Origin of the sequence: Pseudomonas sp. NPDC087626 (assembly GCF_044743405.1) — a bacterium.
Lineage (GTDB): Bacteria > Pseudomonadota > Gammaproteobacteria > Pseudomonadales > Pseudomonadaceae > Aquipseudomonas.
Genome location: NZ_JBIUWJ010000020.1, coordinates 1 through 55,961 on the forward strand (window position 1 = coordinate 1; position 55,961 = coordinate 55,961).

The window sequence follows — 55,961 nt, forward strand, 5'->3', positions numbered from 1 at the left end:
ATAGCTACTTTGTTCATGACAATGGTCTCCGGTGAGCCCCCAGTGAAAGCTTAGTGGGCTATCACTGGGGGCGGCGGGGGTAACCATTTCATTAGGGACCGTGTCGTTCACAAATTTTGCGAACACCCTCAAAACTGTGAGAGCGGGCTTGCCCGCGAAAGCGTCGAAACAGACACAAAAAAGCCCTCAGACAATCACTTGTCTGGGGGCTTTTCCTTGCAGCTTGAAGCTAGAAACCTGCCGCTGCTCCTGCCTTAGATCGCACCACGCTCACGCAGCAGATCCAGTACCTGCTTGACGCTGTCTTCCAGCGACAGCGCCTGGGTGTCGACCACCAGGTCGGCGTCCAACGGCACGTCGTACGGGAAGGACTCGCCCGGGATGTTATCCCCGGCCGCCGCATACAGGCCCTGTGGATCACGTTCGGCGCAGACCGCCGGCGAAGCCTGGACGTAGACCGTCAGCAGACGGTCCTTGCCGATCAGGTCCTTGGCCTGCTCACGACCTTCGGAACTCGGCGCCACGAAGGCCGCCAGGGTCAGCAGGCCGGCTTCGTTGAACTGCCGGGCAACATGCGCCGCACGACGCCAGTTCTCGGTGCGCCCGGCGCGATCCTGCGGCAGGCCTTTGTTGAGGTCGTGACGCAGGTTCTGGCCATCGAGCACGAACACCGCACGGCCCATGTCGAACAGCTTGCGCTCGACCGCATAGGCCAGGGTGCTCTTGCCCGCGCCCGACAGGCCGCTGAACAGCACGGTGGCCGGCTGCTGGCCGAAGCGCTGGGCACGTTCTTCTGTGGCCACGTGCGCCAGTTTGCCGTGGTGGGTAGCACTGCCGTGCGCCACCGGTTGGGCGACGATCATGCCGGCGCCCACGGTGCCGTTGGTCAAGCGGTCGATGATGATGAACGCGCCGGTGGTGCGGTTGCTTTCGTAACCGTCGAGGGCGATCGGCGCATCGAGCGCGATCCTGACCTTGCCGATTTCGTTCAGTTGCAACGCACTGGCCGGGCCTTCTTCCAGGGTGTTGACGTCGACCTTGTTGACGATGCTGGCAATGGAGCCCGGCACGTAGCTGGTGGCGCGCTTGATGTCGTACTTCTTGCCCGGCAGCATCGGTTCTTCAGCCATCCACACCAGCATGGCTTCGAAGCTGTCGGTCACCGGCGGCACGTTGTCGGCATGTACCAGCAGGTCGCCACGGGAGATGTCGATCTCGTCTTCCATGGTCAGGGTGACCGCCTGGCCAGGACCGGCGTGCTCCAGCTCACCTTCGAAGGTGACGATGGATTTGACGCGGCTGCTCTTGCCCGAAGGCAGGACCACGATTTCGTCGCCTTTCTTGACGATACCGCTGGCCAGGGTGCCGGCGAAACCGCGGAAGTTCAGGTTGGGACGGTTGACGTACTGCACCGGGAAACGCAGGTCGGTGAAGTTACGGTCGCCCGCCACTTCAACGGTCTCGAGGATTTCCATCAGCGACTGGCCGGTGTACCACGGCGAACGCTCGGACTTGTTCACCACGTTGTCGCCCTTGAGGGCTGACATCGGCACAAAGTGCATGCTGGTGGGCTTGAGCTTCAAGCCTTCGGCGAACTGCAGGTAGTCGGCCTTGATCGACTCGAACACGCCCTGGTCGAAGTCCTTGAGGTCCATCTTGTTGATGGCCACGACGATGTGCTTGATGCCCAGCAGGGATGCGATGAAGCTGTGGCGACGGGTCTGGGTCTGCACGCCGTAGCGGGCGTCCACCAGGATGATCGCCAGGTCACAGGTCGACGCGCCGGTGGCCATGTTGCGGGTGTACTGCTCATGGCCCGGGGTATCGGCAATGATGAATTTGCGTTTGGCGGTGGAGAAGTAGCGGTACGCGACATCGATGGTGATGCCTTGCTCGCGCTCAGCCTGCAGGCCGTCGACCAGCAATGCCAGGTCGATATCGTCACCGGTGGTGCCGACTTTCTTCGAGTCGCGGGTAATGGCTTCCAGATGGTCTTCGTAGATCATCTTGGAGTCGTGCAGCAGGCGCCCGATCAGGGTGCTCTTGCCGTCATCGACGTTACCGCAGGTCAGGAAACGCAGCAGTTCTTTACGTTCGTGCTGGCCCAGGTAGGCGAGGATGTCCTCGCTGATCAAATCAGATACGTGGCTCATTGCATTCAAGCTCCGAGCTGTAAGCTTCAAGCGGCAAGCTTGTCGGCGTACAGCTAGTCAGAAATTTTATTGATCAACCCGCCCAGCATTTTAGAAAGCTCGCGAGTTTCCATAATCCAGTTTTCAGCCAGCGGATCTGCGATGTAAGCAATGTCTCGACCAATAAGGATCTGGGTGCGCAATTCCCCACAAGAAGCTTTCGCAACCCAAAGAAAATACACTTTCTCTCTGGCGCTACGACGCTCCATACCTTCTGCAATGTTGGAAGGCACCGAAAGTGCTGAGCGGGTGATTTGATCCTTGAAACCGAAATCCCCACATCGCGCAAACTCTCTGTAGATCCCTACTGCCAGACATTTGCTGCGCTGCCAAACAACCAGTTTCTCGAAATCCATTACGAGTCATCCGATTCCGGCTCACAGCAATCGTCTGCAAGCACCAAACCGCGAAGTTACGCATACCGCCTTTAACTTGCAGCTTGCCGCTTGTAACTCGAAGCTTAAAAATACCCTTGACGTTTTTTGTCTTCCATCGAGCCGGCGCCATCGTGGTCGATGACACGGCCCTGGCGCTCGGAAGTTCGCGTCAGGAGCATTTCCTGAATGATGTCCGTGAGGCTTTCAGCCTCGGACTCCACCGCGCCCGTCAACGGGTAGCAACCAAGGGTACGGAAACGCACTTTCTTTTTGACGATGCGGGCTTTGTCTTCATCGCTCAGGTGTTCGAGGATGCGCTCGTCGTCGATCATGATCAGCGTGCCATTTTTCTCGATGACCTCGCGTTCAGCGGCGAAGTACAGCGGCACGATCGGGATGCCTTCCAGGTAGATGTACTGCCAGATATCCAGCTCGGTCCAGTTCGACAGTGGGAAGACGCGGATCGACTCGCCCTTGTTGACCTTGCCGTTGTACACGTTCCACAGCTCGGGGCGCTGGTTTTTCGGGTCCCAGCGGTGCTTGCTGTCGCGGAACGAGTACACGCGCTCCTTGGCGCGGGATTTCTCTTCATCGCGGCGCGCACCACCGAAGGCGGCGTCGAAACCATGCTTGTCCAAAGCCTGTTTCAGGCCTTCGGTCTTCATGATGTCGGTGTGTTTGGCACTGCCGTGGGTGAATGGGTTGATGCCCTGCGCAACACCGTCCGGGTTGACGTGGGTGATCAGGTCCAGGCCCAGCTCGGCGACCATTTTGTCGCGGAAGCTGTACATCTCCTGGAATTTCCACTGGGTGTCGACGTGCATCACCGGAAACGGCAGCTTGCCCGGGAAGAACGCCTTGCGTGCCAGGTGCAGCATCACGGCGGAGTCTTTACCGATGGAGTACAGCATCACCGGGTTATCGAACTCGGCGGCCACCTCGCGGATGATGTGGATGCTTTCCGCCTCCAGCTGTTTCAGATGCGTCAGTTTGTCGACCATGGCTACTCACGAAAACTTTCTTATGAACGGCCACCGGGCCGTGTTCGAGCGGGGAATCCTAGCACAGCGACCCCTTCTAATCAGGACGCCAACTAGATCGAAAGGGTATATCAATATACCGTCGCGTTCGGGTGATCCGAGCCCCCTGTAGGAGCGATTCGTCAGATGGGATTCGGGCAGTCGATGAAGATGTGCTCCAGGGCAAACCGACGCGCCAGGTATTCTCCCAGCGCCTGCACGCCGTAGCGTTCGGTGGCGTGGTGACCGGCGGCGACGAAGCTGATGCCGTTTTCCCGGGCGCTGTGGAAAGTCTGCTCCGACGCTTCACCGCTCAAGTACAGGTCGACGCCGGCCTGCACTGCCTGGTCGATATAGCCCTGCCCGCCGCCGGTGCACCAGCCGACTCGCCGGATCATCTGCTCGCCTTCGATCAACAGCGGCTCGCGGCCCATGACCTGCTGCACGTGGCGGGCAAAGTCGCGGGCGGTCATCGGTTCGGCAAGGGAGCCGACCAGCCCGACCACCTTGGCATTGTCTGGGTCCAGCGGGCCTTCCACAGTAATCTCCAGTTGCCGGGCCAGTTGCACGTTGTTGCCCACTTCCGGATGCAGGTCCAGCGGCAGGTGATAGGCCAGCAGGCTGATGTCGTGTTTGAGCAGGGTCTTGAGCCGGCGCTGCTTCATGCCGGTGATGCACGGGCTTTCACCCTTCCAGAAGTAGCCATGGTGGACCAGGATCAGGTCGGCGCTGGCTTCGACGGCGGCATCGAGCAAGGCCTGGCTGGCCGTGACGCCGCTGACGATACGCATGACTTGCGGCCGCCCCTCGACCTGCAGGCCATTGGGGCAATAATCGGCAATCCGCGAACTGCCAAGGTAACGATCCGCTTCTGCTACCAGGGTGCTCAGGGCAACGGCCATAAAAGACTCCTAAATATCCCGTTCAGAGGCACGCGCGGCCTCGTATAATGCGCGACATTATGGGCCGTCGTTGGCCCCTCGTAACCTCCCAGGATTTGTTCAATGCTCAAGGGTCTGCGTTTTTTTGGCTGGCCGCTATTGGCCGGCGTGCTGATTGCGTTGCTGATTATCCAGCGTTACCCACAGTGGGTCGGGCTTCCGAACCTGGATGTGAACCTGCAGCAGGCCCCGCAAACCACTCTGACGCAGCAGGGCCCGGTGTCCTACGCGGACGCGGTAGTCATCGCCGCACCCGCGGTGGTCAACCTCTACACCACCAAAGTGGTCAACAAGACCAGCCACCCGCTGTTCGAAGACCCGCAGTTCCGACGTTTCTTCGGCGATAACGCGCCCAAGCAGAAGCGCATGGAATCGAGCCTCGGCTCGGGCGTGATCATGAGTTCGCAAGGCTATTTGCTGACCAACAACCACGTCACCTCCGGCGCCGACCAGATCGTGGTCGCGCTCAAGGACGGTCGCGAAACCCTGGCCCGGGTTATTGGCAGTGACCCGGAAACCGACCTGGCGGTACTCAAGATCGACTTGAAGAACCTGCCGTCGATTACCGTCGGCCGCTCGGAAAGCATTCGTGTGGGTGATGTGGCACTGGCCATCGGCAACCCGTTCGGCGTCGGCCAGACCGTGACCATGGGCATCATCAGTGCCACCGGACGCAACCAGTTGGGCCTGAACAACTACGAAGACTTCATCCAGACCGATGCGGCAATCAACCCCGGCAACTCCGGTGGCGCGCTGGTGGACGCCAACGGCAACCTGACTGGCATCAACACGGCGATCTTCTCCAAGTCCGGCGGCTCCCAGGGCATCGGCTTCGCGATTCCGATCAAACTGGCCATGGAAGTGATGAAGTCGATCATCGAGCACGGCCAGGTGATTCGTGGCTGGCTGGGCATTGAAGTGCAACCCTTGAGCCAGGAACTGGCAGAGTCGTTTGGCCTGTCCGGGCGTCCGGGCATTGTAGTGGCGGGGATTTTCCGTGACGGCCCGGCGCAGAAAGCCGGCCTGCAACTGGGGGATGTGATCCTGAGCATCGACGGTGAGCCGGCTGGCGACGGTCGGCGCTCGATGAACCAGGTGGCGCGCATCAAGCCCACCGACAAGGTCAGCATCCAGGTGATCCGCAATGGCAAGGAGCTCAAGCTGACCGCAGAAATCGGCCTGCGCCCACCTCCTGCACCCATGGTCAAGGAACAAGAGTAACGCCTGATGTAAACCCCTGTAGGAGCGAGCGCCCGTTGGCGGCTTGCTCCTACAGGGGACAGCGGTGCTTTAGAGGTCGCCCAAGCCGTCGATCAACGCCTGGTTCTGCTCCGGTGTGCCGATGGAGATACGCAGGAACTGGGCAATCCGCTCCTGCTTGAAGTGCCGGACAATCACCCCTTGCTCACGCAACTTCGCCGCCAGTGCAGCCGCATCGTGTTGCGGGTGACGGGCGAAGATGAAGTTGGCTGCCGACGGCAGGACCTCAAAGCCTTTTTCCTGCAACTGCGCGACCACTTGCTCACGGCTGTCGATGACCAACTGGCAGGTCTTGGTGAAATACTCGCGATCCTCGAACGCCGCCGCCGCCCCGACAATCGCCAGGCGATCCAGCGGGTAGGAGTTGAAGCTGTTCTTGATCCGCTCCAACGCCTCGATCAGGTCCGGATGACCGACGGCCAGGCCAACCCGCAAGCCGGCCAACGAGCGCGACTTGGACAGGGTCTGGGTTACCAGCAGGTTCGGATAGCGGTCCACCAGGCTGATCGCCGTCTCACCGCCGAAGTCGATGTAGGCCTCATCCACCACCACCACGGAATCCGGGCTGGCCTTGAGGATCTGCTCGACAGCCTCCAGGGCCAACAGGCAGCCGGTCGGCGCGTTCGGGTTGGGGAAGATGATCCCGCCGTTCGGCCGCGCGTAGTGCGCCGGGTCGATCTGGAACTGCTCGTCCAGAGGCACCGCGTCAAAGGTGATGCCGTACAGCCCGCAGTACACCGGATAGAAGCTGTAGCTGATGTCCGGGAACAGCAGCGGCTTGTCGTGCTGCAGCAGGCCGTGAAAGATGTGGGCCAGGACTTCGTCGGAACCGTTACCGAGGAACACCTGGTTACCCTGCACGCCGTAGTAGCTGGCCACGGCTTGCTTGAGCAGGTCGCTGTTGGGGTCCGGGTACAGGCGCAGGTTGTCGTTCAGCTCGACCTGCATGGCGGCCAGCGCCTTGGGCGATGGACCGTAGGGGTTTTCGTTGGTGTTGAGCTTGACCAGCTTGGTCAGCTTCGGCTGCTCGCCCGGGACGTAGGGCACCAGGTCCTTGACGAACGCACTCCAGAATTTACTCATGTTCAGTTCCCTTCCTGATCGGCAACGATGCGGTATTCGGCGCTACGGGCGTGGGCAGTCAACGACTCGCCGCGAGCCAGCACCGAGGCGGTCTTACCCAGCTCGGAGGCACCCGCTTCGGAGCAGAAGATGATCGACGAGCGCTTCTGGAAGTCGTAGACCCCCAGCGGCGAGGAAAATCGCGCGGTGCCGGAGGTCGGCAGCACGTGGTTGGGGCCGGCGCAATAATCGCCCAGGGCCTCAGAGGTGTGGCGCCCCATGAAGATCGCGCCAGCGTGACGAATCTGCGGCAGCCAGGCTTGCGGGTCGGCCACCGACAACTCCAGGTGCTCCGGGGCGATGCGGTTGGCTACGTCGATGGCTTGTTGCATGTCACGCACCTGGATCAGTGCACCACGACCGTTGATCGACGTCTGGATGATCTCGGCACGTTCCATGGTCGGCAGCAGCTTGCTGATGCTCGCCGCCACCCGGTCGAGGAATTCGGCGTCGGGACTGACCAGGATGGCCTGGGCGTCTTCGTCGTGCTCGGCCTGGGAAAACAGGTCCATGGCAATCCAGTCCGGATCGGTCTGGCCGTCGCACACCACGAGGATCTCCGAAGGCCCGGCAATCATGTCGATACCGACCTGGCCAAACACGTGGCGCTTGGCAGTGGCAACGTAGATGTTGCCCGGGCCGACCACCTTGTCGACCCGCGGCACGCTTTCGGTGCCGTAAGCCAATGCGGCAACGGCTTGAGCGCCACCGATGGTGAACACGCGGTCGACGCCGGCGATACAGGCCGCGGCCAGCACCAGCTCATTGATTTCGCCCCGTGGCGTCGGCACCACCATGACCACCTCGGGCACACCCGCGACCTTGGCTGGAATCGCGTTCATCAGCACCGAAGACGGGTAGGAAGCCTTGCCGCCTGGCACGTACAGGCCCGCGCGATCCAGCGGCGTGACTTTCTGGCCCAGCACCGTGCCATCGGCCTCGGTGTAGCTCCAGGAGTCCTGCTTCTGCTTTTCGTGGTAGCTGCGCACACGGGCGGCGGCGACTTCCAGCGCTTCGCGCTGAGGCACGGAGATGCGGGTGAGCGCCAGCTCCAGACGCTCGCGCGGCAGGATCAGGTCGGCCATGGACTTCACGTCCAGGCCGTCGAACTGGCGGGTAAAGTCCACCAGTGCCGCATCGCCACGCTCACGCACGGCCTTGATGATGTCCAGCACCCGCTGATTGACCGAGTCGTCAGACACACTTTCCCAGCTCAGCAGATGATCCAGATGATGCGCGAAATCCGGGTCAGCAGCGTTGAGTCGGCGAATTGCAGTCGGTGCGGTCATAGCGAGAGCCTCATAGGAATGGCAAAAACTCAGGCGCCCTAAACTAGCAGTCGTTCCGCTTGGGCACCTGAGAATTCTGGCTATGAGGCGGATAGACGGGCGCGACTTAACGTCGCGCAAGTGAATCAGCCGCGGTGTCGCGACTCCACTGCCTGGCGCAGGGTGTCGATCAACGCCTGGATCCTGGCGTGTTGCATTTTCATCGAAGCCTTGTTGACGATCAGCCGGGAGCTGATCGCCGCAATGAACTCCTGTGGCTCCAGGCCGTTGGCCCGCAGCGTGTTGCCGGTATCGACCACGTCGATGATCTTGTCCGCCAGGCCGATCAGCGGTGCCAGTTCCATCGAGCCATACAGCTTGATGATGTCGACCTGGCGGCCTTGCTCGGCGTAGTAGCGCTTGGCAACGTTGACGAACTTGGTGGCGATCCGCAGGCGGCCCTTGGGCTCGATGGCACCGACTTTACCGGCAGTCATCAGCTTGCATTGGGCGATCTGCAGGTCCAGCGGCTCGTAGAGGCCCTGGCCGCCGTATTCCATCAACACATCTTTACCGGCGACGCCCAGGTCAGCGGCACCATGCTCGACGTAGGTCGGCACATCAGTGGCGCGCACGATGAGCAAGCGCACATCGGCCTGGGTCGTGGGGATGATCAGCTTGCGGCTCTTGTCCGGATTCTCGGTTGGCACGATGCCCGCTTCAGCCAGAAGCGGCAGGGTGTCGTCGAGGATGCGGCCCTTGGACAGTGCGATGGTCAGCATGGGAAACGTCAGTCCTTATCAGGCAACGATGCCCGGTCGCAAACGGCGCCGGACACAGATCGAGCCCGTAACAGGCTCGACTTCAACAAATCTGTGGGCACCTCCCTGTGCCCTTGACGCAACGACTAGCCCGGTACGCGGCGGATCTTCGCGCCGAGCATCTGCAGCTTCTCTTCGATGCACTCGTAACCACGGTCTATGTGGTAGATGCGATCGATCAGCGTATCGCCTTCGGCTACCAGCGCCGAAATCACCAGGCTGGCCGAAGCACGCAGGTCGGTGGCCATGACTGGCGCGCCCTTGAGCTTGTCGATGCCGGTAACGATGGCAGTGTTGCCTTCGACCTGGATATGAGCGCCCATGCGGTGCAGCTCGTAGACGTGCATGAAACGGTTTTCGAAGATCGTCTCGATCACAGCGCCCGTGCCTTCGGCAATAGCGTTGAGGGAGATGAACTGCGCCTGCATGTCGGTCGGAAACGCCGGGTACGGAGCAGTACGCACGTTGACCGCTTTCGGTCGCTTGCCGTGCATGTTCAGCTCGATCCAGTCTTCGCCCGTGGTGATTTCAGCACCGGCTTCGCGAAGTTTTTCCAGCACCGCTTCGAGGATGGTCGGATCGGTGTCCTTGACCTTCACCCGGCCGCCGGTCACGGCTGCCGCGACCAGGTAGGTACCGGTTTCGATACGGTCCGGCATCACGCGGTAGGTGGCAGTGCCCAGGCGCTTCACGCCTTCGATGGTGATGGTGTCGGTGCCAGCGCCCTGGACGTTGGCGCCCATGGCGTTGAGGAAGTTCGCCAGGTCGACGACTTCCGGCTCACGAGCGGCGTTCTGCAGCACGCTGCGGCCGTTGGCCAGGGCTGCGGCCATCATGATGTTCTCGGTACCGGTCACACTGACGGTATCGAAGAAGAAGTTAGCCCCGCGCAAGCCGCCTTCTGGCGCCTTGGCCTTGATGTAGCCGCCTTCCACGTCGATGGTCGCGCCCATGGCTTCAAGGCCACGGATGTGCAGGTCGACCGGACGCGAACCGATGGCGCAACCGCCAGGCAGTGCCACTTCGGCCTCGCCAAAACGGGCAACCATCGGCCCCAGCACCAGGATCGAGGCACGCATGGTTTTCACCAGTTCGTACGGCGCGATCAGGGTCTTGATGGTACGTGGGTCGATTTCGACGCTGAGTTTTTCGTCGATCACAGGCTCAATGCCCATGCGACCGAACAGCTCGATCATGGTGGTGATGTCGTGCAAGTGCGGCAGGTTGGCAACCGTCACCGGGCCATCGCACAGCAGCGTTGCCGCCAGGATCGGCAGGGCAGAGTTCTTTGCCCCGGAGATACGGATTTCGCCATCAAGACGAACGCCGCCGGTAATAATCAATTTATCCATAAGAATCTCGACGCCCTTGGGCTCAGGTGCGCTCGGCCCAGGCCGCGCTGCTGAAAAATTTCATAGTGACCGCGTGGATGCTGCCATCGGCGATCCATGGGTTCAAATGGGCATAGATGCTCTGCTGACGCTTGACCGGGCTCAAAGCCACCAGTTCATCGCTAATCACGTTCAGCTGAAAGTTGCAGCCTTCGCCTTCAACTTCTACCTGAGTTCCGGGAAGCTTTCCCTCAAGGAAGCTCTTCACTTCTACGGCCTGCATGCTAAACCTCAATCGGCGCCCTGTGCGCGCGGGTCGGACATCATACAAAAAAGCCCCGCGCCTGCGAACCCCGCATAGCAGGACTCTGACGGGGGGCTTCTTTATAGATGGTAGTTAAGGGTGCGCCAAAAGCTCGGTCAAACCCGAGACCTGAGCAATTTCACGCATATCGTCAGGCAGGGCACGGATGCTCACCGCCTTGCCCGCCGCTGCCGCATCACGAATGAACGCCAGCAGCAAGGACAAGCCAACGCTGCTGGATTTCTCCACGCCGGCGCAATCGAGCACCACGGCAGGTGCCGTGCTCGATTTGATCAAGGCCTGGCCCTGCTTGCGCAGGACTGGCCCGGAGCGGTAATCGAGGACTCCGCTGAGCAGCAGCTCACCGGCCTCCCCCAAACGCACGGCCGAGTCACTCATTGGCTTTGCTTCTCGGAGGTTTCCTTGGCCTTGGCCACTTCACCGGCCCAACCATTGATGGTCTTGTCCAGGTCGTTGCCGTTGCGTTGCATGGCGTCGGCGAACTGGTCACGGAACAGCTTGCCAATGTTGATGCCATTGATGATCACGTTGCGCAGTTTCCACTCGCCATTGATTTTTTCCAGGGTGTAGGACACTGGATAGATCGCGCCGTTGCTGCCCTTGACGGTCATGCCGACGCTGGTGCGGTTGCCCGACTCGTCCTTGGCCGGGTCCACGGTGATGCCCTGGTTGTTGTACTCAAGCAGTGCATTGCCATAGAACTGGAACAGGCCAGTCTTGAAGTTCTCTTCGAAGGTCTTCATCTGCGCCGGCGTGGCTTTGCGCGAATACTTGACGGTCATGATGCTCTTGGAGATGCCTTCGGCATCCACCACGGGCCCGACAATGCTGTTCAGCGCGGCGTAGAAGTCTTTCGGGTCCTGCTTGTACTTTTCCTTGTTGGCCGCCAGATCGGCGAGCAACCGGCTGGTCGTATCCTGCACCAGATCATGCGCAGAGGGCGCAGCCACGGCGTTAGCCACCAGCGGCAAGGCCGCGAGCAGTACCAACAGGCCACGTCGCAAGGTAGAGATCATGGAAAAACTCCTCATTTAGCTTCTTTACTAACAGTATTGAGCAGGAATTTACCGATCAGGTCTTCGAGCACCAGCGAGGACTGCGTGTCATGGATGGTCCCGCCATCCTTGAGCAAGGATTCTTCGCCGCCCACGCTGATACCGATGTATTTCTCGCCCAACAGGCCAGCGGTGAGGATAGATGCAGTGGAGTCGGACGGCAGGTTATCTACCCGTTTTTCCAGCTGCAGCGTCACACGTCCGGTGAAACTGTCGCGATCCAGATCGATTGCCGTGACCTTGCCGATAGTCACACCGGCCATGGTCACTTTCGATCTGACAGTCAAACCGGCGATATTGTCGAAATACGCATAAAGTTTATAGCTGTCGGTGCTCGACACCGGGGACAGTCCACTGACCCGCAGGGCAAGCAACAGTAAAGCCAGGATGCCAGCCAGCAAGAAAAGGCCGACACCGATTTCCAGGGTGCGGTTTTGCATCAGAAATCTCCAAACATCAAGGCGGTCAGAATAAAGTCCAGGCCGAGAATGGCCAATGAGGCATACACCACGGTCTTGGTGGTGGCACGACTGATCCCCTCTGAAGTGGGCTCACAGTCATAGCCTTGGAATACGGCGATCCAGGTCACGACAAAGGCAAAGACCATGCTTTTAATGACACCATTGAGCACGTCGCCATTGAACGTCACGCTGTTTTGCATGTTCGACCAGTAAGAGCCTTCATACACGCCCAGCCAGTCGACAGCCACCCAGGAACCACCCCAGATACCAACCACGCTGAAAATCATCGCCAGCAGCGGCAGGGAAATGAAGCCGGCCCATAGTCTTGGGGCAATGATGTACTTGAGCGGGTCGACGCCAATCATTTCCAGGCTGGACAACTGCTCGGTGGACTTCATGTTGCCGATTTCCGCGGTCAGCGCCGAACCGGCGCGCCCGGCAAACAGCAGCGCAGTCACCACCGGCCCCAGCTCGCGCAACAGGGTCAGCGCCACCATCTGCCCAACCGCCTGCTCCGAACCGTAGCTGGAGAGGATGTTGAAGCCTTGCAGCGCCAGCACCATGCCGATGAAGATCCCCGAGACCACAATGATCACCAGGGACATCACGCCAACCGAGTGCAGCTGCTTGATCAGCAGGCTGAACCCGCCGCCGACGCTGCCGCGCCCGAGCAAGGCGTGAAACAGGAACAATGACGAACGGCCAAGCACCGCGACGCTGTCGATGGCGGCCTGGCCGAATCGACGCACTCTCTCTATCAGTGAAGTCTTGCGCATCAGCGCTTCCCCAGAAGATCTGCGCGGTAATCCGTCGCTGGAAAATGGAAGGGTACCGGACCGTCCGGATCACCTTTCATGAATTGGCGGATCCGCGGATTATCGGAATCCATCAGTTCGGCGGGCGTGCCCTGCCCCAGTACCTGGCCATCACCGACCACATACAGGTAATCAGCGATACTCGCGGTTTCGGCCAGGTCATGGGAAACCACGATGCTGGTGATCCCCAGGGCATCGTTGAGCAGGCGGATCAGGCGTACCAGCACCCCCATGGCGATGGGGTCCTGGCCGACGAAGGGCTCGTCGTACATGAGGATGCCCGGGTCCAGGGCAATCGCCCGGGCCAGCGCGACACGACGCTTCATGCCGCCGGACAGTTCGTCAGGCATCAACTCGGTAGCCCCGCGCAAGCCCACCGCCTGCAGTTTCATCAGGACGATGTCGCGGATCATTTCTTCGGGCAGCTGGGTATGCACGCGCAGCGGAAACGCGACGTTCTCGAATACATCGAGGTCGGTGAACAGCGCTCCGCTCTGGAACAGCACGCCCATATGCTTGCGCGCATCGAACAGATCGCTGCGCGACAGCTTGGGCAAATTCTGGCCGTTGACCCACACTTCGCCACTGGAAGGACGCAACTGCGCGCCCATCAGGCGTAGCAGCGTGGTTTTCCCGCAACCGGAAGGCCCCATGATGCCGGTGACCTTACCGCGTGGTATGCGAATATCGACATTGTTGAAAATGCTGCGCGCGCCGCGCTTGAAGGACACTCCCTTAAGCTCGACCGCGTAGGCGTTATCGGCACTCATCTAAACTCCTTGCGATGCAAGCCTCTCACTCGGACGCCGCACCCTCCGACGAGAGCACATATCATCCTTGGCAGGCCGGACAGGCGACGAACTATATCACTGCCCAGCCACGGCGCCCAAGGCCGAAGACCGCCGCATTCAGCTTCAATTAAGGTTAAAGCCGGTTAATCGCAGGGTTCCCGTGACGCAGCCCGCACAAAGCGTGACGAACTAACGTGAGGGAATTGATCATTACCGTTATAATCGCCACCTTTTCCCAGGCTATTCGACTTCAGACATGAGCCAGTCCAGCGACCCGATCAAATCGGCACAACGTACGATCCGCCTCGAGCTGGAAGCCGTCAAAGGCTTGCTGGCCCATATCGACGCAGACTTCGTACGCGCTTGCGAGTTGATTCTGTCCAGCAAAGGCCGAGTGGTGGTAGTCGGCATGGGCAAGTCCGGGCACATCGGCAACAAGATTGCCGCGACCCTGGCCAGCACCGGCACCACGGCCTTTTTCGTGCACCCCGCCGAAGCCAGCCACGGCGACATGGGCATGATTACCCGCGATGACATCATCCTGGCCCTGTCCAATTCCGGCTCGACCCACGAAATCATCACCCTGCTGCCGCTGATCAAGCGCATGGGGATCCAGTTGATCAGCCTGACCGGCAATCCTGACTCAGCGCTGGCCAAGGCCGCCGATGTCAATCTCAATGTGCATGTCGAGCATGAAGCCTGCCCGCTGAACCTGGCACCCACCTCATCGACCACCGCCGCGCTGGTGATGGGCGACGCCCTGGCAGTGGCCCTGCTGGAAGCCCGGGGCTTTACCGCCGAAGACTTCGCCTTTTCCCACCCGGGTGGCGCGCTGGGTCGCCGCCTGCTGCTGAAGGTCGAAGACGTCATGCACATCGGCGCCGACTTGCCGCAGGTGGCGCGCGGCACGCCGCTCAAGGACGCCTTGCTGGAAATGACCCGCAAGGGCCTGGGCATGACCGTGGTCCTGGAAGCCGATGGCACCCTGGCCGGAATTTTCACCGACGGTGACCTGCGCCGCTCCCTGGACCGTGCGATCGACTTCCAGCAGGCCAAAATCGAGCACGTGATGACCCTTCACGGCAAGACCGCCCGGGCCGACATGCTCGCCGCACAAGCCCTGAAGATCATGGAAGACAACAAGATCAACGCCTTGGTGGTGGTCGACGACAACGACCGCCCGGTAGGTGCCCTGAACATGCACGACTTGTTGCGCGCAGGGGTGATGTAATGGCTGACGACCTGCTCGAACGCGCCAGGCCCGTCAAGCTGGCGGTCTTCGACGTCGACGGCGTACTCACGGACGGACGCCTGCATTTCCTCGAGGATGGCAGCGAGTTCAAGAGTTTCAGCACCCTCGACGGCCAGGGCATGAAAATGTTGCGAGCCAGCGGTGTGACAATGGCCATTATCAGTGGTCGAACTAGCCCGGCAGTCCAGCATCGCGCCAAAAACCTGGGGATTACCCACCTGTATCAAGGCCGCGAGGACAAACTTGCGGTGCTCGACGAGCTTCTCGCGCAACTGGGCCTAAGCTATGAACAGGTCGCCTATCTGGGCGACGATCTGCCCGACCTGCCGGTGATTGTGCGGGTCGGCCTGGGCATGGCCGTTGCCAACGCCGCGAGTTTTGTCCGCGAACACGCCCACGGCATCACCGAGGCCCGTGGTGGTGAAGGTGCTGCTCGAGAATTCTGTGAATTGATATTACGCGCCCAAGGCAATCTGCAAGACGCCAACGCCGCGTACCTGTGAGTCATTTATGCTGAGTAAAAAGTTTCGCAACATCGTGTTCTTCGCAGCCATCGCCGCGCTGTTTGCGGCTGTCGGCTACTGGAACATCAGCCCCGAGCGCTTTCTCGACAAGCCGGTAGCCGCAGTCAACGAGAGCGAGATCGACTACTACGCCATCAACGCCCACAGCGTGCAGTTCCTGCCAGATGGCAAGTTGCAGTACGACATGACGTCCGACAAGGTCGAGCACGTCAAGGCCAGCGAAGTGACCTTGCTGACCAAACCGGACCTGCAGATGTATCGCGGCAGCGAATTCCCCTGGCACGTGCAGAGCGAACGTGGCGAGGTCAATCCTGACGGCACCGAGGTCGAACTGATCGACTCGGTGCGCATTGCACGCACCGATGCCAAGAATCGCCCAATGGTCATCACCACCACACGCATGACGGTATTCCCCAAGCAACAATATGCGCAGACCCAGCAAGCCGTTAGAATCGACGGCGCTGGCGGTGTATCGACTGGTACCGGAATGAAGGCGTATTTGAAAGACAGCAGGATACACCTGCTATCGAACGTAAGAGGACAGTATGAGGCTCGTTAAAACCCTCCCTATTTTGCTCAGTCTGGGCGCAGCACTGGGAAGCGTGAGCGCCTGGGCCCTGCCGACCGATAGAGATCAACCTATCCGCATCCAGGCCGACGACGCCCAACTGGACGACAAGAACGGTATCGCCACCTACAAGGGCGACGTGATCATCACCCAGGGCTCGATGAAGGTCACCGGCAACACCGTGACCATCACCCGCACCGCGGCTGGTGATATCGACGTCGTGACCTCGGTCGGCAACCTGGCCTACTTCGAGCAGATGCAGACTGCGGGCGACTCCAAGCCCGTGCAGGGCTACGGGGTGACCATCCAGTACCACGCCTCGCAAGACCGCGTCGTGCTGATCGATCGGGCCAAAGTCGTCGACAAGGACGGCAACATTACCCAGGGCGAGAAAATCGTCTACGACACCAACAAAAAGCTCGCCAGCGCCGGTCGCGCCACGGGCAGCAAGGTCACTGAGCAACGTCCGCGGATCGACATGGTCATCCAGCCGAAAAAGAAAACTGACGAGCAAAAGGCCCAGTAATGGCAACTCTCAAAGCCCAGCACTTGGCCAAGAGCTACAAGAGCCGTCAGGTCGTGCGTGACGTCAGCCTGTCCATCGACAGCGGCCAGATCGTCGGCCTGCTTGGCCCTAACGGTGCCGGCAAGACCACCTGCTTCTACATGATCGTAGGCCTGGTGCAGGCCGATCAGGGTCGCGTACTGATCGACGACCTGGACGTCAGCCACCAGCCCATGCACGGTCGCGCGCGGGCAGGTATCGGCTATCTTCCACAGGAAGCGTCGATCTTCCGCAAACTGTCGGTTGCCGACAACATCATGGCCATTCTCGAAACCCGCAAGGAACTCGACAAGGCCGGTCGGCGCAAGGAACTCGAAAGCCTGTTGCAGGAGTTCCACATCAACCACATCCGCGACAACCTGGGCATGAGCCTTTCCGGTGGCGAACGACGCCGCGTGGAAATTGCCCGCGCCCTCGCCACCGCGCCGAAATTCATCCTGCTCGACGAACCTTTCGCCGGCGTGGACCCGATTTCGGTCGGCGACATCAAGCAGATCATCCATCACCTCAAGGCCAAGGGCATTGGCGTGCTGATCACGGACCACAACGTGCGTGAAACCCTGGACATCTGCGAAACCGCCTACATCGTCAACGATGGTCAACTGATCGCAGAAGGTGACGCTGAAACCATCCTGGCCAACGAACTGGTCAAGGAAGTGTACCTGGGCCATGAGTTCCGCCTTTAAGCTGCGAGGCGTCTGGTCTGCTGGCAGAGCGGATTGTCAATGAAAGCCTTAATATTTTTATTGTCATGACGCTCTAGGCAAACACTTCAGTTTCAGGCATATAATTTGCTTAAGTTTGGCGCTCCGGCGCCCTGTAGTGGATGGCGCACGTGCGCCGGCGAATAAGGTGTTAAGCCCCAGCCATGAAACCATCGCTAGTCTTGAGAATGGGCCAGCAGCTGACGATGACACCGCAGCTGCAACAGGCCATCCGCCTGCTCCAATTGTCGACCCTGGACCTGCAACAGGAAATCCAGGAAGCCTTGGAGTCAAATCCAATGCTCGAACGCCAGGAAGAAGGCGACGACTTCGATAACGCCGACCCGATGGCGGACAACATCGAGCACAAACCCAACACCGACGTCCAGGAACCCTCCTACCAGGAAACCGCCCCCACGGTGGATAACCTCGAGGAAGGAGAATGGAACGAGCGCATTCCCAATGAACTACCGGTCGACACCGCCTGGGAAGACGTCTACCAGACCAGTGCCAGCAGCTTGCCCAGCAACGATGACGACGAGTGGGACTTCACCACCCGCACCTCCGCCGGGGAAAGCCTGCAGAGCCACTTGCTCTGGCAATTGAACCTGTCCCCGATGTCCGACACCGATCGCCTGATCGGCGTGACCCTGATCGACTGCATCAACAACCAGGGTTACCTGGACGAAACCCTTGAGGAGATTCTCGAGGCATTCGACCCGGAACTGGACATCGAGCTGGACGAAATCGAAGCCGTCCTGCACCGCATCCAGCAATTCGAACCCGCCGGCATCGGCGCCCGCAACCTGGGCGAGTGCCTGTTGCTGCAATTGCGCCAGCTGGCCGCCAAGACCCCTTGGCTGGCAGAAGCCAAGCGCCTGGTCAGCGATTACATCGACCTGCTCGGCAGCCGCGACTACAGCCAACTGATGCGGCGCATGAAGCTCAAGGAAGACGAACTGCGCCAGGTCATCGAACTGGTCCAGAGCCTCAACCCGCGACCTGGCTCGCAGATCGAGTCCAGCGAAGCCGAGTACGTGGTGCCGGATGTGATCGTGCGCAAGGACAACGAGCGCTGGCTGGTGGAACTGAACCAGGAGTCGGTACCGCGCTTGCGGGTCAACCCCCAGTACGCCGGATTCGTCCGTCGCGCTGACACCAGCGCCGACAACACCTTCATGCGCAATCAGTTGCAGGAGGCGCGCTGGTTCATCAAGAGCCTGCAAAGCCGCAACGAAACCCTGATGAAAGTGGCCACCCAGATCGTCGAGCACCAGCGCGGCTTTCTCGAATATGGCGACGAGGCGATGAAGCCGTTGGTCCTGCATGACATTGCCGAAGCGGTAGGCATGCACGAGTCGACGATTTCCCGGGTCACCACGCAAAAATTCATGCATACCCCGCGCGGTATCTATGAGCTGAAATACTTTTTCTCAAGCCACGTCAGCACCTCCGAAGGCGGCGAATGCTCGTCCACGGCGATCCGCGCGATCATCAAAAAACTGGTTGCCGCGGAAAATCAGAAAAAGCCGTTGAGTGACAGCAAGATCGCTGGTTTACTGGAGGCACAAGGTATTCAGGTAGCCCGTCGTACCGTCGCCAAGTACCGCGAATCCCTCGGGATCGCGCCTTCGAGTGAACGCAAGCGATTGATGTAACGGGCCACGCCACAGCGTTCCAGGGTGTTTTCGAAATCTTTCGCAGACACCCTAGTGGCAGGCAACTCGGCCTGCCGCCTTATGCACTGGCAACGAAGGAGAAGCTGTATGCAAGTCAACATCAGTGGACACCAACTGGAAGTTACCGAACCTCTGCGCACTTACATCGGCGAAAAACTCGACCGACTGGAGAGGCATTTCGACAAGATCACCAACGTGCAAGTCACGATGAACGTCGAGAAGCTGTTGCAGAAAATCGAAGCCACGCTGCATATCCCCGGCGGAGAAGTAGTCGCCAATGCCGAGCATACGGACATGTATGCCGCCATTGACCTGCTGACCGACAAGCTGGACCGTCAACTTAAAAAGCATAAGGAAAAGACCCAGAGCCTCCTCCAGGGCGCAACCGGTCGCTAACACCCCCATCCCATGATCCGACTTGAAAGCATCCTGACCCCCGGCCGTTCTTTGGTGAACGTGCCGGGCGGCAGTAAAAAACGCGCCCTCGAACAAATTGCCAACCTGATCGCCCGGGAAGTCCCGGATCTGGAGATGCAAGATGTCTTCGAGAGCCTGATCGCCCGTGAAAAACTCGGCTCGACCGGTTTTGGCAACGGCATCGCCATTCCTCACTGCCGTCTCAAAGGCTGCGAGGCGCCCATCAGCGCCCTGATGCACCTGGACGCACCTATTGATTTCGATGCCATCGATGGCGCTCCGGTCGACCTGCTGTTTGTTCTGCTGGTCCCGCAAGCCGCCACCGATGCCCACCTGGAGCTCTTGCGCCAGATCGCCAGCATGCTGGACCGCAAAGAAGTGCGCGATCGCCTGCGCAGCGCCAGCACCAGTGAAGCCCTGTACCAGGTTGTCCTGGACGAGCAAAACGGTCATTAATCATGCGTTTGATCATCGTCAGCGGCCGCTCCGGCTCCGGTAAAAGCACGGCCCTCAATGTACTGGAGGACAACGGCTACTACTGCATCGACAACTTGCCCGCCGGGTTGCTCCCTGAATTGGCCGAACGGGCGTTGATTCACAACGACATGGCCCAGCCACTGGTCGCCGTATCGATCGATGCGCGCAACCTGCCGAGCCATCTGTCACGCTTCCCTGATTTGCTCGAAGAAGTGCGTAACCGGCATATCCAATGTGATGTGCTGTACCTCGACGCCGATGAAGAAACCCTGCTCAAGCGCTTCTCGGAAACCCGTCGGCGCCACCCACTGAGCAACTCGCAGCGCTCGCTCGCCGAGGCTATCAAGGACGAGACCACCTTGCTGGGGCCGATCTCCGACCTCGCCGACCTCAAGCTCAACACCACCAACCTGAACCTCTACCAACTGCGTGACACCATCAAGTTGCGCCTGCTCAATCAACCCGAGCCGGGCACGGCCTTTCTGGTCGAGTCGTTCGGGTTCAAGCGCGGCATGCCGGTGGATGCAGACCTGGTGTTCGACGTACGCTGCCTGCCCAACCCCTACTGGAAACCGGAACTGCGCGCGCAATCCGGGCTGGACCAGCCGGTTGCCGAATACCTGGCCGCTCAGCCGGATGTCGAAGAAATGTTTGAAGACATCTCCAGCTACCTGCTCAAATGGTTGCCGCGCTTTGCCGCCAGCAATCGGGCCTACGTGACCATAGCCATTGGCTGCACAGGCGGGCATCACCGCTCCGTCTACCTGACCGAACGCCTGGGCCAGGTCCTGCAAAAAACCCTGAAGAACGTCCAGGTTCGCCACCGCGACCTTAGCTAAAGGATTCACACCGCGATGCCTGCTCTGGAAATTGAAATCATCAACAAACTGGGCCTGCACGCCCGCGCTTCAGCCAAGTTCGTCGGCGTTGCAGGCCAGTACCCGTGCCAGATCCGTGCAGGACGCACTCCAGAGTCGATGGTCGACGGCAAGAGCATCATGGCTATGATGATGCTGGCCGCAGGCAAAGGCACCCGCATCCACCTGAGCACCGAAGGCGAGCAGGAACAAGAAGCGCTGGATGCGCTGGTAGCACTGATCAACAACTACTTCGACGAAGGCGAATAAAGCCGTAATAGCCCGTAGCAGCTGCTACAGCGAGACAGCGACAACACGCCACAGCCCCCTACCCCAGCGCCGTATCCATCACCATCATCAGGCAAAACCCGATCAGCAAGCCGAGACTGGCAAGTTTCTCGTGGCCATTGCGGCGCGATTCGGGGATCACCTCATGAGTCACCACCAGCAGCATCGCACCCGCAGCAAGGGCCAGGCCCAACGGCAGGATCACCTCGGCCAGGCTTACCAGCCAGGCACACAGCAATGCAAACACCGGCTCGACCAACCCTGATGCGGCGCCGATCAGGAAGGCCTTGACCCGCGACATCCCGGCTCCCGCCAGTACCAGCGCGATTACCAGCCCTTCCGGCACATCCTGCAAGGCAATGCCCATGGCCAGGCTATCTGCGTCCGCCATGCCACCACCGGCCGAAACTCCCACTGCCATGCCTTCAGGAATGTTGTGGGCAATGATGGCGAACACGAACAGCCAGATGCGTGGCGGGATGACCGGGCGCTCCTGGGTGCCCACCAGCATCTCGGGGGTCGCACCGGACATCTGCCGATCCACCACAAACAGCCCGAACGCCCCCAGCATGATGCCGCAGCACATCAGGCCGCTGGCAGCCCAGGATGACAGCCCCAGACTTTCAGCAGCGGCGATTCCCGGCACAATCAGCGAAAAGGCCGTCGCCGCCAGCATTACCCCGGCGCCAAAACCCAGCAAGGTATCGCTGAGCGCCACTGGCATCCGCCGGATCACCAGCACCGGCACCGCCCCAAGGGCCGTGCCCAGCGCGCAGATCGCCCCGCCCTGCAGGGCCCGCATCAACTTTGGCTCAAGGTCGAGCCACGCCAGGCCATGGGCAACCAGCAAGGTAGTACCTGCCAGCAGCAGGAGCGAACCCAGCGCATAACGAAACATTCGCCCACTGCTGATCGTCAGTGTTTCAGTGCCCATAAGTGGCCTTAGGTCTTTTTATAGTGAAGGCTCAAGCCAGCGCAGCCTGATAGCGCTGCGCAACTTCCGGCCAATGGATCACGTTGTAAAACGCATTGATGTATTCCGGGCGGCGGTTCTGGTAGCGCAGGTAATACGCGTGCTCCCAGACATCCAGACCGAGGATTGGCGTATTGCCATTCATCAACGGGCTATCCTGGTTGCCACTGCTTTCCACCACCAGGGTCTTTTCCGGGGTAACGCTCAACCACGCCCAGCCACTGCCGAAACGGCTCAACGCGGCCTTGGTGAAGGCCTCCTTGAAGCTGTCGAAACCACCCAATTGAGCATCGATCGCCTTGGCCAACTCGCCTGCTGGCAGACCACCACCGTTGGGTACCATGACCGTCCAGAACAACGAATGGTTGGCATGCCCGCCACCCTGGTTGATCACCGCTGCGCGCAGCTTTTCCGGCAATTGCTGGACACTGGCCACCAAGCGCTCCACTGGCCACTCGGCAAACTCGGTGCCCTCTACTGCAGCATTGAGGTTGTTGATGTAAGTCTGGTGGTGCTTGGTGTAGTGGATCTCCATGGTCTGCGCATCGATATGCGGTTCCAGGGCATCGTAGGCGTAAGGCAGGGCCGGCAGGGTAAAAGCCATTTTAATGAGCTCCATAAAAAGCGCGCGCAGCATTAGGCTGCGCTGCGGTATCGATGTGCAGCAGACGGTGGGTACGCGGGTACTCGCCGTACTCGCTGATGAAAGTGAGCAGCTCGACATAAGTCTTGCTGCTTTGACGCAGTGCCGCCTCGCGCAAGGCCGGTGCCTGGCGCGGGTCCTGCAGGGTCTGCAACAGCAATTGATGGATGGCGCACAGGTATTCGGCGCTCTCCTCCGGCTGGTTCAGGCGCAGATGCAGGTCGGCGAGGTTGTGATGGGAGATCACACAGGCGGCGACCGCCTCGTCCGCGTCCGCCCAGCGAGCGAACAGCACCTGCGCCAGTGCCAGGGCCTGCAGGTAGGCCTCGCGAGCATCGACCAACTCGCCCAGCATGAAGCAGCGGTTGGCCCTTTCGATCGTGCGTTTCCAGTGCTCCATGGTGAGCCTCCTATGCGGTGACAGTGATTACACGCCGCCTGCGGTGAGCTTTTCCGGATTAAGCAGCTCTTCCAGTTGGCTTCGCGACAGGTCGGTGTATTCGAGGGCCACGTCGATCACCGGGCGACCTTGCTGATAGGCGGTCTTGGCGATTTCGGCGGCCTTCTGGTAACCAATGATCGGGTTGAGCGCAGTGACCAGGATCGGGTTGCGCGACAGTGCCTCCTTGAGCTTGGCCTCATTGACCTTGAAGCTGGCAATGGCCTTGTCCGCCAGCAGGCGACTGGAGTTGGCCAGCAACTCGATGCTGCTCAGCAGATTCTGGGCAATGATCGGCAGCATCACGTTCAGCTCGAAGTTGCCCGACTGCCCGGCGACGGTGATCACGCTGTCATTGCCGATCACTTGCGCGGCCACCATCGCGGTCGCTTCTGGAATCACCGGGTTGACTTTGCCCGGCATGATCGATGAGCCAGGCTGCAGCCCTTCGAGCTCGATTTCACCGAGGCCGGCCAAGGGGCCCGAGTTCATCCAACGCAGGTCGTTGGCGATCTTCATCAGCGATACGGCAGTCGCCTTGAGCTGCCCGGAAACCGCCACGGCGGTATCCTGGGAGCCGATCAAGGCAAACAGATCCTTGCCTGGGGTGAACGCCACCTTGGTCAGGGTGCTCAGTTGCTGGCTGAAACGTGCCGCGAACTGCGGGTGCGCATTGATCCCGGTGCCCACCGCCGTGCCGCCCTGGGCCAGGGATTGCAGGGCCGGCAACAGGTTGTGCAAATGGCCGATGTTGGCCTTGAGCTGCTGCGCCCAACCGTTGAGTACCTGGCTCATGCGCACGGGCATGGCGTCCATCAGATGGGTACGCCCGGTCTTGATGAACGGGTGAACCTGCTCGGCCTTGCGCTCGATCACCTGCACCAGGTGCTCGAGCGCCGGCAGCAGTTGTTCGTGCAGCGCCAGCGCGGCGCTGACGTGGATGGTGGTGGGAATGATGTCGTTGCTGCTCTGGCCGCAATTGACGTGGTCGTTGGGATTGATCGGCTCGCCCAACAGGCGACTGGCCAGGGTGGCCAACACTTCGTTGGCGTTCATGTTGGAACTGGTGCCGGAGCCGGTCTGGAAAATATCCACCGGGAAGTGCGGCATGAAATCCCCTTCAAGCAGACCCTGGGCCGCATCGACAATGGCCTTGCCCTGGGCTTCGCTCAGTTGCTGGAGCTCCACGTTGGCCTTGGCTGCCGCCGCCTTGGCGAGGATCAGCGCGCGAATGAACTGCGCCGGCATGCGCTGGCCACTGATGGGGAAGTTGTCCACGGCACGCTGGGTCTGTGCGCCGTACAAGGCGTCTACCGGGACTTGCAACTCACCCATGCTGTCACGTTCGATACGGGTATTACTCATCGGGAAATCCTTGCACCAGTTCAATGAGGGGAATGGAGGGCTGCAACTCGCAGGTCGCCAGTTGCCAGGTGTAGCTTTGCCAGCGCTTGAGCCGGCATTTGCACAAAGACAGGCGCTCCAGGTCGCGCAGCGGTCGCCAGGCCTGGTCCAGGCAGAGGCTGCGCCAATGCCAGGGCAAGGCGACATCGGCAGCGGTGTCCAGGAGCAATCGAAATGAGGTTTCAGCGACGGTCCAGGCCGAAGTAGCCGTACAACAGGACAGATACCGGCCTTCGGCCAGGTAATGTTCGATCAGGCGCGGTTCGTCAGGATCCAGCGCACAGCGGATCTGACGACTCATCCAGCGCCAGCTTTCGAGGTAAGGCTGCTCGTGCAAGGCAGAACTCATGACCCAGGCTCATTCGATAATGAGATTTATTATTAGATGATAATGAGAACCAAAACAACCCCGCCATCAATATTGAACTCATTGTGCGAGCCCGAGCAAGGCCCATAAAAAAAGGCGCGCCATCCGATGGGATGGCGCGCCTTTTTGGCAACGGTATGGTTTAGCTACCCGCCACCGTCATCCGCTCGATCAGTACCGAGCCGGTGCGAATGTTGCTGCGCAGTTCCAGGTCATTACCGACGGCCACGATCTGCTTGAACATGTCGCGCATGTTGCCGGCAATCGTCACCTCCTGGACCGCGAACTGGATTTCGCCGTTCTCGACCCAGAACCCCGCCGCACCCCGGGAGTAGTCGCCGGTCACCATGTTCAGCCCATGGCCCATCAACTCGGTCACCAGCAGGCCGCGGCCCATGCGCCGCAACAGCGCTGCCTGGTCTTCATCACCATGGGTGACGAAGAGGTTGTGCACGCCGCCTGAGTTGGCGGTGCTCGGCATACCGAGCTTGCGGCCGGAATAGGTACCCAGCACGTACGATACCAACTCGCCGTTTTCGACGAACGGCTTGGCGTAGGTGGCCAGGCCATCACCGTCGAACGCCGAACTGCCCATGGCGCGCATCAAGTGCGGGCGCTCATCGATGGTCAGCCACTCAGGAAACAATTTCTGCCCCAATGCACCCTCGAGAAACGACGACTTGCGGTACAGATTGCCGCCGGAGATCGCCCCCAGAAAACTGCCAAACAGGCCACCCGCCAGTTCGGCGGAAAACAGCACTGGCACTTCACAGGTCGGCACCGGCCGTGCGCCCAGGCGGCTGGCGGCACGCTGCGCAGCGCGTTGGCCAATGCTCAACGGATCGGCCAGCAAGTTGCCCTGGCGATTGACGTCATACCAGTAGTCGCGCTGCATCTGGCCATCCGCCTCGGCGATCATCACGCAACTGAGGCTGTGGCGGGTAGACGCATAACCACCGATGAAACCATGACTGTTGCCATACACCCGGCAGCCCTGATGGGTGCTGAGGGTGGTGCCATCGGCATTCTTGATCCGGCTGTCGGCGGCAAAGGCGGCGGCTTCGCAAGCCAGGGCCTTTTCGATCGCCTGCTCAGGCGTGATGTCCCAGGCGTGGAACAGGTCGAAGTCCGTCAGGTCCCTGGCCATCAGCGCGGCATCGGCCAGGCCCGAGTGTTCGTCTTCGGAGGTGTGCTTGGCGATCGCCAGTGCCGCGGCAACGGTTTCACGAATCGCCTCGGCGCCACTGGCCGAGGTGCTGGCCGAGCCTTTGCGCTGGCCAACATACAAGGTGATGCCAAAGCCCTGGTCGCGGTTGAACTCAACCGTTTCGACTTCCCGCTGGCGTACCGATGTCGACAGGCCCTGCTCCAGAGACACAGCCACTTCGCAGGCACTGGCACCCTGGCGCTTGGCTTCGGCGATGATCTGCTCGACTTGCTCTTGCAGTGCCGGCAACGCTTGTGGGCCGACGCTTTCAACTGCACTCATGCTGTTCTCCACTCAAATTCTGCTTTCGGTTAAGGCCATCGAGCGACCGGGCCGGACAAGCGGCCCCCGACTGGTTATCATGGCGGCGTTTCTTTGCGGACGGCCACCATGGTTGATTCTTACGACGACTCCCTCGATACGGGAGAAAAAAGCAAATCCCAGGTCAAACGTGAGCTGCATGCTCTGGTTGACCTTGGCGAACGCCTTACAACACTCAAGCCTGACTTGCTGGCAAAACTGCCTTTGACCGACGCCTTGCGCCGGGCACTGGCCGATGCGCCCAAGCACACCGCGAATATCGCGCGTAAACGGCACCTGCAGTTCATTGGCAAGCTGATGCGCGATCAGGACACCAGTGCCATTCTGGTACTGCTGGACCAACTCGACGCCTCCACTCGCCAATACAACGAACGTTTCCACGGTCTGGAACGCTGGCGTGATCGCTTGATCGCCGGCGACGACGCTGTCCTGGAAAAATTCGTCATCGAGTACCCGGACGCGGACCGCCAGCAATTGCGCTCCTTGATCCGTCAGGCTCAGCACGAGGTTGCGCAAAACAAACCTCCTGCTTCCAGCCGTAAAATCTTCAAGTACATCCGCGAGCTGGACGAGACACAACGCGGCCTGCGTTGAACCTCGTCGCGGATGGGTTGCCTGGCAACCCATCCGCAGCTCCATCCCTTACGCGCCCGTGCCACCCACGGTGATCGCGTCGATTTTCAAGGTTGGTTGGCCAACACCCACCGGCACCGACTGCCCATCCTTGCCACATGTCCCTACCCCACTGTCCAGCGACAGGTCGTTACCGACCATCGACACCCGACTCATGGCTTCCGGCCCGTTGCCGATCAGGGTTGCGCCCTTGACCGGTGCGGTAATCTTGCCGTCTTCGATCAGGTACGCTTCGCTGGTGGAAAACACGAACTTGCCACTGGTGATGTCGACCTGGCCACCGCCGAGGTTGGCGCAATAGATGCCCTTCTTCACCGAGGCGATGATTTCTGCCGGATCGCTTTCGCCACCGAGCATGTAGGTATTGGTCATGCGGGGCATCGGCAGGTGCGCATAGGATTCGCGACGACCGTTGCCGGTGCGTGCCACGCCCATCAGGCGCGCGTTGAGCTTGTCCTGCATGTAGCCCTTGAGCACGCCGTTTTCGATCAGCGTGGTGCACTCGGTCGGTGTGCCTTCGTCATCGACGCTCAACGAGCCACGGCGACCGGCCAGGGTACCGTCGTCGACAATGGTGCACAGCTTCGAGGCGACCATCTCGCCCATGCGGCCGCTGTAGGCCGAACTGCCCTTGCGGTTGAAGTCGCCTTCCAGGCCGTGGCCCACCGCTTCGTGCAGCAACACCCCGGACCAGCCCGAGCCCAGCACGACGGGCAAGGTGCCGGCCGGCGCCGGAATCGCTTCCAGGTTCACCAGCGCCTGGCGCAGGGCCTCGCGGGCGTAACCCATGGCACGGTCTTCGGCCAGGAAGTAGCGGTAGTCGGTACGCCCGCCACCACCGTGACCACCGCGTTCACGACGGCCGTTCTGCTCGACGATTACGCTGACGTTGAAGCGCACCAGGGGCCGCACATCCGCCGCCAGGCCACCGTCGGTGGAGGCCACCAGGATCCGCTCCCAGACCCCGGCCATGCTCACGGTGACTTGCTGGATGCGTGGATCGAGCGCGCGCGTGGCCACGTCGATGCGCTTGAGCAGCTCGACTTTTTCCGCACGGCTCAACACTTCCAGCGGGTTATCCGGCGCGTACAGCTGGGCGACGTCCTGGGTGGTAAAGGCCTGCACCGTGCCGTTCTGTCCGGCGCGGGAGATCGAACGGGCCGCACGAGCGGCCAGGCCCAGGGCTTCCAGGGTGATGGCATTGCTGTAGGCAAACCCGGTCTTCTCACCCGATTGCGCCCGCACACCCACACCCTGGTCCAGATTGAAGCTGCCTTCCTTGACGATGCCGTCTTCCAGCGCCCAGGACTCGGAGATCTGGCCCTGGAAATACAGGTCGGCGGCATCGATGCCCGGCCCCGCCAGGTCACCCAGCACGCTTTGCAGGTTCTCGATGGTCACGCCGCCTGGCGCTAGCAGATGTTCACTGACTGAGGACAACAACTCGCTCATAGGTTTACGCCTTAATTCAACGTTCTGAGGCAGGTCGCTGTGCGCCCTGCGAGAAAAAGCGCCGGTGACTGGACACCGGCATCCGCGCCCTGATGGACGCCTGTTCGCTGCTATCACGTGTGGCCAGCAGCACGGCCTCGCCTTGGTCCTGCTGGGCCAGCACGCGCCCCCATGGGTCGACAATCGCGGCGTGACCAAAGGTCTCGCGCGGCCCCGGGTGCGTGCCGCCCTGTGCGGCCGCCAGCACATAACACTGGGTCTCGATGGCGCGTGCCCGGATCAGCACCTCCCAATGGGCCGCACCGGTCACCGCGGTAAACGCCGCAGGGGCGGTAATCAGCTCAGCCCCGGCGGCGCGCAATTCGCTGTACAACTCGGGGAAGCGCAAGTCGTAGCACACCGTCAGGCCAACCCGGCCTACCGGTGTCTGGGCAACCACCACCGCACTGCCATGAGCATAGTCATCGGATTCACGGTAGCGCCCCCGATTGTCCGCCACATCGACATCAAACAGATGCAACTTGTCGTATCGCGCTACGGTTTCGCCATTCTCGTCGACCAGCAACGAGCAGGCATTGGCCTTCGCCTGGGGTTGATCCCGCGGCGGCAACGGCAGGGTGCCCGCGACTATCCATAACTTGAGGTCGCGGGCGGTCTGTTTCAACCACGGCAGGATCGGACCATCGCCCAACGCCTCGGCGCGGCCAAGGTCAGCGACGTCGCGCCGCCCCATGGCGGCGAAGTTTTCCGGCAGCACGGCCAGGCGCGCACCACCCTCGGCGGCCTGCTCGAGCAACTTGCGGGCCTGGGCAAGATTGGCCAGCACATCGCTCTGGCTGACCATTTGAATCACCGCAAGAGACATGGCGCACTCCGTTTCAGGTATGCGGCCATGCTACTCCATAGGCCCTTTGCGTGCGGGGGGAAAAAGCGCCTCAAAAAGGTTTTTCAAAGGTGATCTTCGGCTCTTTCACCGGACCTTTGACGGTGTATTTGACGCTGGCAAATCGCGCCACACGATCACCGATCAGTTTGTCGATCAGGAACAACGCACCACCCACCGCCGGCGCGCCGACGATCAGCGCGGCGATTGGCAGGTTATTGGTCAGCGGCAGGGTCACCAGCACCTTGGCATCAATACGGTCAGCGACCATGTCCAGGGTGCCGTTGAGCTCCAGGTTGCTCGAGGGCCCGGTCAAGGTAATCGGCTCGCGGGTGACAAACACCCCGTTGCTGGCGACCAGCAGGCCCTTGACCCGGTCGTAGCTCAAGCCCTTGTCGAACAGGTCGGAGAAGTCCAGGCGCAAGCGTCGGCCAATCGAGTTGAAGTTGAGCAGGCCGAACACCCGCAACGCCTGCGCACCGCCTTCGACTTCGACCATCTGCCCCTTGTTCAGCGTGGCATCCAGGCTGCCGGAGTAACGTTTCAGCCCGACCCAGGCCGGCGAACCGGGCCACCGCCCGTCGATATCCAGGTGGAAGTTGTCACTGGTCACCGTCGGCGCGAACCCCCAGCCCTTGAGCACATCCGCGAGGTTCTTGCCCTCGAGTCGGCCTTTGTACCAACTGCTGGTGGTGCCCGGTACGCCTTCCCAGCCGCCCGCACCCTGCAACTGCATGCCCTTGAGCCCCAGGTTCATGCTGTTGAACGCCAGCCCCTTGGCAGTCGGCCGTACTTTCAAGGACCAGGCGCCTACCAGGTCCTTGCCCTGGAACAGCTGAGCGATGTTGATATCCAGCGCCGGCACTTTGGTCGGGTCGACCGAGGCCAGCGGATCCGGGGCGTTTTCGTCGGCCTGCACCGCGGGGTCCGGCGCTGGCAGGCGCACGTACTGCAGGTTCACGGCAATCGGTGCGCCCTTGGCATCCGGTAGCCCGACCGTGCCCTTGACTTGCTGGCTATCGAGTTGCAGTCCCCAGGCCGCTGGCTTGCGATCCAGTTGTACCCGCGCCTGGTCCAGGGTGGTGCCGAATCCCGTGAGCTTGCCGACCCGGAAGTCAGCACCGCTGAGCAACTGCTTGGCGCTGCCCCCCGGATCCTGCCCGGCATAACGATCGACCAGGGCCTTCCAGGGTTCCACATCCAATTCCGAGAGCACACCACGAATACGCAGGCCCTTGGCGCCCGGCAGTACCGCGTTGCCGCTGCCGAGGAACAACTCACCACGACCCTCGGCAAAATTGCTCGCCGGCGCGGCGAAGGTGAAGTCCGCAAGGTCGCCGTAGTCGAGCCAATAGCGCCGCTCGGCGCCCTGCAGGGTCATGCGAAACACCGTGTCGCGGCCTTGTGCCGCCGGCATGCCAAAGGGTGCTGGTAAATCAACCGCGACGCCCTTGAGGCTGGAGCTGACCATCAACTGGCTGTCGGCGCCGTCGAGGTTGAGCTGCAACTGATAGGGGATGTCGCCGGAAACCGGCAGCGACTGGCTGACTTTGAGCCAATCAGTGAGCTTTTTCACCGTGACCTGGCCGGACGCGACGACCCGGGTATTGATCTTGCCACCCTTGCCATCGGCGAAGATCTGCGCGCTCACCGGCCGGTCGAAAGCCCGCGCGGTAATGCCCTGGCCACTCAGGCCCTTGCTGCTGTCAAAGCGGAAGTCGCCCTTGAGCTGAGTCAATTCCAGTTCCGGCTCGCTGAGCTTGAGGCGTGCCTTGGCAGTCTTGAAGTCCACCAGGATCTTCGGCTCCTCACCCTTTTCCAGGGGGATATCGAGCTTCAGCTTGCCTTGCAGGTCACCCTCGCCCTGCCAACCGGCAAAGGTCGGACCGGTGCCGATCGGCGCCTCCTGCAGAATCTTCACGCCATCGCCCAGACCACCGGCAAAGGCGCCGTCGATGTACATGTGGCTGTTCTTGCCCGCTGGCACATGGGGAATGTTGACGAAGACATCGCGCACCTGGGTATCGAGCAGTTGCCCTTGGCTTGCCAGGATGCGCACGCCACTGTCCTCGACGAACACATCGCCGCTGATCTTGCTCAGGTGCGGCCAGCCCGGCTGGAATGCCAGCTGCGCGTCGTGCACCTTGAAGAATAAGCTGATGCTGCGTGCAGCCTCGACCGCATCATGATTCAGCGAGCCCTGGTACTGGAAGAAGCCCTCATCGACCGCGCCCTTGAGAATGGCGGTACGCAGCCATTCGTCCAAGCCGGGACTGAGGACCGTGGGCAAGTACTTGGCGGTGTAGCGCCCATCACCCTCCAGCAGGCCGACCCGCAGGTCCATGTAGTCTTCCTGGGTGGGATCGAAGTGCAGGCGAATCAGGAAGTCACCAGCAATCTTGCCCTCCTCCCCCAGCACTTTCAGGTACGGTGCAATCAGCGTGAAGGCTTGCTTGTCGAGCTTCCAGGTCAACCGCGCATTGGCCTGGATGTACTGCCATGGCTTGGCGAAGATTGGGTCCAGGTGCAGGGAGAAGTCCTTGCTGTCCATGCGCAACTCACCCTGCCCGAGGTCGCCGCTGATGCTCCCGGACACGTTACGAGCCGCGGGCGCACCGTGATAGGCGTCAAAACCGACCTGCTGCAGATTGGCGGCGAAGCTGAACTTGCTGTCGTCGGTGGCTTCGGGTCGGATATCGAGCAACACGTTGCGCAAGGTACCGGTAACCTTGAGTCGCTCCACCACCGTGGCAAAGCCTTCGGGCAATGGCCCCAAGGCATTGAGGATCGGGGTGATGGGGGTCAGGTCGAGGCGATCGGCCTGTAGGTGCCAGAGCTCCTGGTTTTTTTCCGTGGTGGCCGTCTGCTGCAATTGCAGGCGAGTTTCCCAGCGAGTCTCACCGAGGTTCAGGGCCAGCGAATCCAGGCTCAACTTGAAGCCTTCGGCGCTGCGCTGGAAATAACCGTTGAGCGCCAGATTGTTGATCTGCACCGGCTTGCGCTCGGCGTAGGCGCCCTTGAATTGCGGGGCATTGAGGCGAATCGCGGCGCTCTGCAAGACGCCCTTGCCCCAACTCGCCCACAACTCGCCACCGGCCCTGATCTGGGAAAACTGCCATTGCTGGGTGATTCTCGCCGGCAACCAGCGCGCCCAGTCACTTTGCGGCAGGCTCAGATAGGCGTCGACCTCGGCGTCTTGCCACTGACTGGCGCGAATCCGGCTGCGCAGGCTCATGGCCAGCGGTTGGCCGTCGGGCAGGGTCAACCGCGCGTCGAGGCGCTGCCGGCTACTGCCAGTCTTGAGGCTCAGGCCCACGTAAGTCAGGGTCAGCGGCGGCTGATCCAAAGGTTGCAGGGTGATCTGGCTGTCGAGCACCGACAGCTGGGAGACCATCTGCATCTGGTTCAGCAGTTGCTCGGGGTCCAACGGCTTGTCCTGCTGCACCGGCAGGCCTTCGAGCGACCATTGACCGTCGGCACCTTCCTTGAGGCTGATCTTCAGGCCATTGAGCTCCAGGTGCTGGACGCGCACCGCGCGCGACAGCAGACTGTCCCAGACATTGGGCACCACCCGCACCTGATCCAGGTGCAAGGCATTGACGCCCTCCCCGACCGTTACGTCGTGGGCCAACAGGACCGGCGACATACCGCTCCAGCGCCCTTCCAGGCTGCCGATTTGCAGGGGCATGCCGAGCGCTTCACGGGCCTTGGTCTCGACCTCGCTCCGATACTCGGCCACCAGCGGAAACAACTCCCGCCCCAGGTTGACGTAAAGCGCGACCAGCACCAGCAGCAACGCGCAAAGCCCCAGCCCCCAGCGGGTCAGCGTGCCCAGAATGCGGATCAGACGTTCCATGTCAGTGGGTCCCCATGGAAAACAGGTTTCGCGAGTACAGGCCCGCCATCAGTCGCACAACGCAGCGATTCAGAGCAACACCACGTCGTATTGTTCCTGGGAGTACATGGTCTCCACCTGGAACCGGATGGTACGGCCGATAAAACCTTCCAGCTCGGCGACGTTGCCCGACTCTTCGTCGAGCAGCCGGTCGACCACTTTCTGGTTGGCCAGCACCCGATAACCTTCGGCCTGATAGGCCCGCGCTTCCCGCAGGATCTCGCGGAAAATTTCATAGCACACGGTTTCCGGCGTCTTCAGCTTGCCCCGGCCCTGGCAACTGCTGCAAGGCTCGCACAGGACCTGCTCGAGGCTTTCACGGGTGCGCTTGCGCGTCATCTGCACCAGGCCCAACTCGGTGATCCCGATGATGTTGGTCTTGGCGTGATCACGCTCCAGTTGTTTCTCCAGCGTGCGCAACACCTGGCGCTGGTGCTCCTCATCTTCCATGTCGATGAAGTCGATGATGATGATCCCGCCCAGGTTGCGCAGGCGCAGTTGCCGGGCAATCGCAGTCGCCGCTTCCAGGTTAGTCTTGAAGATAGTCTCTTCGAGGTTGCGGTGCCCGACGAATGCACCGGTGTTGACGTCGATGGTGCTCATGGCCTCTGCCGGGTCGACCACCAGATAGCCGCCGGACTTGAGCGGCACCTTGCGCTCCAGGGCTTTCTGGATTTCGTCTTCGACGCCATACAGGTCGAAGATCGGCCGCTCGCCGGGGTAGTGCTCCAGGCGGTCGGCAATTTCCGGCATCAATTCGGCGACGAACTGTGTGGTTTTCTGGAAGGTCTCCCGCGAGTCGATGCGGATCTTCTCGATCTTCGGGCTGACCAGGTCGCGCAGGGTACGCAGGGCCAGGCCGAGATCCTCGTAAATCACGTTGGGTGCACCGACGGTCTTGATCTGCGCACCGATCTGGTCCCACAGGCGCCGCAGGTAACGGATGTCCATCAGGATCTCATCGCCCCCCGCACCTTCGGCGGCGGTGCGCAGGATGAAGCCGCCCGCTTCCTTGATACCTTCCTTGGCCACGCAATCGGTGACCACCTGCTTGAGGCGCTCGCGCTCGGCTTCGTCCTCGATCTTCAGCGAAATACCGACATGGGCGGTGCGCGGCATGTACACCAGGTAGCGCGAAGGAATCGACAGCTGGGTGGTCAGGCGTGCACCTTTGGAGCCGATCGGGTCCTTGGTGACCTGCACCACCAGGCTCTGGCCTTCATGCACCAGGGCGCTGATGCTCTCGACCGCCGGCCCCTCGCGCAGGGAGATTTCCGAGGCGTGGATGAACGCCGCGCGATCCAGGCCGATATCGACGAACGCTGCCTGCATCCCCGGCAACACTCTGACCACCTTGCCTTTGTAGATGTTGCCGACGATGCCGCGCTTCTGGGTACGCTCGACATGCACCTCTTGCAGGACACCGTTTTCGACCACCGCCACGCGTGATTCCATCGGCGTGATGTTGATCAGAATCTCTTCACTCATGGCAGGATCTCGTTCAGGCATGTTCACGATTATGGCCGCATCAAGTCAGTACGGCGCAGAGCGCGCGATAAGGGTTTGCCAACAGGGTATGCCGAAATGGCCGAGCAGCTCGCAGGTTTCGCACAGGGGCAGGCCAACCACGGCCGAGTAGCTGCCATTGAGCCCGCAGACGAATACCGCCCCGAGCCCTTGAATACCATAGCCGCCAGCCTTGTCATGGGGCTCGCCGCTGGCCCAGTAGGCGCTGGCCTCGGCCTGGTCGATGGAGCGAAAACGTACCAGGCTGCGCACCACGCGCGACTCGCAACGCTGACCATCAAGCACGGCAACCGCAGTTAACACTTCATGTTCGCGCCCGGCCAGGCCCAGCAACATCGTCTGCGCCTCGGCTTGATCCCGCGGTTTGCCGAGAATCCGCCCGTCGAGCACCACGGCGGTGTCGGCGCCCAGCACGCACGCCGGGGCGGCGAATTGTTCGCTGCTCAGCGCGGCGTAACCCGCCTGGGCCTTGCCGCGCGCCAGGCGCTCGACATAGGCCGCAGGGGATTCGTCTGTCAGAGGGGTTTCATCGATGTCCGCGCTGATGGCGGTGAATGGCACGCCGATCTGCGTCAGCAGCTCACGCCGGCGTGGCGAACCTGAGGCGAGGTAGAGCGCAATCATCAAGACATCTCCCTGTCGAGGTGCGGGCAAATGCCTGACCGAATTAGTTGATTTTGTAGCGGCGGCTCAACCCACGCAATCCGAAGCTGACCCAGGGCCAGAGCAACGCGCTGATCAGCGCAGGCAAAAGCACAGCCAGGGTCTGGCGGTTTCCGGTCAAGGCGCTGAGCCACAGCTGCAGCAACTGCGCGAGCCCCAGGATCACCATGATCACCAGGCTTTGCTGCCACATCGGGAACATCCGCACCCGCTGTTGCAGGGTCAGGATCAGAAAGGTGATCAGGGTCAGGATCAACGCGTTGTGTCCCAGCAACGTGCCAAACAGCACGTCCTGGGCAATTCCCAGGCAGAAGGCCGTAAGCATCCCGACTTTCTGCGGCATCTCCAGCGCCCAGTAGGCCAGCGGCAAGGCGAGGAACATCGGGCGCAAGATCTCGACATGGGGAAAGGGCACGACGCTGAGCAGCAAGCCAATGGCGAATGTCAGCCAGATCATCCAGCCATTACGGGAACGGGTACTGGCCATTATTCTCTACCCTGGGTCGTGGCTGCGGGTGTCGTCGCGGGCGGCTTGGGGACTACTGGCTTGACTGGCGCTGCCTGGACCGGCGGTTTTGCTGGCTTGGCCGGCGTCACCGGCTTGGGCGCAGTTGCGGGCGCCGCTACCGGTGCTGCAGGCGCTGCCGCCGGGGCAGCAGCAGGTGCTGGCGCCGGCACGACGACAGCGCTGCCGACGTGCTGATCCTGCACGTCCTGAGCTTGGGCGGCTTCGTTGGCGCGCTCTTCCGGGGTACGGCTGTCGCTGAAGACCAGCAGCATGTAGCGGCTGCGGTTGAGCGCCGCCGTCGGCACCGCCCGCACAATGGCGAACGGCTGGCCCGAGTCGTGGATCACTTCCTTGACCGTGGCCACCGGATACCCTGCCGGGAAACGCTGGCCCAGGCCGGAGCTGACCAACAGGTCGCCTTCCTTGATGTCGGCGGTGTCCGCCACATGGCGCAACTCCAGGCGCTCCGGATTGCCGGTGCCGCTGGCGATGGCGCGCAAGCCGTTACGGTTGACCTGCACCGGAATGCTGTGGGTGGTGTCGGTCAGCAGCAACACCCGCGAGGTGTAGGGCATCAGCTCGACCACCTGGCCCATCAGGCCCCGGGCATCGAGCACCGGCTGTCCCAGCACCACGCCGTCGCGCTCACCCTTGTTGATGATGATGCGATGGGTGAACGGGTTGGGATCGACGCCGATCAACTCGGCCACTTCGACCTTTTCATTGACCAGTGCGGAGGAGTTGAGCAACTCGCGCAGCCGAACGTTCTGCTCGGTCAAGGCCGCCAGCTTCTGCATGCGTCCCTGCAACAGCAGGTTTTCGGTCTTGAGTTTTTCGTTTTCGGCGACCAGCTCGGTGCGGCTGCCAAACTGGCTGCTCACGCCTTGCCACAAACGCTCAGGCAGATCGGTGACCCAATAGGCGTCCATCAAGACCAGCGACATCTGACTGCGCGCAGGCTTGAGAACGTCAAAACGGGCATCGACCACCATCAAGGCGACCGATAGCACAGCCAGCACCAGAAAGCGCACGCCCAATGAGGGGCCCTTGGTGAAAAGCGGTTTAATAAGCCGCTCCTCCCAGGCAAATGTTCTGTTTATTCATACGGCATCAAACCGGCCTGGATGCAGACTGACAGAAGATAAACGCCAACAGGCAGCACTGCAAAGTGCTGCCTGTGCGTGAACAGCATAGAGGCGTCCGGCGAACTTACTCGCTGGAGAGCAGATCCATGGTGTGCTTATCCATCATTTCCAATGCACGGCCACCGCCGCGAGCAACACACGTCAGCGGATCTTCGGCGACGATCACCGGCAGCCCGGTTTCCTGGGCCAGCAGCTTGTCGAGGTCACGCAGCAAGGCGCCACCACCGGTCAGTACCAGGCCACGCTCGGCGATATCGGACGCCAGTTCCGGCGGCGATTGCTCCAGCGCGCTTTTTACCGCCTGGACGATAGTCGCCAGCGACTCTTGCAGGGCTTCGAGCACTTCATTGGAGTTCAGGGTAAAGGCACGTGGAACGCCTTCCGCCAGGTTACGGCCGCGAACATCGACTTCGCGTACTTCACCGCCTGGGTAGGCAGTACCGATTTCCTGCTTGATGCGCTCGGCGGTGGACTCACCGATCAGGCTGCCGTAGTTGCGGCGCACGTAGGTGATGATCGCTTCGTCGAAACGGTCGCCGCCAACCCGTACGGATTCGGCGTAGACCACACCATTGAGGGAGATCAGCGCGATTTCAGTGGTACCGCCACCGATATCGACCACCATCGAACCGCGAGCTTCTTCAACCGGCAGGCCGGCACCGATGGCCGCGGCCATTGGCTCTTCGATCAGGAATACTTCACGGGCACCAGCCCCCAGGGCCGACTCACGGATGGCGCGGCGCTCAACCTGGGTGGATTTGCAAGGAACGCAGATCAACACGCGAGGGCTAGGCTGCAGGAAGCTGTTTTCGTGAACCTTGTTGATGAAATACTGAAGCATCTTTTCGCAAACGCTGAAGTCGGCGATCACGCCGTCCTTCATCGGACGAATGGCAGCAATGTTGCCCGGTGTACGGCCCAGCATGCGCTTGGCTTCCGTGCCGACAGCAACAACACTTTTCTGGTTACCGTGCGTCCGAATGGCCACAACCGATGGCTCATTCAGGACGATACCGCGCTCACGCACGTAAATAAGGGTGTTGGCAGTGCCCAGGTCAATGGAAAGATCGCTGGAAAACATGCCACGCAGTTTCTTGAACATGGGAAAGGGACCCTAGGCAACGCGTGGGAAAAAAGTGCGGCAAACTCTAACAACGACAGGGATTTTGGGCAAGGCGCCAATATGTTAAATTGGCAGCTTTTCCGTGCACCAACCCCCACAATCGCGGCCTTATGACCGTAGAAATGCGGTAGTGTTCCGACAATCTAACACACGGACGACCTCCGTTTTGTTTTCCACTGGAGAATCCCATGGCGCTTGAACGCTCCGACGTGGAAAAAATCGCTCATTTGGCCTGTCTTGGCCTCAATGAAGCCGATCTTCCACAAATCACTTCGGCCCTGAACAGCATTCTCGGGCTGGTCGACGAAATGCAGGCGGTCGATACCGACGGTATCGAACCGCTGGCCCACCCCCTGGAAGCCAGCCAGCGCCTGCGTGCAGACGTTGTGACCGAGTCCAATCACCGCGAGGCCTATCAGTCCATCGCACCAGCGGTCGAAAACGGCCTGTACCTGGTTCCGAAAGTCATCGACTAAAGGGAAAGAGCCTGCAATGCATCAATTGACTCTGGCCGAGATCGCCCGCGGACTCGCCGACAAGAAGTTTTCCTCCGAAGAGCTGACCAAGGTTCTGCTGGCGCGTATCGCCCAGTTGGACCCGCAGCTCAACAGCTTCATCAGCCTCACCGAAGAGCTGGCGCTGCAGCAGGCGCAAGCCGCCGACGCACGCCGCGCCAAGGGTGAGACCGGGGCCTTGCTGGGCGCGCCGATCGCCCACAAGGACCTGTTCTGCACCCAGGGGATCCGCACCAGCTGCGGCTCGAAGATGCTCGACAACTTCAAGGCCCCGTACGACGCCACCGTGGTCGCCAAGCTGGCCGCCGCCGGCGCCGTGACCCTGGGCAAGACCAACATGGACGAATTCGCCATGGGCTCGGCCAACGAGTCGAGCTACTACGGCGCCGTGAAGAACCCGTGGAACCTGGAGCACGTGCCAGGCGGCTCGTCCGGTGGTTCGGCCGCCGCCGTTGCCGCGCGCCTGCTGCCAGCGGCCACCGCCACCGACACCGGTGGATCTATCCGACAGCCGGCAGCCTTCACCAACCTCACCGGTCTGAAACCGACGTACGGTCGTGTTTCGCGCTGGGGCATGATCGCCTACGCATCCAGCCTCGATCAGGGTGGCCCGTTGGCCCGCACCGCCGAAGACTGCGCAATTTTGTTGCAAGGTATGGCTGGCTTCGATGCGAACGACTCCACCAGCATCGACGAACCCGTGCCGGACTACAGCGCCAGCCTCAACGGTTCACTGCAGGGCCTGCGCATCGGCGTGCCGAAAGAGTACTTCAGCGAAGGTCTCGACCCGCGCATCGCCGAATTGATCCATAACAGTGTCAAGGAGCTGCAGAAGCTCGGTGCCGTGGTCAAGGAAATCAGCCTGCCGAACATGCAGCACGCGATCCCTGCGTACTACGTGATCGCGCCCGCCGAAGCCTCTTCCAACCTGTCGCGGTTCGACGGCGTGCGCTTTGGCTATCGTTGTGAAGACCCGAAAGACCTGACCGACCTGTACAAGCGTTCGCGCGGTGAAGGTTTCGGTCCAGAAGTCCAGCGCCGGATCATGGTCGGTGCCTACGCCCTGTCGGCCGGTTACTACGACGCCTACTACCTGAAGGCGCAAAAGATCCGTCGCCTGGTCAAGAACGACTTCATGGCTGCCTTCAATGAGGTCGACATCATCCTCGGCCCAACCACGCCGAACCCGGCCTGGAAACTCGGCGCCAAGAACAGCGACCCGGTCGCTGCGTACCTGGAAGACGTCTACACCATCACCGCCAACCTCGCGGGCCTGCCAGGCCTGTCGATGCCAGCCGGTTTTGTCGATGGCTTGCCGGTCGGCGTGCAACTGCTCGCCCCGTACTTCCAGGAAGGCCGCTTGCTCAACGTTGCGCACCAGTATCAGTTGCACACTGACTGGCACACCCGCACCCCGACAGGCTTCTGAGGAGAAACACATGCAATGGGAAGTTGTGATCGGGCTGGAGATTCATACCCAGCTCGCCACCCAATCGAAGATTTTCTCCGGCAGCGCCACCACCTTCGGTTCCGAACCGAACACCCAGGCCAGCCTGGTAGACCTGGGCATGCCGGGTGTACTGCCGGTGCTGAACCAGGAAGCGGTGCGCATGGCGGTGATGTTCGGCCTGGCGATTGACGCCGAGATCGGCCAGCACAACGTGTTCGCCCGCAAGAACTACTTCTACCCGGACCTGCCCAAGGGCTACCAGATCAGCCAGATGGAACTGCCGATCGTCGGCAAGGGCTACCTGGATATTCCCCTGGAAGACGGCACCATCAAACGTGTCGGCGTGACCCGCGCGCACCTGGAAGAAGATGCTGGCAAGAGCCTGCATGAAGAGTTCAACGGCGCCACCGGCATCGACCTGAACCGTGCCGGCACCCCGCTGCTGGAGATCGTTTCCGAGCCGGACATGCGCAGCGCCAAGGAAGCCGTGGCCTACGTCAAGACGATCCATGCGCTGGTACGTTACCTGGGCATCTGCGATGGCAACATGGCCGAAGGCTCGTTGCGTTGCGACTGCAACGTCTCGGTGCGGCCAAAAGGCCAGGTCGAGTACGGCACCCGCTGCGAGATCAAGAACGTCAACTCGTTCCGCTTCATCGAGAAGGCGATCAACACCGAAGTACGTCGCCAGATCGAACTGATCGAAGACGGCGGCAAGGTGATCCAGCAGACGCGCCTGTACGATCCGAACAAAGACGAAACCCGCGCCATGCGCAGCAAAGAGGAAGCCAACGACTACCGTTACTTCCCCGATCCGGACTTGTTGCCAGTGGTGCTTGAGGACTCGTTCCTCAACGACATCCGCGCCACCTTGCCAGAACTGCCGCCGCAAAAACGCGAGCGCTTCCAGGAGCAGTTCGGCCTGTCGGTCTACGATGCCAGCGTCTTGGCTTCGAGCCGCGAGCAAGCCGACTACTTCGAAAAAGTGGTGAGCATTGCCGGTGACGCCAAGCTGGCGGCCAACTGGGTCATGGTTGAACTGGGCAGCCTGTTGAACAAGCAGGGCCTGGAAATCGACGCAGCCCCGGTAACTGCCGAGCAACTGGGCGACATGCTGTTGCGGATCAAGGACAACACCATCTCCGGCAAGATCGCCAAGACCGTGTTCGAAGCCATGGCCAACGGCGAAGGCAGCAGCGACGAGATCATCGACAAGCGCGGCCTCAAGCAAGTCACCGACAGCGGCGCGATCTCGGCGGTGCTCGATGAAATGCTCGCGGCCAACGCCGAGCAGGTTGAACAGTACCGCGCGGCAGACGAAGCCAAACGCGGCAAGATGTTCGGCTTCTTCGTCGGCCAGGCCATGAAAGCCTCCAAAGGCAAGGCCAACCCGCAACAGGTCAACGAACTGCTGAAAAGCAAGCTCGAAGGCTGATAACAATGGAGCCAGCAGTCAACACTGGCTCCACTCCCCGTGGGAGCGAGCCGGCTCGCGATAGCGGTTCGGCATTCAACTTTGCGTTGACTGCCCGACCGCTATCGCGAGCAGACGAAGCTCCCACGCTTGTTGCAGAGTCCCTTTTGATGAAACGTCTGCTTAGCGCCTGCGCCCTGCTCTCCCTGCTGGCCGGCTGTGCCAGCCACGACGTCGACCCCCGGGGCTACGACGAAACCGGAACCGCCTCCTATTACGGCGCCAAACACCATGGCAAACGCACCGCCAGCGGCGAGCCGTTTGACCAGTACGCCATGACCGCCGCCCACCGCCAGCTGCCCTTCGGCACACGGGTGAAGGTCACCAACCTGAAAAACGACAAGAGTGTGGTGGTCCGCATCAACGACCGCGGCCCGCATACCCGTGGCCGCCTGATCGACTTGTCACGCGGGGCCGCCGACAAGTTGGGCATGCTGCGCAGTGGCACCGCGCGGGTTCGCGTACAAGCCCTGAACAACTGACCGGGAGCCACGACCATTTCCGGATTAGCCCAATTACCCCTGCCCAACGTGCTGCAACTGCTCTGCGCCCTGCTCCTGCTGGTCGCCGGCGCCGAGTTGCTGGTGCGTGCCGCCGTGCGCCTGGCCGCTCACCTCAGGGTCCGGCCGCTGGTCATCGGCCTGAGCATGGTCGCCTTCGGCAGCAGCGCGCCACAAATGGCCGTGAGCCTGCAAGCCGCCCTCGGGCAGAGCAGCGACATCGCCGTCGGCAGCGTGATCGGCAGCAACATCTTCAACATCCTGGTAACCCTCGGCCTGTCGGCACTGATCATCCCCTTGCGGGTTGCCCGGCAACTGGTGCGCCTCGACATCCCGTTGCTGATCGGCGCCAGCCTGCTGGTGTTCGCCCTGGCCTGGAACGAACAACTGAGCGCCCTCGATGGTGGTGTGCTGCTGGCTGCGCTGGCGCTGTACCTGGGCCTGCTGTGGCGCCAGTCGCGGCCCACCGCGCGTCCGTCTCGGCCGACAGCCGACGCGCCGCGCTCGCCCTGGTTGAGCAGCGTCCTGCTGATGCTTGCCGGGCTGGGCCTGCTGGTGTTCGCCGGGCACTTGCTGCTCGATGCGACGGTAGCACTGGCCAGCAAGCTGGGCTTGTCCGAGCGCATCATCGGCCTGACCGTCGTCGCCGTCAGCACCTCCCTGCCCCAGCTCGCCACCTCGCTGATTGCCGCGCTGCGCGGCCAGCGTGACATCGCCGTGGGCAACGTGATCGGCGGCAACCTGTTCAACCTGCTGGGCGTCCTGGGGATCACCGCCCTGCTGGCACCGGTGCCGCTGTCGGTCTCCCCCAATGCCCTGGATTTCGATCTGCCGGTGATGCTCGCAGTCACCTTGCTGTGCTTGCCCGTGTTCTATTCCGGCTACCGCATCACCCGCGCCGAAGGCCTGCTGTTCCTCGCCCTGTACCTGGCATACGGGCTGCACGTGGTGTCGTTCACCACCGGCATGCCGCTGGCCGGCAAGCTGGAACAACTGATGCTGCTGTGCGTGTTGCCGGCCCTGCTGGCATTTTTACTGTTCACATCAGTGCGCGCCTGGCGCCGCCAACACAACAAAAGAGAATCGCCATGACCGACTCCGCAAACTCCAGTAAACCCACCGGTATCGAAGTCCGCCGCCAGGTCATGGGCGACGCCTTTGTCGACCGCTCCATGGGCAATGCCACCGACCTGACCCGACCGTTCCAGGAGTTCGTCAACGAACACGCCTGGGGAGCGGTATGGAATCGAGGTGGCCTGGAACTGAAGACCCGCAGTCTGATCACCCTCGCCGCCCTTACTTCGCTCAAGTGCCCCCAGGAACTCAAGGGGCACGTGCGCGGGGCGCTGAACAACGGCTGCACGGTGGACGAGATTCGCGAAACCCTGATGCATTGCGCGGTCTACGCCGGGGTTCCGGCGGTGATGGAGGCGTTCCGCGCAGCGCAGGAAGTGATCGACAGCTACCAGAAGCCGGAGTGACCCTGTTGCGTTGAAGTGGACAGGCCCTTCAGATCCAGCCGCCCCACTGCAGCAGGAAGATCCCGACGTTAGTCGTCACCGCCGCCATCAAGGTGGTGATCACAATGATCGCCGCCGCCAGCTCATGATTGCCATTGGCCGCCCGGGCCATGACAAAACTTGCAGCGGCGGTCGGGCTGCCGAAGTACAGGAACAGAATCCCCAGCTCCGCCCCACGAAAGCCCCATAGCCAGGCACCCAGCGTGGCCAGTATCGGCAAGCCGATCATCTTCACCAGGCTCGAGCTCAAGGCCATGTTGCCGCTTTTGCGCAGTGCCGCCATGGAGAGCGTGCCGCCGATACAGATCAGCGCCAGCGGCAAGGTGGTTTGCGCCAGGTACTGCCCGGAAGTTTCCAGCCATCCCGGCAAGCCGATCTTGAAATAGGCGAACGGTGCGGCCGCAATCACGCTGATGATCAGCGGGTTGCTGAATACGCTTTTGCAGATGCTCCACGGATCGGACTTGATCACTGGGCTGTACACCGCCAGCACGATGGTCGACAGGGTGTTGTAGAACAGGATCACCAGCGCCGCGAGAATCGCCCCCAGGGAAATTCCGTAGTCGCCATACATGCTCGCCGCCAGCGCCAGGCCGATGACCCCGTTGTTACCACGAAACGCTCCCTGGGTATAAATCCCGCGGTCTTCGCGCGGGCACTTGAAAATCGCCCAGCCCCAGGCAATGGCAAAGCACACCAGGGTCGCGAGGGAGAAGTAGATCAGCAGCGCCGGTTGCAACGCCGCATGCAGGTCGGCATGCAGGATGCCCAGAAACAGCAACGCCGGCATGGTGACGTTGAACACCAGTGCCGACGCCGTGTGGATGAAGTTGTCATTGATCCAGTCGATGCGCTTGAGCAGCACACCCAGAAACAGCATGGCAAAGACGGGTGCGGTGATGTTCAGGGTTTCGAGGAAAATTGCCAGCATGCCGGAGCGCACCTTGGATGACCGTCGTTAGGGGACTAATGATAAGCCACCAAGGACTTCGCCGTCTGGTCGGCCGCCTTCGCGAGCAGGCTCGCTCCCACAATAGATCTGCGCGTGTTCGCGCGGATTAATGTGGGAGCCAGCCTGCTGGCGATGAACGATAACGCGGTATCAGGTAATCGGCGCCGGATTGAACAAGGTGATGTCATTATGCAGCTTGTGCTTTTCAGCCCACGTCTGCTGTTTGCCGCTGGCCACGTCCAGATAGTAGTGGAACAGCTCCCAGCCCAGTTCCTCGATGGACGCCCGCCCGGTGGCGATGCGCCCGGCATCGATGTCGATCAGGTCTGGCCAGCGTTGCGCCAGTTCGGTGCGGGTCGAAACCTTCACCACCGGTGCCATGGCCAGCCCGTAGGGCGTACCCCGGCCGGTGGTGAATACATGCAGGTTCATCCCCGCCGCCAGTTGCAGCGTCCCACAGACAAAGTCGCTGGCAGGGGTCGCGCAGAAGATCAGCCCTTTGCGCTTGAAGCGCTCGCCCGGGCCGAGCACGCCATTGATCGCACTGCTGCCGGACTTGACGATCGAGCCCAGGGACTTCTCGACAATGTTCGACAACCCGCCCTTCTTGTTGCCCGGCGTAGTGTTGGCACTACGATCCGCCTCGCCCTTGGCCAGGTAACGGTCGTACCAGTCCATTTCCCGCACCAGTTCCTGGGCCACGTCCTGGTTTTCCGCGCGCGAGGTCAGCAGGTAAATGGCATCGCGCACTTCGGTGACTTCGGAAAACATCACCGTGGCACCGGCCCGCAGCAGCAGGTCCGAGGCATATCCGAGCGCCGGGTTGGCGGTGATCCCGGAAAACGCATCGCTGCCGCCACACTGCATGCCGAGGATCAACTCCGACGCCGGCACGGTTTCCCGACGCCTGCGATCGAGCTTCTTCAAGCGCGTCTCGGCCAACTCCATGATCTGCTCGATCATTTCGGTGAAGCCGTGACTGGAATCCTGCAAGCGGTAGAGCCATGGCTCGCTCAAATCCACCGAGCTGTCGTCCTCGTGCATCACCTGCCCGGCCTGCAATTTCTCGCAGCCGAGACTGATCACCAGCGCTTCTCCACCGAGGTTCGGGTTGCGCGCCAGATTGCGCACCGTGCGAATCGGGATGTACGCGTCGGTGGCGGTGATGGCCACGCCGCAGCCGTAGCTGTGGGTCAACGCCACCACATCATCGACGTGCGGGTACTTGGGCAGCAACTCGTCCTTGATCCGCTTGACCGCGTGATCGAGTACCCCGGTGACGCATTGCACGGTGGTGGTGATCCCGAGAATGTTGCGCGTGCCGACGGTACCGTCGGCGTTGCGATAACCCTCGAAGGTGTAGCCTTCCAGCGGTGCCTGGGCTGCCGGCACCTCGGTGGACAGCGGCAGGCTATCCAGCGGCGGCGCGGTCGGCATGCGCAGTTGATCTTCCTTGACCCAGCTACCTCGGGGAATCGGCTGCAAGGCGTAGCCAATAGTCTGGCCGTAACGGATCACCTGGCCACCTTCTGGAATGTCCTCCAGGGTGACCTTGTGGCTCTGTGGCACGAAGTCCACGGTGACCAGGCCGTCCGCAAATTCGGTACCGGCCGGTACGCCCTGATCGTTGACCACGATCACTACGTTATCCCGCTCGTGCAGGCGGATGTAGCGCGGCGAGTCGGAATGTTCAATCAACTGCATGACGCCGCTCCTCAGGAATGCGCTTGGGATAATTTGCCGGAGGCTTCAGGCCCGTTGACCGGCGGCTCCTTGAGCACTACGCGCTTGATCGGACCAACGATCACCAGGTAGCTGAACACCGCGACCAGCGCGTTGCAGCCGACAAACACCAGCGCCCACTTGAACGAACCGGTGGAACTGATGATGTAGCCGATGACAATCGGTGTGGTGATCGAGGCAATGTTGCCAAAGGTGTTGAACAGACCGCCACTTAGACCGGCAATCTGTTTCGGCGAAGTGTCGGATACCACCGCCCAACCCAGGGCGCCAACGCCTTTGCCGAAAAACGCCAGGGCCATGAAGCCCACCACCATCCATTCCACGTCCACATAGTTGCAGGCCACGATACTGCTGGAGACCAGCAGGCCGGCAATGATCGGCGCCTTGCGGGCGAAGGTCAGGGAATGGCCTTTACGCAGCAGGTAGTCGGAAATCACCCCGCCGAGTACACCACCGATGAAGCCGCAGATGGCCGGCAACGAGGCAATGAAACCGGCCTTGAGAATGGTCATGCCACGCTCTTGGACCAGGTACACCGGGAACCAGGTCAGGAAGAAGTAAGTGATGCCGTTGATGCAGTACTGGCCCAGGTAGACGCCGAGCATCATGCGGTTGGTCAACAACTGGCGAATGTAGTCCCACTTCGGTCCGTCGGCTTTCTTGCCCTGGCCCTTGTCGTGGTCCATGTCGACCATGCCGCCGTTGTCGGCAATGTGCTTGAACTCGGCCTCATTGATCATCGGATGCTGGCGTGGGCTGTAGATCACCTTGAGCCAGATACCGGAGAAGATGATGCCGATTACGCCCATGACGATGAACACGTGCTGCCAGCCGAAGCTGTAGACGATCCAGCCCATCAGCGGTGCAAACAGCACCGTGGCGAAGTATTGCGCGGAGTTGAAGATCGCCGAGGCCGTGCCACGTTCCGCAGTCGGGAACCAGGCCGCAACGATGCGGGCGTTACCCGGGAAGGATGGCGCTTCGGCCAGGCCCACCAGAAAGCGCAGCATGAACAACGCGACGACCGCGGTCGACATGCCAAATTCACCGACATAGCCTTGCAGCACGGTGAACAGCGACCAGGTGAAGATGCTCAGGGCGTAGATTTTTTTCGAACCGAATCGGTCCAGCAGCCAGCCACCGGGAATTTGCCCGGCCACGTAGGCCCAACCGAATGCGGAAAAGATGTAACCGAGGGTGACCGCGTCGATACCGAGGTCTTTCTGCAGGCTGGAACCTGCGATGGCGATAGTGGCACGGTCGGCGTAGTTGATCGTGGTCACCAGAAACAGCATGAGCAGGATCAAATAGCGGACGTGGGTCGGCTTGGTCGCTTGCATGTACGTGTACTCCCACTGATTATTTTTATGCGCGGGTGAATCTGTCAGTGCGGTATCCGGTGGACCCGGATACCGCGGTGCAGCGGGTTACGATCCGATGTAAGAAGTTTTTACGACCGTGTAAAACTCTTGTGCATAGCGACCTTGCTCACGAGATCCATAGGATGAACCTTTTCGCCCACCAAACGGAACGTGGTAATCCACGCCGGCGGTCGGCAGGTTGACCATCACCATCCCAGCCTGGGAGTGGCGTTTGAAGTGGTTGGCGTGTTTCAGCGAGGTGGTGCAGATACCTGCCGACAAGCCGAACTCGGTGTCATTGGCCATGGCCAGCGCCGCCTCGTAGTCGGCGACCCTGACGATATTGGCCACCGGACCGAAGATTTCTTCACGGCTGATGCGCATGCCTGCTTCGCTGTCGGCAAACAACGTCGGGGCAAGGAAGTAGCCTTCGGTGTCGCAAGTCACCAGCGACCCGCCACTGACCAGGCGCGCACCTTCGGACTGGCCGATGTCGATGTATTTCAGGTCCTGTTCAAGCTGGGCCTGGGACACCACCGGACCAATGTCGGTGCCGGACTGCAACGCATGGCCGACCTTGATCGACTTCATTCTTTGGGCCATGGCCGCGACGAACCGGTCGTGAATCCCGGCGGTGACAATCAACCGGCTCGAGGCCGTGCAACGCTGGCCAGTGGAGTAAAACGCGCTCTGTACCGACAACTCGACCGCCTGCTGCAGGTCGGCGTCGTCGAGAATGATCTGCGGGTTCTTGCCCCCCATTTCCAGCTGCACCTTGGCTTGGCGCGAAACACAGTTGACCGCAATCTGCCGGCCCACACCCACCGAGCCGGTAAAGCTGATGCCATCGACTTTCGGGCTGTTGACCAGCGCCTCGCCGACCACACGACCGCTACCCATCACCAGGTTGAACACCCCAGCCGGGAAACCGGCACGGGAGATGATTTCCGCCAGCGCCCAGGCGCAACCCGGTACCAGGTCAGCCGGCTTGAGCACCACACAGTTGCCATAAGCCAGGGCCGGGGCGATTTTCCACGCGGGGATCGCGATCGGGAAGTTCCACGGAGTAATCAGGCCAACCACGCCGAGGGCTTCACGGGTGACTTCAACGTTGACCCCCGGGCGCACGGACGGCAGGTAGTCGCCGGACAGACGCAGGCATTCACCGGCGAAAAACTTGAAGATGTTGCCCGCGCGGGACACCTCGCCAATGGCTTCGGGCAGAGTCTTGCCCTCTTCACGCGCCAGCAGGGTGCCAAGCTCTTCGCGACGCGCGAGGATTTCGCTACCGACTTTGTCCAGCGCATCGCTGCGGGCCTGGATACCTGAAGTCGACCAGGCCGGGAATGCAGCGCGTGCAGCATCGATGGCGGCGTGCACCTGGGCCAGGTCGGCCTTGGCGTATTCGCCCACCACATCGGACAGGTCCGAGGGGTTGATGTTGGCCGAATAGTCCGCACCGGCAACCCATTGGCCAGCGATGTAGTTGTCGAATCTTTTTACGTCTGCCACGGCAATCTCCTTACGCAAAAGGCCGCTGATTACTCAGCGGCCTTGTTTAATCGGTTTGTTACTGCGCACCTTGCTTGTCGATCAAGGCGGCCAGTGCTTCGTATTCTTCAGGCAGCAGATCGGTCAGCGGGGCACGTACAGGACCTGCGTCGTAACCGGAGATTTTCGCGCCAGCCTTGACGATGCTCACTGCGTAACCGGCCTTGCGGTTGCGGATATCCAGGTACGGCAGGAAGAAGTCATCGATGATCTTGCCGACGGTGGCGTGGTCTTCACGGGCAATGGCGCGGTAGAAGTCCATCGCGGTTTTCGGGATGAAGTTGAACACCGCCGACGAATAAACCGGTACACCCAGGGCCTTGTAGGCCGCGGCGTAGACTTCTGCGGTTGGCAGGCCGCCGAGGTAGCTGAAACGATCACCGAGGCGGCGACGGATCGACACCATCAACTCGATATCGCCCAGGCCGTCCTTGTAGCCAATCAGGTTCGGGCAGCGTTCGGCCAGGCGCTCGAGCAGCGGCGCGGTCAGGCGGCAAACGTTACGGTTGTAGACCACCACACCGATCTTCACCGATTTGCACACGGCTTCAACGTGGGCGGCAACGCCGTCCTGGCTGGCTTCAGTCAGGTAGTGCGGCAGCAGCAACAGGCCCTTGGCGCCCAGACGCTCGGCCTCTTGTGCATATTCGATGGCTTGGCGGGTGGAACCACCAACACCGGCCAGGATCGGCACGCTGGTTTCACAGGTGTCGACGGCGGTCTTGATGATTTCCGAGTATTCGCTGGCGGCCAGGGAGAAAAACTCGCCGGTGCCACCGGCGGCGAACAGTGCCGAGGCACCATACGGGGCCAGCCATTCCAGGCGCTTGATGTAGCCAGCGCGGTTGAAGTCGCCCTGGGCATTAAAGTCAGTCACCGGGAAAGACAGCAGGCCGGAAGAGAGGATGGACTTCAGTTCTTGTGGATTCATTATTCGAACACCCTAAGTAGCACGTTGTGATGAAAGCCGCTCAGCGTCATGCTGATGTTGTATGTCATCGTACAACTTAAAATACAACCGTCAACTGCATTTCATCATCCACAGGCCAAGCCAGCCCTTCTCGAGACCTGGATTTATGTCTAAGTAATTGATTTAAATCTGTTAAATACGAAAACAAAAAAACATCCCTGAAGCAGCTGATCAGCGCTTCTGCTTTTTCTGTTATGGGATGTCCTACGGCAAACACCGGCAATTGCGATGCGAACCTCACAACAGTGGGCATTGCGCCCACTGTGGGTTGCGACGAGCTGTTTAGCCGCGCTGGGCCTGGGCCTCTTCGTGGGCATGGCGCAGGCGCTCACGGCTGTTGGTCAGGTGCAGGCGCATGGCGGCGCGGGCAGCATCCGAATCCTGGCGCGCGATGGCATCGTAGATTTCATCGTGCTCACGGGCCAGCCGGCTCATGTAGTGCTGGTGGTCATCATGGGCCAGGCGTGCCGAGTTGAGACGGGTACGCGGGATGATGCTGGTACCCAGGTGGGTCATGATGTCGGTGAAGTAGCGGTTGCCGGTGGCCAGGGCAATCTGCAGGTGGAACTGGAAGTCCGAAGCCACCGCGTCCCCGGCATGCGCAGCGCTCTCATTCAGCGCATCCAGCGCCGCCCGCATCAAGGCCAGTTGCTCGGGGCTGCGGCGTTGCGCGGCCAGCCCGGCAGATTCGACTTCCAAGCTGATGCGCAACTCCAGTACTGCCAGCACGTCACGCAGGGTGACCACGGTGGCCGGATCGATGCGAAATCCGCTAGGGCTTGGGGTGTCGAGCACAAAGGTGCCGATCCCGTGGCGGGTTTCCACCTGCCCCGCAGCCTGCAAGCGCGAGATCGCTTCACGGACCACCGTACGGCTGACGCCGTGGGCCTCCATGATCGCCGACTCAGTGGGTAACTTGTCGCCACGCTTGAGCAAGCCGTCGCGAATCTGCTCGGACAGCACCGTCACCAGTTCCTGCGCGAGGCTACGGCGCTTGCGGGGCAGACGAGGGACGTCGATCGGGTTTTCCATGGTCAAGATCAATCTCAGGCAAGCAGTGATACGCACATCATAGCGCAGGGCGGTTGTACGATCACTGTTGACCTATATTTGCAGTGGGATCAGGCCGTCACGGTCTGCTCCTGCAGATGGCCGTTGTCGATCCGCACATGGCGCGGATGGAACCGTTTCAGGCTGCTGCGGTGGCCGACGCTGACGATGCTCAAGCCCGGCAGTTGATCGATCAGCGCCTGGTACAGCGTGGCCTCGTCTTCCTCGTCCATCGCCGAAGTGGCTTCGTCCATGTACAGCCATTGCGGTGCATAAAGCAGCGCACGGGCGAATGCCAGGCGTTGCTGCTCACCCGGCGACAGCATGCGCTGCCAGTGGTTGGCTTCATCCAGGCGCGGCACCAGATGGGGCAGGCGACAGGTCTCCAGCACCTGCACGTAGCGCTCATGCGGATAGGTATCGCCGGACTGTGGATAACTCAAGGCTTCACGCAGCGTGCCAATCGGCAGGTAGGGTTTCTGCGGCAGGAACAGGTAGCGCGCACTGGGCAGGCGAATGGCCCCATGCCCGGCCGGCCATAAACCGCCCATGGCCCGCAACAGGGTACTTTTGCCGCTACCCGAGCGACCGCTGAGCATCAGCCTGTCGCCCTGCTCCACGGTCATGTCGGCGCTGGTCAGCAGATGACGACCATCCGCCAGGTCCAGGCCCACCTGCTGCACTTGCAGCTCAGCGCCCTCCTGGCGTACATCGATGGCCGGCGCCCGCTCTTCGTTTTCGCTCATGGCCTGGCGAAAACTCAACAACCGGTCACAGGTGGCACGCCAGGCTGCCAGGTCGGCGTAGGCGCTGATGAACCAGCTGAAGTTCTCCTGCACGTTGCCAAAAGCCGAGTTGATCTGCATCAGTTCCCCCAGCTCGATCTTGCCGGAGAAATACCGTGGCGCCGCGACGATGAACGGGAAGATGATCGCGATCTGACCGTAACCCGCGGTGAAGAAAGTCAGGCGCTTGGACACTTTCATGATGTCCCAGAAGTTGTGCCAGACCATGCCGAACCGCGCACTCAAGCGCTGGTTTTCGTTCGCCTCGCCGTTGTACAAGGCAATGCTCTCGGCATTCTCGCGGACCCGCACCATGGAGAACCGCAGGTCGGCTTCAAAGCGTTGTTGCTGGTTGTTCAGGCCGATCAGGCGGCGACCGATAAGGTGGGTGATCCAACTGCCCACCAACGCGTAGACCAGGGCGCACCAGAACATATAGCCGGGAATGGTGTAGCCAAATACTTCGATACTGCCGGAAACGCCCCACAGGATGATCGAGAACGACACCAGGCTGACCACGGTGCGAATCAGCCCCAGGCCCAGGCTCAGGGTGTTGCTGGTGAAACTGTTGAGGTCTTCGGAGATTCGCTGGTCCGGGTTGTCGGTGTAACCGCCCTGCTCCAGCTGGTAGTAGTTCTTGTGCCCGAGCCAGCGGGCGAAGTGTTTCTCGGTGAGCCAGGCACGCCAGCGGATGGTCAGCATCTGGGTCAGGTACAAACGGTAGACCGCCCCCAGGATCGCCACCGCGGCAATCCCGCAGAAATACAGGATCAGGCTCCAGAACGCGGCATCGTCCTTCTTTTGCAGGGCGTTGTAGAAGTCCTTGTACCAACTGTTGATCCACACGGAGATCGCCACGCTGAACAGCGACAGGCCGATCACCGCAATCAACAGCAACCAGGCCTTGCCCTTCTCTTCACTGCGCCAATAAGGCGTGATCATCTGCCAGACACGGCGGAAAAACTGACCGCGCACCGCATCGTTGACCGCGCAATATTCAGCGTTCTGATTCATCGTTCAGGCTCGGTAGGAAACACAGGAAGTACGAACCGATCATAGATGATCGGTTCATTTTGTCCGGGTGGCTGGCGATTTTCGTTCAGCGACGGTTCAGCGGCGAACCGGACGCTTCTGCAGTTTGCGCTGCAGGGTGCGCCGATGCATGCCCAGGGCGCGGGCGGTGGCGGAGATGTTGCCTTCGTGCTCGGTGAGGACGCGCTGGATGTGTTCCCACTGCAGGCGGTCCACCGACATCGGGTTTTCCGGCACCAGGGTATCGAGGTCGGCGTGCTCGGACAGCAAGGCGGCCAGCACATCATCGGCATCGGCCGGTTTGCACAGGTAATTGCAGGCGCCGCGCTTGATCGCCTCGACGGCAGTGGCAATGCTCGAGTAACCGGTGAGGATTACCACGCGCATTTCCGGGTCGAGCTCCAGCAGCTTGGGCAGCAGCACCAGTCCCGAATCGCCATCCATTTTCAGGTCCAGTGCGGCGTAGTCCGGCAGGTCCTGCTGAGCGATGACCAGGCCTTCCTCGGCGGAACCGGCGGTGCTGACGCGAAAACCGCGGCGGCTCATGGCGCGAGCCATGACGCGGGTGAAAGTAGCGTCGTCGTCTACCAGCAATAAATGCGGCAGGTCTTCGCCTTCGACTTGGATCTCGTCACTCATGGTCGTCTCCTCGTGCGGCACGGGGCAGGCGCAGCTCGGTGAGCGTACCGCCTTCCTCATGACTATAGAGTTTCACTGAGCCGCCGGCGCGTGTCACGCTGGCCTTGCTCAAAAACAGGCCCAGGCCGAAACCTTTGCCCTTGGTGGTAAAAAATGGCTTGCCGATCTGCTCGGCAATGGCCAGCGGCACACCGGCACCGTGGTCGCGAATACTGATGGTCAGCTCCACGGCGTCCCAGTCCAGCGTCACTTCCAGTCCTTCCGGGCAGGCGTCGGCGGCATTGTTCAGCAGGTTGAGCAAGGCCTGGGTCAGGTCCGGCGGCGGTGCCAGGCGCGGTTCGCTGCCTTCCCCCTTCCGCTGCAGGCGGTAAGTGGCTTCCGGACGCATCAGGTGCCAGCGGTCGAGCGCTTCGTTGAGCCAGACGCTGACGTCCTGCATGTCCACCGCCAGGCGGCGATTGTTCTCGGCGGCGCGCACTAGTTGCTGCAGGGTCTGCTTGCAGAGCTTCACCTGGTCCTGCAGCACGCTCAAGTCCTCGCGCAGCAGCGGGTCATGATGGTCTTGCAGCATCTCGTTGATCAACACGCTCATGGTCGCCAGCGGGGTGCCCAATTCATGGGCGGCGCCAGCAGCCTGGGTGGCCACGGCCAGCAACTGTTGATCGCGCAGCCCCTCTTCCCGGCGGATCGCCCGCAGCTCTTCCTGGCGGCGCAGCTCTTCGGCCATGCGCGCGGCAAAGAAGGTGATGACCGCCGCCGCCAGGGCAAAACTCAGCCACATCCCATAGATCTGCATCTTTTCCCGGTACATCGGGAAGGTTTCCAGGGGGTAGAACTGCGCCAGCAGCAAGGTGTACATGGTCAGCGCAATGCCCGACAGAATCACCGAATAGCGCCACGGCAAGGTCACGGCAGCGATGGTCAGCGGCACCAGGTAATAAGAGACGAACGGGTTGGTCGAACCGCCCGAGAAATACAGCAGCGCACTGTGGATAAACAGGTCGCAGGCCAGTTGCACGGCGTACTCGAGTTCGGTCACCGGCCACGAGGTGCGCAGCCGGATGGCGGTAAAGGCGCACAGCAGCATCGAGCAACCGAGGGTCGCGGCCAGTTCCAGCCAGGGCAGCGGCAGCAGGTCGAACCAATAGGCGAGCCCCACCGAACCGGCCTGGGCGGCCAGCACCAGGGTGCGGATGAACGTCAGTCGCCAGAGGTTTTGGCGAGTCGCGGAAAGTAGTTGTACGGGGGCGAGCATGAGCTCTCCTGATGAGCGCTCCAGGCGAATCGCGTCGAGTATAACCAAGCAGGGGGCCTGACAGGCAAAAGTGCGGCAAAGCGACACAGGGCAATTGACCGCGCTGCGACCACCTGGCGCGAACTGTATAGAAGTTGTAACCGGCTGAACCGGACAATAGCAGCTAGAGTCTGATGGTTTTACGCAGGCTCGCAACCTTACCCCTGCGCACCACCCAAGGAGCTTTGATGAACACATTTCGCCGCAGTGCCGCCCTTCTCGCCCTCAGTGCCGGCGCCCTGGCCAGCCTCCCGGCCCTGGCCGCGGACGAGCTGCATTACAACCAGATTTCCCTGCGCGCCGAAGTCAGCCAGGAAGTGGCCCGCGACCTGATGATCGTGACCCTCTACACCGAAGAGCAGAATGCCGACCCGGCCAAGCTGGCGGCCGTGGTGAGCACCGCGATGAACAAGGCACTGGGCCAGGCCCGGCAGGTCAAGGACGTGACCCTGCGCCAGGGCAGCCGCAACAGCTACCCGATCTACGACGACAAGGGCCAGAAGATCACCGGCTGGCGTGAGCGCGCCGAACTGCGCCTGGAAAGCTCGGACTTCGCCGCCCTGTCCAAACTCACCGGTGAACTGCTCGGCGACCTGAAGATGGCCGGCATGGACTTCGCCATCGCCACCCCGACCCGCAAGGCCAGCGAGGATGCGCTGCTCAAGGAAGCGGTCAACGCCTTCAAGGCCCGTGCCCAACTGACCACCGAGGCCCTGGGTGGCAAGGGTTACAAAATCGTCAACCTGAACCTCAACAGCAACGGTTATCCACAGCCTTACCTGCGCGCGCCGATGATGATGAAAGCGGCCGCAATGGATTCCGCCCCGGTGACC

At 61.2% G+C, this 55,961-nt stretch carries 56 protein-coding genes (1 of these 56 running past the window's edge); 19 read left to right on the forward strand and 37 right to left on the reverse strand.

What is annotated here, in order from left to right:
• Positions 1 to 254: 254 nt before the first annotated feature.
• The 4 genes from cysN to ACIOVD_RS17395 form a co-directional block, all read right to left on the reverse strand.
• Positions 255 to 2,153 (reverse strand): sulfate adenylyltransferase subunit CysN, encoded by a 1,899-nt coding sequence (cysN, locus tag ACIOVD_RS17380; protein ID WP_401129275.1) that lies wholly within the window; start codon positions 2,151 to 2,153, stop codon positions 255 to 257.
• A 53-nt stretch (positions 2,154 to 2,206) separates the two neighbouring features.
• Entirely contained in the window at positions 2,207 to 2,548 is a 342-nt protein-coding gene (locus tag ACIOVD_RS17385) for a four helix bundle protein (RefSeq protein WP_401129277.1), read from the reverse strand.
• A 104-nt stretch (positions 2,549 to 2,652) separates the two neighbouring features.
• Entirely contained in the window at positions 2,653 to 3,570 is a 918-nt protein-coding gene (gene cysD, locus ACIOVD_RS17390) for a sulfate adenylyltransferase subunit CysD (protein WP_060542996.1), read from the reverse strand.
• 161 nt (positions 3,571 to 3,731) lie between these two features.
• Complete coding sequence (locus tag ACIOVD_RS17395; RefSeq protein ID WP_159993788.1) at positions 3,732 to 4,490, reverse strand: Nif3-like dinuclear metal center hexameric protein; 759 nt, start codon at positions 4,488 to 4,490, stop codon at positions 3,732 to 3,734.
• A gap of 102 nt (positions 4,491 to 4,592) precedes the next feature.
• Between ACIOVD_RS17395 and algW the strand changes: the two genes are divergently transcribed.
• Positions 4,593 to 5,750: a Do family serine endopeptidase AlgW gene (gene algW, locus ACIOVD_RS17400; protein WP_095169365.1), complete on the forward strand. Its 1,158-nt coding sequence runs from the start codon at positions 4,593 to 4,595 to the stop codon at positions 5,748 to 5,750.
• A gap of 69 nt (positions 5,751 to 5,819) precedes the next feature.
• Here the strand turns inward: algW and hisC are convergent, their stop codons facing one another.
• The 10 genes from hisC to ACIOVD_RS17450 all read right to left on the reverse strand — a co-directional run bounded on the left by hisC (position 5,820) and on the right by ACIOVD_RS17450 (position 13,757).
• Positions 5,820 to 6,872 carry a histidinol-phosphate transaminase gene (gene hisC / locus ACIOVD_RS17405; protein WP_401129280.1) on the reverse strand — a complete coding sequence of 351 codons (1,053 nt, stop codon included), beginning with the start codon at positions 6,870 to 6,872 and terminating at the stop codon, positions 5,820 to 5,822.
• Between the two features lie 2 nt (positions 6,873 to 6,874).
• Positions 6,875 to 8,200, reverse strand: a complete 1,326-nt coding sequence (gene hisD / locus ACIOVD_RS17410) for a histidinol dehydrogenase (RefSeq protein ID WP_159993786.1) — start codon at positions 8,198 to 8,200, stop codon at positions 6,875 to 6,877.
• Positions 8,201 to 8,325: 125 nt separating this feature from the next.
• Entirely contained in the window at positions 8,326 to 8,961 is a 636-nt protein-coding gene (hisG, locus tag ACIOVD_RS17415; RefSeq protein ID WP_095169362.1) for an ATP phosphoribosyltransferase, read from the reverse strand.
• Positions 8,962 to 9,086: 125 nt separating this feature from the next.
• Complete coding sequence (murA, locus tag ACIOVD_RS17420; protein ID WP_095169361.1) at positions 9,087 to 10,352, reverse strand: UDP-N-acetylglucosamine 1-carboxyvinyltransferase; 1,266 nt, start codon at positions 10,350 to 10,352, stop codon at positions 9,087 to 9,089.
• Between the two features lie 22 nt (positions 10,353 to 10,374).
• Positions 10,375 to 10,614: a BolA family protein gene (locus ACIOVD_RS17425; RefSeq protein ID WP_003439919.1), complete on the reverse strand. Its 240-nt coding sequence runs from the start codon at positions 10,612 to 10,614 to the stop codon at positions 10,375 to 10,377.
• A gap of 114 nt (positions 10,615 to 10,728) precedes the next feature.
• On the reverse strand, positions 10,729 to 11,034 hold the full coding sequence (locus ACIOVD_RS17430) for a lipid asymmetry maintenance protein MlaB (protein WP_095169360.1): 306 nt from the start codon (positions 11,032 to 11,034) through the stop codon (positions 10,729 to 10,731).
• Entirely contained in the window at positions 11,031 to 11,672 is a 642-nt protein-coding gene (locus tag ACIOVD_RS17435; RefSeq protein WP_401129283.1) for a phospholipid-binding protein MlaC, read from the reverse strand. The genes ACIOVD_RS17430 and ACIOVD_RS17435 overlap by 4 nt, the downstream gene beginning before the upstream one ends.
• An 11-nt stretch (positions 11,673 to 11,683) precedes the next feature.
• Positions 11,684 to 12,151: an outer membrane lipid asymmetry maintenance protein MlaD gene (mlaD, locus tag ACIOVD_RS17440; protein WP_027618532.1), complete on the reverse strand. Its 468-nt coding sequence runs from the start codon at positions 12,149 to 12,151 to the stop codon at positions 11,684 to 11,686.
• Positions 12,151 to 12,948 (reverse strand): lipid asymmetry maintenance ABC transporter permease subunit MlaE, encoded by a 798-nt coding sequence (gene mlaE, locus ACIOVD_RS17445; protein ID WP_095169358.1) that lies wholly within the window; start codon positions 12,946 to 12,948, stop codon positions 12,151 to 12,153. The genes mlaD and mlaE overlap by 1 nt, the downstream gene beginning before the upstream one ends.
• A complete protein-coding gene (locus ACIOVD_RS17450; RefSeq protein ID WP_095169357.1) occupies positions 12,948 to 13,757 on the reverse strand; it encodes an ATP-binding cassette domain-containing protein in 810 nt (269 codons plus the stop codon). The genes mlaE and ACIOVD_RS17450 overlap by 1 nt, the downstream gene beginning before the upstream one ends.
• Before the next feature lie 277 nt (positions 13,758 to 14,034).
• On the opposite strand from ACIOVD_RS17450, the gene ACIOVD_RS17455 reads away from it, so the two are divergent.
• From ACIOVD_RS17455 to ACIOVD_RS17500, 10 genes are all read left to right on the forward strand, one after another.
• The gene (locus ACIOVD_RS17455; RefSeq protein ID WP_159993780.1) at positions 14,035 to 15,009 is read left to right on the forward strand and encodes a KpsF/GutQ family sugar-phosphate isomerase; all 975 of its coding nucleotides are present in this window, start codon (positions 14,035 to 14,037) and stop codon (positions 15,007 to 15,009) included.
• Positions 15,009 to 15,533 (forward strand): KdsC family phosphatase, encoded by a 525-nt coding sequence (locus tag ACIOVD_RS17460; RefSeq protein ID WP_401129287.1) that lies wholly within the window; start codon positions 15,009 to 15,011, stop codon positions 15,531 to 15,533. The genes ACIOVD_RS17455 and ACIOVD_RS17460 overlap by 1 nt, the downstream gene beginning before the upstream one ends.
• Before the next feature lie 7 nt (positions 15,534 to 15,540).
• Entirely contained in the window at positions 15,541 to 16,113 is a 573-nt protein-coding gene (gene lptC / locus ACIOVD_RS17465) for an LPS export ABC transporter periplasmic protein LptC (protein WP_095169354.1), read from the forward strand.
• Entirely contained in the window at positions 16,100 to 16,648 is a 549-nt protein-coding gene (gene lptA, locus ACIOVD_RS17470) for a lipopolysaccharide transport periplasmic protein LptA (protein WP_095169353.1), read from the forward strand. Before lptC ends, lptA begins: the two co-directional genes overlap by 14 nt.
• Positions 16,648 to 17,373, forward strand: a complete 726-nt coding sequence (lptB, locus tag ACIOVD_RS17475) for an LPS export ABC transporter ATP-binding protein (protein ID WP_095169352.1) — start codon at positions 16,648 to 16,650, stop codon at positions 17,371 to 17,373. Before lptA ends, lptB begins: the two co-directional genes overlap by 1 nt.
• A 182-nt stretch (positions 17,374 to 17,555) precedes the next feature.
• Positions 17,556 to 19,049 carry an RNA polymerase factor sigma-54 gene (locus ACIOVD_RS17480; protein ID WP_095169351.1) on the forward strand — a complete coding sequence of 498 codons (1,494 nt, stop codon included), beginning with the start codon at positions 17,556 to 17,558 and terminating at the stop codon, positions 19,047 to 19,049.
• Positions 19,050 to 19,157: 108 nt separating this feature from the next.
• On the forward strand, positions 19,158 to 19,466 hold the full coding sequence (gene hpf, locus ACIOVD_RS17485) for a ribosome hibernation-promoting factor, HPF/YfiA family (RefSeq protein WP_003178005.1): 309 nt from the start codon (positions 19,158 to 19,160) through the stop codon (positions 19,464 to 19,466).
• Positions 19,467 to 19,478: 12 nt separating this feature from the next.
• Positions 19,479 to 19,943: a PTS IIA-like nitrogen regulatory protein PtsN gene (gene ptsN, locus ACIOVD_RS17490; RefSeq protein ID WP_095169350.1), complete on the forward strand. Its 465-nt coding sequence runs from the start codon at positions 19,479 to 19,481 to the stop codon at positions 19,941 to 19,943.
• Positions 19,944 to 19,945: 2 nt separating this feature from the next.
• Entirely contained in the window at positions 19,946 to 20,803 is an 858-nt protein-coding gene (gene rapZ / locus ACIOVD_RS17495) for an RNase adapter RapZ (RefSeq protein WP_320333656.1), read from the forward strand.
• A 15-nt stretch (positions 20,804 to 20,818) separates the two neighbouring features.
• Positions 20,819 to 21,091, forward strand: coding sequence for an HPr family phosphocarrier protein (locus tag ACIOVD_RS17500; RefSeq protein WP_095169348.1), 273 nt, complete (start codon positions 20,819 to 20,821; stop codon positions 21,089 to 21,091).
• Between the two features lie 58 nt (positions 21,092 to 21,149).
• Here ACIOVD_RS17500 and ACIOVD_RS17505 read toward each other — a convergent pair whose 3' ends face one another.
• The 6 genes from ACIOVD_RS17505 to pmbA form a co-directional block, all read right to left on the reverse strand.
• Complete coding sequence (locus ACIOVD_RS17505; RefSeq protein WP_095169347.1) at positions 21,150 to 22,043, reverse strand: ZIP family metal transporter; 894 nt, start codon at positions 22,041 to 22,043, stop codon at positions 21,150 to 21,152.
• Positions 22,044 to 22,074: 31 nt separating this feature from the next.
• Positions 22,075 to 22,686: a superoxide dismutase gene (locus ACIOVD_RS17510; protein WP_401129292.1), complete on the reverse strand. Its 612-nt coding sequence runs from the start codon at positions 22,684 to 22,686 to the stop codon at positions 22,075 to 22,077.
• Between the two features lies 1 nt (position 22,687).
• The gene (locus ACIOVD_RS17515) at positions 22,688 to 23,125 is read right to left on the reverse strand and encodes a hypothetical protein (RefSeq protein WP_095169345.1); all 438 of its coding nucleotides are present in this window, start codon (positions 23,123 to 23,125) and stop codon (positions 22,688 to 22,690) included.
• Between the two features lie 27 nt (positions 23,126 to 23,152).
• Complete coding sequence (locus tag ACIOVD_RS17520; RefSeq protein ID WP_401129294.1) at positions 23,153 to 24,529, reverse strand: class II fumarate hydratase; 1,377 nt, start codon at positions 24,527 to 24,529, stop codon at positions 23,153 to 23,155.
• Positions 24,522 to 24,917, reverse strand: coding sequence for a FagA protein (locus ACIOVD_RS17525; protein WP_401129296.1), 396 nt, complete (start codon positions 24,915 to 24,917; stop codon positions 24,522 to 24,524). Before ACIOVD_RS17525 ends, ACIOVD_RS17520 begins: the two co-directional genes overlap by 8 nt.
• A gap of 160 nt (positions 24,918 to 25,077) precedes the next feature.
• Positions 25,078 to 26,424, reverse strand: a complete 1,347-nt coding sequence (gene pmbA, locus ACIOVD_RS17530) for a metalloprotease PmbA (protein WP_095169342.1) — start codon at positions 26,422 to 26,424, stop codon at positions 25,078 to 25,080.
• A gap of 108 nt (positions 26,425 to 26,532) precedes the next feature.
• On the opposite strand from pmbA, the gene yjgA reads away from it, so the two are divergent.
• The gene (yjgA, locus tag ACIOVD_RS17535) at positions 26,533 to 27,057 is read left to right on the forward strand and encodes a ribosome biogenesis factor YjgA (RefSeq protein WP_095169341.1); all 525 of its coding nucleotides are present in this window, start codon (positions 26,533 to 26,535) and stop codon (positions 27,055 to 27,057) included.
• Positions 27,058 to 27,105: 48 nt separating this feature from the next.
• On the opposite strand, the gene tldD is transcribed toward yjgA, so the two are convergent.
• The 8 genes from tldD to mreB form a co-directional block, all read right to left on the reverse strand.
• Entirely contained in the window at positions 27,106 to 28,548 is a 1,443-nt protein-coding gene (tldD, locus tag ACIOVD_RS17540) for a metalloprotease TldD (RefSeq protein ID WP_095169340.1), read from the reverse strand.
• Positions 28,549 to 28,564: 16 nt separating this feature from the next.
• On the reverse strand, positions 28,565 to 29,413 hold the full coding sequence (locus tag ACIOVD_RS17545) for a carbon-nitrogen hydrolase family protein (RefSeq protein ID WP_401129299.1): 849 nt from the start codon (positions 29,411 to 29,413) through the stop codon (positions 28,565 to 28,567).
• A gap of 70 nt (positions 29,414 to 29,483) precedes the next feature.
• The gene (locus ACIOVD_RS17550; protein WP_401129301.1) at positions 29,484 to 33,287 is read right to left on the reverse strand and encodes a YhdP family protein; all 3,804 of its coding nucleotides are present in this window, start codon (positions 33,285 to 33,287) and stop codon (positions 29,484 to 29,486) included.
• Positions 33,288 to 33,356: 69 nt separating this feature from the next.
• A complete protein-coding gene (rng, locus tag ACIOVD_RS17555; protein ID WP_095169337.1) occupies positions 33,357 to 34,814 on the reverse strand; it encodes a ribonuclease G in 1,458 nt (485 codons plus the stop codon).
• A gap of 45 nt (positions 34,815 to 34,859) precedes the next feature.
• Entirely contained in the window at positions 34,860 to 35,477 is a 618-nt protein-coding gene (locus ACIOVD_RS17560) for a Maf family protein (RefSeq protein ID WP_401129303.1), read from the reverse strand.
• A gap of 43 nt (positions 35,478 to 35,520) precedes the next feature.
• The gene (gene mreD, locus ACIOVD_RS17565; RefSeq protein ID WP_095169335.1) at positions 35,521 to 36,003 is read right to left on the reverse strand and encodes a rod shape-determining protein MreD; all 483 of its coding nucleotides are present in this window, start codon (positions 36,001 to 36,003) and stop codon (positions 35,521 to 35,523) included.
• Positions 36,003 to 37,091 carry a rod shape-determining protein MreC gene (mreC, locus tag ACIOVD_RS17570; protein ID WP_159998732.1) on the reverse strand — a complete coding sequence of 363 codons (1,089 nt, stop codon included), beginning with the start codon at positions 37,089 to 37,091 and terminating at the stop codon, positions 36,003 to 36,005. Before mreC ends, mreD begins: the two co-directional genes overlap by 1 nt.
• Before the next feature lie 142 nt (positions 37,092 to 37,233).
• Positions 37,234 to 38,271 (reverse strand): rod shape-determining protein MreB, encoded by a 1,038-nt coding sequence (mreB, locus tag ACIOVD_RS17575; protein ID WP_002555108.1) that lies wholly within the window; start codon positions 38,269 to 38,271, stop codon positions 37,234 to 37,236.
• Positions 38,272 to 38,480: 209 nt separating this feature from the next.
• Between mreB and gatC the strand changes: the two genes are divergently transcribed.
• From gatC to ACIOVD_RS17605, 6 genes are all read left to right on the forward strand, one after another.
• Entirely contained in the window at positions 38,481 to 38,768 is a 288-nt protein-coding gene (gene gatC, locus ACIOVD_RS17580) for an Asp-tRNA(Asn)/Glu-tRNA(Gln) amidotransferase subunit GatC (protein ID WP_095169333.1), read from the forward strand.
• Between the two features lie 16 nt (positions 38,769 to 38,784).
• A complete protein-coding gene (gene gatA, locus ACIOVD_RS17585; RefSeq protein WP_095169332.1) occupies positions 38,785 to 40,236 on the forward strand; it encodes an Asp-tRNA(Asn)/Glu-tRNA(Gln) amidotransferase subunit GatA in 1,452 nt (483 codons plus the stop codon).
• Positions 40,237 to 40,246: 10 nt separating this feature from the next.
• Complete coding sequence (gatB, locus tag ACIOVD_RS17590) at positions 40,247 to 41,692, forward strand: Asp-tRNA(Asn)/Glu-tRNA(Gln) amidotransferase subunit GatB (RefSeq protein ID WP_401129306.1); 1,446 nt, start codon at positions 40,247 to 40,249, stop codon at positions 41,690 to 41,692.
• A gap of 149 nt (positions 41,693 to 41,841) precedes the next feature.
• Complete coding sequence (locus ACIOVD_RS17595) at positions 41,842 to 42,213, forward strand: septal ring lytic transglycosylase RlpA family protein (protein WP_095169330.1); 372 nt, start codon at positions 41,842 to 41,844, stop codon at positions 42,211 to 42,213.
• 48 nt (positions 42,214 to 42,261) lie between these two features.
• Complete coding sequence (locus ACIOVD_RS17600; RefSeq protein ID WP_401129309.1) at positions 42,262 to 43,323, forward strand: calcium/sodium antiporter; 1,062 nt, start codon at positions 42,262 to 42,264, stop codon at positions 43,321 to 43,323.
• Complete coding sequence (locus ACIOVD_RS17605) at positions 43,320 to 43,712, forward strand: carboxymuconolactone decarboxylase family protein (RefSeq protein ID WP_339545761.1); 393 nt, start codon at positions 43,320 to 43,322, stop codon at positions 43,710 to 43,712. The genes ACIOVD_RS17600 and ACIOVD_RS17605 overlap by 4 nt, the downstream gene beginning before the upstream one ends.
• A gap of 28 nt (positions 43,713 to 43,740) precedes the next feature.
• Here ACIOVD_RS17605 and ACIOVD_RS17610 read toward each other — a convergent pair whose 3' ends face one another.
• The 9 genes from ACIOVD_RS17610 to ACIOVD_RS17650 form a co-directional block, all read right to left on the reverse strand.
• Positions 43,741 to 44,682 (reverse strand): AEC family transporter, encoded by a 942-nt coding sequence (locus ACIOVD_RS17610; RefSeq protein WP_095169327.1) that lies wholly within the window; start codon positions 44,680 to 44,682, stop codon positions 43,741 to 43,743.
• 171 nt (positions 44,683 to 44,853) lie between these two features.
• Positions 44,854 to 46,407: a galactarate dehydratase gene (gene garD / locus ACIOVD_RS17615; protein WP_095169326.1), complete on the reverse strand. Its 1,554-nt coding sequence runs from the start codon at positions 46,405 to 46,407 to the stop codon at positions 44,854 to 44,856.
• A gap of 11 nt (positions 46,408 to 46,418) precedes the next feature.
• Entirely contained in the window at positions 46,419 to 47,786 is a 1,368-nt protein-coding gene (locus ACIOVD_RS17620) for an MFS transporter (RefSeq protein WP_095169325.1), read from the reverse strand.
• 87 nt (positions 47,787 to 47,873) lie between these two features.
• Positions 47,874 to 49,319, reverse strand: a complete 1,446-nt coding sequence (locus tag ACIOVD_RS17625) for an aldehyde dehydrogenase family protein (RefSeq protein ID WP_401129312.1) — start codon at positions 49,317 to 49,319, stop codon at positions 47,874 to 47,876.
• Positions 49,320 to 49,377: 58 nt separating this feature from the next.
• Complete coding sequence (kdgD, locus tag ACIOVD_RS17630) at positions 49,378 to 50,289, reverse strand: 5-dehydro-4-deoxyglucarate dehydratase (protein ID WP_095169323.1); 912 nt, start codon at positions 50,287 to 50,289, stop codon at positions 49,378 to 49,380.
• Between the two features lie 321 nt (positions 50,290 to 50,610).
• A complete protein-coding gene (locus ACIOVD_RS17635) occupies positions 50,611 to 51,360 on the reverse strand; it encodes a FadR/GntR family transcriptional regulator (RefSeq protein ID WP_095169322.1) in 750 nt (249 codons plus the stop codon).
• 89 nt (positions 51,361 to 51,449) lie between these two features.
• Complete coding sequence (locus ACIOVD_RS17640; protein WP_401129315.1) at positions 51,450 to 53,177, reverse strand: ABC transporter ATP-binding protein/permease; 1,728 nt, start codon at positions 53,175 to 53,177, stop codon at positions 51,450 to 51,452.
• Positions 53,178 to 53,273: 96 nt separating this feature from the next.
• A complete protein-coding gene (locus tag ACIOVD_RS17645; protein WP_095169320.1) occupies positions 53,274 to 53,834 on the reverse strand; it encodes a response regulator transcription factor in 561 nt (186 codons plus the stop codon).
• Positions 53,827 to 55,089: an ATP-binding protein gene (locus ACIOVD_RS17650; RefSeq protein WP_095169319.1), complete on the reverse strand. Its 1,263-nt coding sequence runs from the start codon at positions 55,087 to 55,089 to the stop codon at positions 53,827 to 53,829. The genes ACIOVD_RS17645 and ACIOVD_RS17650 overlap by 8 nt, the downstream gene beginning before the upstream one ends.
• Before the next feature lie 227 nt (positions 55,090 to 55,316).
• On the opposite strand from ACIOVD_RS17650, the gene ACIOVD_RS17655 reads away from it, so the two are divergent.
• Positions 55,317 to 55,961 carry the 5' portion of an SIMPL domain-containing protein gene (locus tag ACIOVD_RS17655; protein ID WP_401129318.1) on the forward strand. Its footprint extends 72 nt past the window's final position, so the window shows 645 of its 717 coding nt (coding positions 1-645); it begins with the start codon at positions 55,317 to 55,319; the stop codon falls past the right edge of the window.

Coding starts and splice junctions, on each gene's coding strand:
- ACIOVD_RS17640 (WP_401129315.1), bottom strand. CDS start 53,177: ATGAATCAGAACGCTGAATATTGCGCGGTCAACGATGCGGTGCGCGGT.
- ACIOVD_RS17500 (WP_095169348.1), top strand. CDS start 20,819: ATGCCTGCTCTGGAAATTGAAATCATCAACAAACTGGGCCTGCACGCC.
- tldD (WP_095169340.1), bottom strand. CDS start 28,548: ATGAGCGAGTTGTTGTCCTCAGTCAGTGAACATCTGCTAGCGCCAGGC.
- ACIOVD_RS17605 (WP_339545761.1), top strand. CDS start 43,320: ATGACCGACTCCGCAAACTCCAGTAAACCCACCGGTATCGAAGTCCGC.
- ACIOVD_RS17515 (WP_095169345.1), bottom strand. CDS start 23,125: ATGGAGCACTGGAAACGCACGATCGAAAGGGCCAACCGCTGCTTCATG.
- ptsN (WP_095169350.1), top strand. CDS start 19,479: ATGATCCGACTTGAAAGCATCCTGACCCCCGGCCGTTCTTTGGTGAAC.
- mreB (WP_002555108.1), bottom strand. CDS start 38,271: ATGTTCAAGAAACTGCGTGGCATGTTTTCCAGCGATCTTTCCATTGAC.
- kdgD (WP_095169323.1), bottom strand. CDS start 50,289: ATGAATCCACAAGAACTGAAGTCCATCCTCTCTTCCGGCCTGCTGTCT.
- hisG (WP_095169362.1), bottom strand. CDS start 8,961: ATGCTGACCATCGCACTGTCCAAGGGCCGCATCCTCGACGACACCCTG.
- gatB (WP_401129306.1), top strand. CDS start 40,247: ATGCAATGGGAAGTTGTGATCGGGCTGGAGATTCATACCCAGCTCGCC.
- hisC (WP_401129280.1), bottom strand. CDS start 6,872: ATGAGTAAATTCTGGAGTGCGTTCGTCAAGGACCTGGTGCCCTACGTC.
- cysN (WP_401129275.1), bottom strand. CDS start 2,153: ATGAGCCACGTATCTGATTTGATCAGCGAGGACATCCTCGCCTACCTG.
- rng (WP_095169337.1), bottom strand. CDS start 34,814: ATGAGTGAAGAGATTCTGATCAACATCACGCCGATGGAATCACGCGTG.
- cysD (WP_060542996.1), bottom strand. CDS start 3,570: ATGGTCGACAAACTGACGCATCTGAAACAGCTGGAGGCGGAAAGCATC.
- murA (WP_095169361.1), bottom strand. CDS start 10,352: ATGGATAAATTGATTATTACCGGCGGCGTTCGTCTTGATGGCGAAATC.
- ACIOVD_RS17395 (WP_159993788.1), bottom strand. CDS start 4,490: ATGGCCGTTGCCCTGAGCACCCTGGTAGCAGAAGCGGATCGTTACCTT.
- ACIOVD_RS17545 (WP_401129299.1), bottom strand. CDS start 29,413: ATGTCTCTTGCGGTGATTCAAATGGTCAGCCAGAGCGATGTGCTGGCC.
- gatA (WP_095169332.1), top strand. CDS start 38,785: ATGCATCAATTGACTCTGGCCGAGATCGCCCGCGGACTCGCCGACAAG.
- ACIOVD_RS17620 (WP_095169325.1), bottom strand. CDS start 47,786: ATGCAAGCGACCAAGCCGACCCACGTCCGCTATTTGATCCTGCTCATG.
- ACIOVD_RS17455 (WP_159993780.1), top strand. CDS start 14,035: ATGAGCCAGTCCAGCGACCCGATCAAATCGGCACAACGTACGATCCGC.
- lptA (WP_095169353.1), top strand. CDS start 16,100: ATGAGGCTCGTTAAAACCCTCCCTATTTTGCTCAGTCTGGGCGCAGCA.
- gatC (WP_095169333.1), top strand. CDS start 38,481: ATGGCGCTTGAACGCTCCGACGTGGAAAAAATCGCTCATTTGGCCTGT.
- pmbA (WP_095169342.1), bottom strand. CDS start 26,424: ATGAGTGCAGTTGAAAGCGTCGGCCCACAAGCGTTGCCGGCACTGCAA.
- ACIOVD_RS17430 (WP_095169360.1), bottom strand. CDS start 11,034: ATGAGTGACTCGGCCGTGCGTTTGGGGGAGGCCGGTGAGCTGCTGCTC.
- rapZ (WP_320333656.1), top strand. CDS start 19,946: ATGCGTTTGATCATCGTCAGCGGCCGCTCCGGCTCCGGTAAAAGCACG.
- hpf (WP_003178005.1), top strand. CDS start 19,158: ATGCAAGTCAACATCAGTGGACACCAACTGGAAGTTACCGAACCTCTG.
- ACIOVD_RS17460 (WP_401129287.1), top strand. CDS start 15,009: ATGGCTGACGACCTGCTCGAACGCGCCAGGCCCGTCAAGCTGGCGGTC.
- ACIOVD_RS17595 (WP_095169330.1), top strand. CDS start 41,842: ATGAAACGTCTGCTTAGCGCCTGCGCCCTGCTCTCCCTGCTGGCCGGC.
- ACIOVD_RS17610 (WP_095169327.1), bottom strand. CDS start 44,682: ATGCTGGCAATTTTCCTCGAAACCCTGAACATCACCGCACCCGTCTTT.
- mlaE (WP_095169358.1), bottom strand. CDS start 12,948: ATGCGCAAGACTTCACTGATAGAGAGAGTGCGTCGATTCGGCCAGGCC.
- ACIOVD_RS17435 (WP_401129283.1), bottom strand. CDS start 11,672: ATGATCTCTACCTTGCGACGTGGCCTGTTGGTACTGCTCGCGGCCTTG.
- ACIOVD_RS17525 (WP_401129296.1), bottom strand. CDS start 24,917: ATGAGTTCTGCCTTGCACGAGCAGCCTTACCTCGAAAGCTGGCGCTGG.
- ACIOVD_RS17385 (WP_401129277.1), bottom strand. CDS start 2,548: ATGGATTTCGAGAAACTGGTTGTTTGGCAGCGCAGCAAATGTCTGGCA.
- algW (WP_095169365.1), top strand. CDS start 4,593: ATGCTCAAGGGTCTGCGTTTTTTTGGCTGGCCGCTATTGGCCGGCGTG.
- lptB (WP_095169352.1), top strand. CDS start 16,648: ATGGCAACTCTCAAAGCCCAGCACTTGGCCAAGAGCTACAAGAGCCGT.
- ACIOVD_RS17480 (WP_095169351.1), top strand. CDS start 17,556: ATGAAACCATCGCTAGTCTTGAGAATGGGCCAGCAGCTGACGATGACA.
- ACIOVD_RS17520 (WP_401129294.1), bottom strand. CDS start 24,529: ATGAGTAATACCCGTATCGAACGTGACAGCATGGGTGAGTTGCAAGTC.
- garD (WP_095169326.1), bottom strand. CDS start 46,407: ATGCAGTTGATTGAACATTCCGACTCGCCGCGCTACATCCGCCTGCAC.
- lptC (WP_095169354.1), top strand. CDS start 15,541: ATGCTGAGTAAAAAGTTTCGCAACATCGTGTTCTTCGCAGCCATCGCC.
- ACIOVD_RS17450 (WP_095169357.1), bottom strand. CDS start 13,757: ATGAGTGCCGATAACGCCTACGCGGTCGAGCTTAAGGGAGTGTCCTTC.
- ACIOVD_RS17635 (WP_095169322.1), bottom strand. CDS start 51,360: ATGGAAAACCCGATCGACGTCCCTCGTCTGCCCCGCAAGCGCCGTAGC.
- mreD (WP_095169335.1), bottom strand. CDS start 36,003: ATGGCCAGTACCCGTTCCCGTAATGGCTGGATGATCTGGCTGACATTC.
- ACIOVD_RS17505 (WP_095169347.1), bottom strand. CDS start 22,043: ATGGGCACTGAAACACTGACGATCAGCAGTGGGCGAATGTTTCGTTAT.
- hisD (WP_159993786.1), bottom strand. CDS start 8,200: ATGACCGCACCGACTGCAATTCGCCGACTCAACGCTGCTGACCCGGAT.
- ACIOVD_RS17425 (WP_003439919.1), bottom strand. CDS start 10,614: ATGCAGGCCGTAGAAGTGAAGAGCTTCCTTGAGGGAAAGCTTCCCGGA.
- ACIOVD_RS17560 (WP_401129303.1), bottom strand. CDS start 35,477: ATGATTGCGCTCTACCTCGCCTCAGGTTCGCCACGCCGGCGTGAGCTG.
- ACIOVD_RS17645 (WP_095169320.1), bottom strand. CDS start 53,834: ATGAGTGACGAGATCCAAGTCGAAGGCGAAGACCTGCCGCATTTATTG.
- mlaD (WP_027618532.1), bottom strand. CDS start 12,151: ATGCAAAACCGCACCCTGGAAATCGGTGTCGGCCTTTTCTTGCTGGCT.
- ACIOVD_RS17550 (WP_401129301.1), bottom strand. CDS start 33,287: ATGGAACGTCTGATCCGCATTCTGGGCACGCTGACCCGCTGGGGGCTG.
- ACIOVD_RS17650 (WP_095169319.1), bottom strand. CDS start 55,089: ATGCTCGCCCCCGTACAACTACTTTCCGCGACTCGCCAAAACCTCTGG.
- yjgA (WP_095169341.1), top strand. CDS start 26,533: ATGGTTGATTCTTACGACGACTCCCTCGATACGGGAGAAAAAAGCAAA.
- ACIOVD_RS17510 (WP_401129292.1), bottom strand. CDS start 22,686: ATGGCTTTTACCCTGCCGGCCCTGCCTTACGCCTACGATGCCCTGGAA.